Below are 56,978 nucleotides of genomic sequence, written 5' to 3'. Positions count from 1 at the left end.
CTTCTCCGGGGCGCAGCGCAGGCTGCTGCCGCTGATCGGCCGGGCACCACTGCGGCCGGCGGCGCCCGACGACGCGTCCGGGGCGTACTACCGCGGCGCCGGCCGGACGGCGCCGCACAACCTCTATGTGCGCCCGCGCCTGCTGCTGTCCGCACCGCCCGGCGCCGCGGCCCTGACCACCGGTTTCCACTACGGCACGGCGCCCTCCGGCGGCCGGGCCGAGTCCGCCCGCACCGTGCGCTACCCGTCGGCCCGGTTCACCTTCGCCTGGTCCCCGGACCGGAAGCGCTGGCTGGTCGCCATGGACGGCACGCCCACCCGGACGGCCGACGGGGAGCGAGTGGCTCCCGCCACGGTCGTCGTGCAGTACGTGAAGGTGCGCGCGTCCGCCTACCGCGATGTGCTCGGGAGCAACACGCCCTACACCGAGACGGTGGGCTCGGGGACGGCGGAGGTGCTGCGCGGCGGCCGGGCGTACGACGGCTTCTGGGCCCGGCGGGCCGCAAACGGCGGCACCGAGTTCACCACGGCGGACGGGGCGCCGCTGAACTTCGCCGAGGGGCAGGTATGGGTGGTGTACGCACGGGCCGCCGGCTGAGTTCAGGGCCGGCCGACGAGGGGTTCCGCGGGGTGCCGCAGTCCCTCGGCCGCGTCCGCGACGCGGCGGATCAGGTCGAAGAACAGGTCCTGTTCCGCCGTGGACAGCGGGGCCAGGAAGACCTGGTTCATCCGGGCGGTGCGCACGGTCAGCTTGCGGTGGGTGCGCAGGCCGTCGTCCGTGAGCCGGAGCAGGAAGCGCCGGCCGTCCTGCGGGTCGCGCACCTTGTCCAGCAGGCCCCGGCGGCCGAGCCGGCTGATCACCTCGGCGACGGTGGACCGGTCGAGGCCCACCCGCTCCCCCACGGTGCGCTGGTCCAGGCCGGGCTCGGCGACGAGCGCGTTCAGGACCGCGAACTGCGGCGAGGTGATCTCCTCCGAGACCATCGTGTTCCACAGCAGGTAGTGCGCCTGCTGGAGCCGCCGGGCCAGGTGCCCGGGATGGCTGGTGAGGTCCACCGCGGCCATGAGCGCTCCCCTGATCGAATTAGTCGGTGTACTGAACGATACCTGGCATCCAGCCGGGTGTCTGCCGAGGCGATTCACATCATCCCAGGTCTTGACGGTCAAGCTGCTCGGTGGCAGCGTGATGAGCACCTCACTAAATAGTCAGTGCCCTGATTAATTCGCGGTTCTCCGCCGCCGGGGCGTTCGGAAGAGATGAGGCTTCACGGATGGACAAAGTGGTCGCCACCGCCCTGGAGGCGGTGGCGGACGTGCCGGACGGCGCGTCGCTGGTGGTGGGCGGCTTCGGACTGAGCGGTGTGCCGAACGTGCTGATCGAGGCGCTGCACGAGCGCGGTGTGTCCGGTCTGGCGGTGGTGTCGAACAACTGCGGGGCGATGGAGTCCGGGCTCGCGGTGCTGCTGGCGGCCGGACGGATCGCCCGGGTGACCGGTTCCTACATCGGGGCGAACAAGGAGTTCGCGCGGCAGTACCTGGCCGGGGAGCTGGAGGTCGAGCTGATACCGCAGGGCACGCTGGCGGAGCGGCTGCGGGCGGGCGGCGCCGGGATTCCCGCGTTCTACACGCCGGCCGGGGTGGGCACGCAGGTAGCCGAGGGCGGGCTGCCGTGGCGCTACGACGGCTCCGGCGGTGTCGCGGTGGCCTCGCCGGCCAAGGAGGTGCGGGACTTCGACGGCGTGGAGTACGTGCTGGAGCGGGGTATCCGCACGGACTTCGCGCTGGTGCGGGCGGCACGCGGCGACCGGCACGGGAACCTGGTGTTCAACAAGTCGAGCCGCAACTTCAACCCGCTGGCGGCGATGGCGGGCCGGGTGACGGTGGCCGAGGTGGAGGAACTGGTGGAGCCGGGCGGGATCGACCCGGACGCGGTGCACGTGCCCGGCATCTTCGTGCAGCGGGTGGTGGCGCTGACGCCCGCTCAGGCGGCGGACAAGCAGATCGAGCAGCGGACGGTGAGGTCCTGATGGCGTGGAATCGCGAGGAGATGGCCGCCCGGGCGGCCCGGGAACTCACGGACGGGCAGTACGTCAACCTCGGGATCGGCCTGCCGACGCTGATCCCGAACCATCTGCCGCCGGGGGTGGAGGTGGTGCTGGAGTCGGAGAACGGCATCCTGGGCACCGGCCCCTATCCGGCCGAGGACGAGGTCGACCCGGATCTGATCAACGCCGGCAAGGAGACCGTGACGGTGCTGCCGGGCGCGTCCTTCTTCGACTCGGCGCTGTCGTTCTCCATGATCCGCGGCGGACACATCGACGTGGCGGTGCTGGGCGCGATGCAGGTCTCGCAGCGGGGTGATCTGGCGAACTGGTCGGTGCCGGGCAAGCTGATCACCGGCATCGGCGGGGCGATGGACCTGGTGCACGGGGCCCGCAGGGTCATCGTGGTGATGACCCACACCACGAAGGACGGCGCCCCGAAGATCCTGCCGGAGTGCACCCTGCCGCTGACCGGCAAGGCGTGCGTGAACCGGATCATCACCGACCTCGGCGTCCTCGACGTCACCGCCGGCGGCCTGGTGCTCGTCGAGACCGCACCCGGCGTCGCCGCCGCGGAGATCACCGCCAGGACCGGTGCCGAGGTGCACATCCCCGAGGAGGCCCGGCCATGACGGACGTGTATGTCGTCGATGCCGTACGCACCCCGTTCGGCCGCTACAACGGCTCTCTCGCGCAGGTGCGCCCGGACGACCTGGCCGCCCACGCGGTGCGTGAACTCCTGGCCCGGTCGCCGCGGCTGGACCCCGCCCTGATCGAGGACGTCTACTTCGGCAACGCCAACGGGGCCGGTGAGGAGAACCGCAACGTCGGCCGCATGGCCGCGCTGCTGGCCGGGCTGCCGACCTCCGTGCCGGGCGTGACCGTCAACCGGCTGTGCGCCTCCGGCCTGGAGGCCGTGATCCAGGCGGCCCGCGCCATCGCCTGCGGCGACGCGCACATCGCGCTGGCGGGCGGGGTCGAGTCCATGACCCGTGCCCCCTACGTCCTGCCCAAGAACGACCGGCCGTTCCCGGCGGCGCACACGGAGCTGTACTCGACCACCCTGGGCTGGCGCATGGTCAACCCGCGGATGAACCCCGAGTGGACCGTCCCGCTCGGCGAGTCCGCCGAACTCATCGCGGACAAGCACGGCATCAGCCGCACCCAGCAGGACGAGTTCGCGCTGGGCAGCCACCGCAAGGCGGCAGCGGCCCAGGAGGCGGGCCTGTTCGACGCCGAACTCGCGCCCGTGACCGTCCCGCGGCCCAAGGGCGACCCGGTCGTCGTCGCCACCGACGAATGCGTACGCCCGGACGCCTCCGGCACCGCGATGGCCAAGCTCAAGCCGTCCTTCCGCACCGAGGCGGGGACGGTGACCGCGGGCAACGCCTCACCGTTGAACGACGGCGCCGCGGCCCTGCTGCTGACCGACGAGGAGGGCCTGAAGGCCACCGGCCGCGAGCCGCTGGCCCGCGTCTCGGCAACCGGCGTCTCCGCGCTCGACCCACAGTATTTCGGGCTCGCCCCGGTCGAGGCCGTGCAGCGCGCGCTCGCCAGGGCCGGCCGCGGATTCGCCGACCTGTCGGTGCTGGAGCTGAACGAGGCGTTCGCCGCCCAGGTCCTCGGCTGTCTCGCCGAATGGCCCGAGTTCGACCCGGCGATCCTCAACCCGCGGGGCGGAGCCATCGCGCTCGGCCATCCGCTCGGCGCCTCCGGCGCCCGGCTCGCCGGCACCGTCGCCCACCAGCTCGCCCAGCGCGGCTCCGGCACCGGCGTGGCCACCCTCTGCATCGGTGTGGGCCAGGGTCTCGCCCTTGTGCTCGAACGGTAGCGCCGCGCCGCTCGTGCCGGATGACAGCTGCGGGCCGTCGGTGGCCGGTCACGCAGTTCCCCGCCCGCGCCCCTGAGGGGCGCGACACCGCCCTCAGTTCGACGAGACCGTCCGCATTGCCAGGAAGCGACCAATGACTCTCACTCAGCAGGACATCGATCAGGAGATCGCGGCGAAGCACGCCGAGTACCAGAAGGGGATCGCCGAGGGCGCCCCCGCGGAGCACCACCCGCGCCGCGACTACGCTCCCTACCGCTCCTCCACCCTGCGCCACCCCGTGCAGACACTCGTCCCCGTCGAGGTACGGCAGGACCCGGAACTGGTGGAGCTGCGCTCCCCCGCCTTCGGGGAGCGCGACATCACCGAGACCGACAACAACCTCACCCGGCAGCACACCGGCGAGCCGGTCGGGGAGCGCATCACCGTCTCCGGCCGCCTCCTCGACCGTGACGGCCGTCCGGTGCGCGGTCAGCTCATCGAGATATGGCAGGCCAACTCGGCGGGCCGCTACGCCCACCAGCGCGAGCAGCACGATGCCCCGCTCGACCCCAACTTCACCGGCGTCGGCCGCACCCTCACCGACGCCGGGGGCCACTACCGGTTCACCACCGTCCAGCCGGGGCCCTACCCCTGGCGCAACCACGTCAACGCGTGGCGCCCGGCGCACATCCACTTCTCGATGTTCGGCACGGCGTTCACCCAGCGGCTGGTGACGCAGATGTACTTCCCGAACGACCCGCTGTTCCCCTACGACCCGATCCTGCAGTCCGTGACCGACGACGCGGCCCGGCAACGGCTGATCGCGACGTACGACCACAGCCTGTCGGTACCGGAGTTCTCCCTGGGCTACCACTGGGACATCGTGCTCGACGGCCCGCACGCCACCTGGATCGAAGAAGGACGCTGACCCCATGACCAAGATCGACACGGACCGCCCCGAAAGCGTGCTGCCCACCCCCTCGCACACGGTCGGCCCGTTCTACGGCTACGCGCTGCCCTTCGCCGGGGGCAACGACATCGCGCCGGTGGGCCACCCGGACACGATCACCCTCCAGGGGCACGTGTACGACGGCGCGGGCGGCCCGCTGCCGGATGCGCTCGTGGAGCTGTGGGGCGCGGACCCGGACGGCCGGGTGCCGCAGGTCGACGGTTCGATCCGGCGCGACGCGTCGACCGGCGGCCACCTGGGCCGCAACGGCGTGGAGTTCACCGGGTGGGGGCGGATCCAGACCGACGCGGGCGGGCACTGGTACGCCCGCACGCTGCGGCCCGGCGCCCGCGGGCGGAACGCCCCCTACCTGAGCGTGTGCGTCTTCGCACGCGGGCTGCTGGTGCACCTGTTCACCCGGATCTATCTGCCCGGGGACGATGCCGCGCTCGCCGCGGACCCGCTGCTCGCCCGGATCGACCCGGCACGGCGCGGCACCCTGATCGCCGCCGACGAGGGGCGCGGCACGTACCGGTTCGACATCCGCCTCCAGGGCGAGGGCGAGACGGTCTTCCTGGAGTACCGGTGACGCACGAACCCTCCGGGCACACGTCGCCGCCGGCCGACGGCGACTTCGGCCTGCTCGCCCCCGGGTGGGCCGGCTCCCCCGCCGCGGCGGCGACGAGCGACACCGCGTATCTGCGGGCACTGCTCGACGCGGAGGCCGCGCTGACCCGGGCCCAGGCCGCGCTGGGGCTCGCCCCGGCCGAGGCCGCGCGGGCGGTGACCGAGGCGGCCGGGAGGGCCCGCTTCGACGTCCGCTCGCCGGCCGGCCGTGCCCGGGGCGGCGGGAACCCGGTGATCCCACTGGTCGCCGACCTGACCGCGGCGGCCGGCGCGCAGTACGGGCCGTACGTCCACCGGGGCGCCACCAGCCAGGACATCATGGACACGGCGACGATGCTGGTCGCCGTGCGCACCCTGGATCCGGTGCTGGCCGACCTCGCTCGGACGGAGCGGGCGCTGGCGCGGCTGGCCGCCGGGTACCGCGACACACCGATGCCGGGGCGCACGCTGACCCAGCACGCCGTGCCGACCACGTTCGGTCTGAAGGCGGCGGGCTGGCGCTCGCTGGTGCTCGACGCCCGGGACCGCTGCGCCCTGGTCCGCGCCTCGCTGCCCGCACAACTCGGCGGCGCCGCCGGGACCCTGGCCGCCTTCGGCGCGTACGGCGCGCCCGACGCGCTCGCCCTGCCGGCCGCGTACGCCCGGGAACTCGGGCTCGCCGAACCGCCGCTGCCCTGGCACACCCTGCGCACCCCGGTGGCCGACCTGGCCGGTTGCCTGGCCTTCACCGCGGGCGCGCTCGGCAAGCTCGCCGCGGACGTGCTCACCCTCTCCCGTACCGAGATCGGCGAGGTCGGCGAGGGCAGCGGCGGCGGGTCGTCGGCCATGCCGCACAAGGCGAACCCGGTGCGGTCCACGCTGCTCGCCGCGGCGGCCCGGCGCGCCCCGCTGCTCGCCGCGACGCTGTACGGGTCACTCGTCGCCGAGGACGAGCGGCCCGCCGGTGCCTGGCACGCCGAGTGGGAGCCGCTGCGCGACCTGCTCCGGCTGGTGGGCGGCGCGGCCCGCGACGCGGCGGAACTGGCGGAAGGGCTACGGGTGCACCCGGACGCGATGCGCCGCAACCTGGACCTGACCGGGGGGCTGATCGTCTCGGAGCGGCTGTCGGCCGAGCTGGCGCCGGTGCTCGGCCGCGCCCGTGCCAAGGAACTGCTGACCGATCTCGCCCGCCGCGCCCATGCCGAGGGGCGTGGCCTTCGCGCGCTCCTCGCCGAGGAACCCGGACTGCGGGGCGTCGACCTCGACGACCTCACCGATCCCGCCCGTTACACCGGCTCCGCCGGAGCCCTCACCGACCGTGCCCTGGAGCGACGTTGACCGGGAACCTCCTCAATCACCGTGCCGAAGGCCCCGCCTCGGCACCGCCGCTGCTGCTCGGACCCTCGCTCGGCACCTCGTACGCCCTGTGGGACGAGATCGCCCCCGAGCTGTCGATCACCCACCGGGTGATCCGCTGGGACCTGCCGGGACACGGCGGTTCGGCGGCCGACCTGATCGGGCCGGGGGCCACCGTGGGCGACCTGGCCGCTCTGGTGCTCGCGCTCGCCGACTCCCTCGGCGTCGAACGGTTCGCCTACGCGGGTGTGTCGCTCGGCGGCGCGGTGGGACTGCACCTCGCCGTGCACCACCCCGAGCGGCTGGAGTCGCTGGCCGTGATCTGTTCCTCCGCCCACTTCGACGGCGCCGGTCCCTGGCGGGAGCGGGCCGCGCGGGTGCGCCGGGAGGGGCTTCAGTGGCTGGTGGAGACCGCCGGCTCCCGCTGGTTCACGCCCGGATTCACCGTGCCGCGGCTCGTCCGGGACCACCGGGAGGCCGACCCCGGTGCCTACGCCGCCTGCTGCGACGCGCTGGCCGCGTTCGACCTGCGCGACCGGCTCGCCGAGATTCCCGTACGGACGCTGCTGGTCGCGGGCCGGGAGGACCCCGCCACCCCGCCCGCCCATCTCCGGGAGATCGCGGACGCGGTGCCCGGCGCCGCGCTCGTCGAGATCCCCGGGGCCTCGCATCTGGCGCCCGCCCAGTGTCCGCGGGCCGTGCTGACGGCGCTGCGCGCGCACCTGGGTGCGGGGGAAGGCGGCGCCCTGCCGGGCATGGCGGTGCGCCGGGAGGTGCTGGGCGACGCGCACGTCGACCGGGCGCAGGCCCGGCAGACCCCGTTCACGGCCCGCTTCCAGGACTTCATCTCCCGCTACGCCTGGGGCGAGATCTGGACCGATCCGACGCTCTCGCGCCGCGAGCGCAGCATGATCACGCTGACCGCGCTGGTCGCGCACGGTCACTACGACGAACTCGCGATGCATGTGCGGGCGGCCCGGCGCAATGGGCTCACGCCCGAGGAGATCGGCGCGGTGCTGTTGCAGACGGCGGTGTACTGCGGTGTGCCGGCGGCCAACTCGGCGTTCGCTGTCGCGCAGCGGGTGCTCGCGGAGGAGGGGACGGGGGTGCCGGGGGCTGCTGGTGGCGAGTGACGTGCGCTCCGCGGGAGGCGGGGAAGCGGCGGGGCAGCGGGGCGGCGGGGCAGGGTCGGGTGACTGCGGCGCCGTCGGGGCTTGTCGCGCAGTTCCCCGCGCCCCTGACAGGGGCGTTTCCCTCGCCGGAGATAACAGCCCGCCCCCAGCCGACAACCGGCCGCATGGGTCGTCGGATCGCTGCGGCGCCGTCGGGGCCGGGCGCGCAGTTCGCCACGCCCCTGACGGGGGCGCGCCGGGGTGTGTACGAGTCCTAGGTACGGGGTCGGGTCGTGGCGGTCGCCGAGCGCGTGGTCATGGTGTGAGCCGACCGGTCGGCGGCGGCCGGTCCGGTCAGTTCGGCCCGCTCGCCGTCCGCAGGGCCTCTTCGGCCCGTGTCACCAGTCCGTCCGCGCCGCACGAACGGGCCAGCGTCAGGCCCCGGTCGAGTTCGGCGGCCGAGCGGGCCGCGATGCCGTACTCGACGCGGGCCACCGCGTGCTCGTACTGGCAGGGCGACGCCTCCAGGTATGCCACGGCCTGGGCGGCGAGGTGCACCGCGCGCTGCCCGGTCTCCAGGGCCGCCGCACAGCGCAGGGCCTCGCCGATCGCCGTGTCGGTGCCGAACCGCTCGGCCTGCCTGCGGGCGTCACCGGCCAGTTGGGCGGCCCGGACCGGATCCGTCGCGGCGAGCGCCCTGGCCAGATCGACGGCCCAGGGCGCGAGCACCGGATTGTGGCCGCCGCGGGACGCGGCGGTCTTCTCGGCGGCCTCCAGTTCGTTGACGCCCTCCTCGGTGCGGCCCACGGCGAGCAGCAGCCGCCCGCGGACGGAGCGGGGGTCGGGCAGCACGATGGTCGACGGATACGGCGGTGCGAAACCGTACTGCTCGGCAACCACCCACGCCTCCTCGACCCGGCCGCGCGCCAGCAGGGTGTCGACGAGTCCGCACGTCGCCGACCAGTACAGGGGCAGCCCGCGGCCGACCCGCTCGGCCAGCCGCAGCGAGTCGCGCAGGATGGTCTCCGCGTCCTTCAGCCGGCCCTGCCTGCGGTAGGCGAGACCGAGGAAGGCGTTCGCCAGGGAGAGGTGGCCGCCGCTCCAGCGCGCGGTCGTGTAGGCGCGCAGTGCCTCGGCGAACAGGCTCTCGGCACGGTCGAGACGGTCGGCGTAGGCGAACGAACTGCCCAGCATCATCAGCAGTTCCATGCCCCACTCGGTGTCCGTCCAGCCGAGGCCCGGCGCGAGCCGCCCGTTGACCAGGGCGCGGTCGCACAGCTCGACGACCTCCTCGGCGCCCTCGCCGTGCGTCATCGCGTCGAATCCGCGCAGGATCAGCAGGGCCCGTTCGGAGTTGTCACGGCCGGTGCAGGTCCGTGCGAGGTCGGCGAGGCGCTGGGAGCGGCCCGCTGAGACGGTCTCGCCGTGGATGCCCTCCCACATGAAGCGGACGGCCTGCAGCCGCAGCCGTGCGGGTCCGGGTGGGAGCCGTGCCGCCTCGGCCTCGACGGTGCGCACGGCCTCTTCCAACTGGTCGTTGTGGATCAGCGCCTGGGACAGCCGGAAGACGGCGTCGACCCGGGTGGCGCCGTCGAGTCCGGGCATGCCGAGGGCGCTCTGCAGATGGTCGATGGTGGTGGCGGGCGCCGTCAGCAGGGTGGCGCAGCCCAGTTCGTAGAGCACGCGCGCGTGGACCTCGGGCAGCGGCGGCTCCAGCAGGGCGCGCTCCAGACAGCGGCGGGCCGCGTCGGGCGCGCCGACGGCGAGATGTTCGCGGGCGGCCTCACGCAGCTGCTCGACGAGTTCCTCGTCGTCGTCCGGATGCACCCGGAGGAGGTGCCGGGAGGCCGCGGCGACACCGCGCCCGGAGTCCGTGACGACCTGGGCGGCGATACCGTGCATGGCGGTGCACAGCGCCTCGGGGATGGAGTTGTACACGGCGGAGGCGATCAGCGGGTGGACGAACTCCAGGTCGCCGGCGTCCGGGCAGGCATGTGACGGGTCCGGCTGGGTGAGGATGCGGGCGTTGCGCAGCAGGTCGGCGCAGCGCTCGGCCTTCTCGACGCTCATGGTGGCGAGCTGGGCGACGAGGTCCACGGTGATGCCGTCGCCGAGGACGGCGGCGGCCCAGGCGAACCGGGTGGCGTCAATGCCGAGGGCCTCCAGCCGCGCGACGAGTCCCCCGCCGCGGGCGGCACGGTTGAGCGGGCGCAGTTCACCGGCGTGCGCCTCGACCGGGTCGAGTTCGCTGTCCTGGACCTTGGCGAGGAGTTCGACCGTCTCGTAGGGGTTGCCGCCGGTGACCGCCCAGACCTCGCGGCAGAACGGGGCGTCCGCGTGCGCGCCGAGGGTGGCGCGGGTCAGCCCGGCCGTGGCCTGCGGCGTCAGGGCGCTGAGGCTGTTCATGGGACAGCCCGCCGCGGCGGCGACCGCGTCGAGATGGCGGGCGCTCTCGCCGCTCACCTCGCCGGGCCTGCGGGCCACCACGACCAGCACGGAGAGGTCGGGCAGGCGCTGCGCGAAGGCGGCCAGCCAGCGCAGGGTCTCCTGATCGGCCCAGTGGGCGTCGTCGATCAGCAGCACCAGCGGCCACTCCCGCTCGGCGAGCCTGCTGACCGCGGCGACGAGTCCGTCGCACACGTGCTGCGGGTCGGCGTGTCCGTCCCCCGGGTCCGCTATACCGAGGGCGGGGCCCGCGATGTCGTACCAGTCGCCGAGGTATTCGCGGGCTTCCTCGGGCATCAGCGAGACCAGCGCGGGCTGCAGCAACTGCCGCACCACGTTGAACGGGACGGAGCGCAGTGTCTCGCCGCCGCGGGTGGACCACACCGTGCAGCCGCGCCGTTCGGCGATGCGCCGGGTCTCGGCCAGCAGAGCGGTCTTGCCGAGCCCCGCCTCGCCGAGGAACACCAGCAGGTTGCCCGCGGAGGACCGGTCGGTGCACAGGGCGTCGAGCGCCTGCGTGACGGCGGCGATCTCCGCGTCGCGCTCCCACAGGGAAGCCGAGGCGGCCCCGCCGGGCCGTACCTCCGTCATCCCGTAACCTCCCCAAGTCGCCCGAACGACGTACGGACCCCGAGCGTAGCCGTCGGGCGGGCCCCATGGTGGCTGGTCCGGGCAGCTGTTGCCGGGTCGGGTGAACCGGGACAGCGGGACGACGTCCCGGGCCGCGACCGAGGTTTGCGCGGCGCCCGCGCGGTCAACAGCCCAGGAGTGAAGCAGTCTTTCCGCGAGCGCGAGACGGGCTCCGACCGGCCGGGTGTGCGGGCCGTGTACGCGGGCTCGGTGGGCAACTTCATCGAGTGGTACGAGTTCGGTGTCTACGGCTATTTCGCCACCGTCATCGCCGCGCGGTTCTTCACGCCGGAGGGCGGCAGCGAGGCCGAGGCCCTGGTGCAGACGTACGCGTCCTTCGCTCTGGCGTTCTTCTTCCGGCCCGTCGGGGCGGCCGTGTTCGGGCGGCTCGGCGACCGGATCGGCCGACGGCCGGTGCTGGTCCTGGTCGTCTCGCTGATGACGGGCGCGACGGCGCTGATCGGGCTGCTGCCCACGTACGCGTCGGTCGGCGCCGCGGCGCCGTGGCTGCTGACGTTCCTGAGGGTGGTCCAGGGTCTTTCGGCGGGCGGGGAGTTCGGTGGCGCGGTGGCGCTGATGACGGAGTTCGCTCCGCCCGGACGCCGGGGGCTGTACGGGGCGTGGCAGTCCTTCACGGTGGCGCTGGGGCTGCTGGGCGGGGCCGGCGTCGCCGCGGTCACGGCCACCGTGCTGACGGAGGCCCAGGTGCAGTCGTGGGGCTGGCGGTTGCCGTTCCTGCTGGCGGCGCCGCTCGGACTGCCGGCGTTGTGGCTGCGGTTGCGGCTGGACGAGACGCCGTCCTTCCGGCGGGAGCGGGAGTCGGCGGCCACGGCCGTGCGTCCGGCCGGACGCGAGGTGGCCCGGGCGATCGCGCTGGGCGCGGGACGGATCATGGGCTGGTCGGCGGCCGGCTACACCTTCCTCGTCGTCCTGCCGTCGTATCTGCAGAGCACCCTCGACGCGAGCTTCCAGCAGGCGCTGATCGCCACGGTCCTCGCCAATCTCGGGTTCGCGGTGACGATCCTCCCGGCCGGACTGCTCAGCGACCGGATCGGACGGCGGCCGGTGATGCTGGCCGGCGCGCTGCTGGTCGTGGTCCTCGCGCTGCCGCTGCTCCACCTGCTCCAGGACACCGGCGCGTCAGGTGTGCGGCAGGGCGCCGCGGTGTTCTGCGCGGGTGCCGTGGTGGGGCTGATGGCGGGACCGGCTCCGGCGATGCTGGCGGAGATGTTCCCGACCGCCGTCCGCCACACCGGTCTGGGCCTCGCGTACGCCCTGTCCAACGCCGTCTTCTCCGGCTGCGCGGGCCTCGTCATCACCAAGGCGGTCGAGCGCACCGGGAACGCGGACGTGCCCGCGTACTACGCCGCCGCGACCTGCGCGGTGAGCGTGCTCGCCCTGGCGGCCGCGCCGAGGGTGGGCAGGGCGGCGGAACGGGAGGCGGGGTGAACGGGGATCCGTCCGGGGAGTCCGGCCCGATGCGGGTGATCGGGCTGATGTCCGGAACGTCGTACGACGCCATCGACGCGGCGGCGGCCGAGCTGCGGCTCGTCGGGGACGCGCTGGTGCTGCGGCCGCTCGGGATGGTCAGCGAGGCGTACGACGCACAGCTGCGCGCGGCGCTCGCGGCGGCGCTGCCTCCCGGCGTGGTGCCGCTGGCCGACGTGTGCCGGCTCGACACCCTGATCGGGCAGGCGTTCGCGGCGGCGGCCGTGCGGGCGGACCGTGAACTGTGCGCCGGGCGGGCTGAGTTGGTCGCCTCGCACGGGCAGACCGTCTATCACTGGGTGACCGGCAAAACGGTGCACGGGACCCTGCAGCTCGGACAGCCCGCCTGGATCGCGGAGGCGACCGGCCTGCCCGTGGTGGCCGACTTCCGGCCGCGGGACATCGCCGCGGGCGGGCAGGGGGCGCCGCTGGTGAGCCTGGTGGATCTGCTGTGGCTGCGGGGCCGCCCGGGTACGCCGGTCGCGCTCAACCTCGGCGGGATCGCCAACCTCACGGCCCCCGACGGCACGGCCTTCGACACCGGTCCCGGCTGTGCGCTGATCGACGCCGCCGCCCGGGAATTCTCCGGTGGCCAGCTGGAGCACGACACCGACGGACGGCTCGCCGCACGCGGACAGGTCCACGAGGCGCTGCTGGAAAGGCTGCTGGCCGAACCGTACTACCGGCTGCCCGCACCGAAGACGACCGGCAAGGAACTCTTCCATCCCGGCTATCTGCGTGCGGCGCTGGCCGGGACGGGGAAGCCGCCGGCCGAGGACGTGATCGCGACGCTCACCGTGCTGACCGCCCGTACGGTCGCGGACGCGGTCCGCGCGGTCGGCGCGACGGAGGTGCTCGCGTCGGGCGGGGGCACCCGCAATCCGGTGCTGATGAGGATGCTCGCGGACCGGCTGCCGGGCGTGGCGCTGCGCCGCTCCGACGACCTCGGGCTGCCGGCGGACGCGAAGGAGGCGTACGCGTTCGCCGTGCTGGGATTCCTCACCGCGCACGGCCTGCCGGGCACCGCCCCGTCGAGCACGGGCGCCCGGCATGCCAGCGTCCTCGGTTCGGTGACCCCGGGCAGGGACGGCCTGCGGCTGCCACCGCCGGTGACGGGCGGCGGTCCCGGGCGGCTCGTGATCGAGCGCTGAGGAGCGCTCCGCCGGACGTGCCGCGAGGTGCCGTCGTTCGTCTGCGGCTGTCTGCGGCGCCGTCGTGGCGGTCGCGCCCTGCGGGTCGGCGGGCGGCGTGTCCGCCCGGGCCCCGCCCGGATCGGGCGCCCCGGCACGGACGGCTCGTGATGTGTTCCCGGGCTTCGTGCCGAACCTGACCGGTCCCCTCTCATCCCCCTTTCACAGATGCCTCATACGGTAGGGGCATGACGCAGGTGACTCCTCCCGGGTGGTACCCCGATCCCGGGCAGACGCATGAGGGTCCGCCCACCGAGCGCTGGTGGGACGGCAAGGCATGGACGGACCAGACCCGCCCCGCCGGTTCGGCCGCATGGGGTCCCCCGACGCAGACGCAGCCCGCCGGGCCCTACCCGCCCCAGCAGCCGGGCGAGCCCAACGGATCCCCGCAGCCCGGCGAGGCGTACGGATCCCCGCAGCCCGGCGGGCCCTACGGTCCGTATCCGCCGTATCCCGCCCAGCCGCCGGCCGCTCCCCGGCGTGGACTGCGCACCGGGATCGCGGTCGGCGTGGCGGCGGCGGTGCTCGCGTGCATCGGGGTCGGTGTCTACGCGCTGTCCGACAGCGGTTCCGGCGGCGGCGACCAGGCCGGCTCCCAGCGGGGGCCCGGGTTCCAGGGCGGGCAGGGCGGCCAGGGCGGCTCCGAGGGGCAGAACGGCGGGCAGGGCGGCCAGGGCGGTCCCTTCGGCGGGCCGGGTGGCGGTTCGGGTGGCTCCGGCGAACAGTCGCCGGCGCCGGACCAGTCCGGGGCCCCCGAGGTCAAGGGCGGCGGCACGGTGTCGGACGCGCTCAACGGCATCAGCATGCCCGTGCCGGACGGCTGGACCGGGCAGGCGTTCAGCGCCGGCGCGCAGCTGACCTCCGACCACTCCTACAACTGCCCCGGCGACACCTCGCAGAAGTGCACCGACGGCGGTGCCTACTCGGCGCCCGCGGTGGCCCTCGGCACCAAGGGGAGCACGGCCGAAGAGGTCGCCAAGGCGGACATCCAGGCCAACGCCGAGGAGTCGTACGGAGGCAAGACGTACGGCAGCATCACCTCGCACGAGGTGCTGGCCTCGAAGGCGGTCACCGTGGCCGGGCAGCAGGGCTACCTGGTCCGCTGGAAGGCCGTCACCAGCAAGGGATCCGACGGCTACGTCGAATCGCTCGCCTTCCCCTCGCCCGCCAACGCCCAGCAGATGGTGGTGGTCCGCTTCGGCGTCGACGTCGGCCAGAAGGTCACGGTCATCGACGAGATCACCCAGGGCATCAAGGTGTCGTCGGGCGGCGGCGACGGGCAGAACGTCTGATCCGGCCGCGGCCGGACCACCGGACGGAGCACCCGCGTGCACGATCGGCCGGGTGGGGCGCCTCTTCGCTCAAGAGGCGCCCCACCCGGCCGGGGTGCGCCGCCCCCGTCCCCACGGTGCGGCGCTAACAGGCCACCGTCCCGTCATCCCGTGGGCGGTGGCCTGAGTCTCAGGTCAGGCCCAGCGCGGGCAGCACCGCGGCCTCGACGAACCCGACGAGATAGTCGGAGTCGGCGTACTGGCCGGTCAGCATGGGCCGGATGCGCAGGACGCCGAACATCATGGCGGGCACGTAGTCCAGCGCCGGATTGTCCGCGCGCACCTCGCCGCGCTCGATCCCGCGCCGCAGGATCTTCTGGAGCACGGCGATCTCGGGGTCGACGAGCGCCTCGCGCAGCACGCCCTTCAGCTCGTGGTCGGTCATGATCGCATGGCCGAGCGCGTGCAGCAGCCGGGTGTCCTTGCCGGACCAGTCGCCCACGGCGCGTGCGGCCTCGCGCAGATCACCGGCGAGCGATCCGGTGTCGATGCCACTGAAGCGCGCCTGGCTGCTGGCGCGCAGCGCCGCGGCCACGAACTGGGGTTTGGTCCTCCACTGCCGGTAGAGCGTGGACTTGCTGCACCGCGTGCTCGCGGCGACGCCCTCCATGGTGACGGACTCGTAACCGCACTCGCGGATCTGTTCGAGCACAGCGTCGAAGAACTCCCGCTCACGCTCGGGCGTGATCTTGGAGCGGCGCGAGGCGGCGACCGTCTCCGGTCCGTCCGCGGCCTGCGACGTCATGCGCTCTTCCCCTCACTCGTGGCGGCCCGCCCGGGCTGCGTGCGCGAAGCGAGTCCCTGTTCTCAGTGTGTCGCACATCAATCGATACGCCAGTGTACCGGAACCCGGTCGTATCGGTACACTGGCGTATCGGTACGAAGTCGTATCGATGAGTTCCGGTAAGCGGTCCGGGGCTCAGCACCACCACACGCACGACCGTCAGTGAAAGGGCCGGGGGATGAACGCCCGAACCGAGCCTGCGGAAAAGGAGTCGGACTCCATAGCCCGGCCCCCGCTCCTCCGTGAGTTCCTGCTCGTCGCAGGACTCTTCCTCGTCTACAAGGTCGGCCGCCAACTGGCGGCGGGCCACACCAGCGAGGCCCTCCACAACGCCCGTCGGGTGTGGGACCTGGAGCGGGCGCTGCACCTTCCCGACGAGGCCACCGTGCAGTCCGCACTGCTGCACGGTGACGTGCTCGTCCATCTGGCGAACACCTATTACGCGACGGTCCACTTCCCGGCCACGCTGGGCTTCCTGGTCTGGCTGTACCTGCGGCGCCCCGCCCACTACCGCTGGGCCCGCCGGGTCCTCGCCGCGGTCACCGCGGCCGCCCTGGTGCTGCCGTTCACGTTCCCGCTCGCCCCGCCGCGGATGCTGACCGCCACCGGCATGGAGGACACCGCCCGGGTGTACGGGCCGTCGGTGTACGGGCCGCCGTCCAGCGACCACCTCTCCAACCAGTTCGCGGCGATGCCGTCGCTGCACTTCGCCTGGGCCCTGATGGTGGCGATCGGTCTGATCGCGGCGACGCGCTCGCGCCGGCGCTGGCTGTGGCTGCTGCACCCGGCGGCCACCCTGCTCGTGATCGTCGGAACGGCGAACCACTACTGGCTCGACGCGATCGTCGCCACGGCCATGCTCGGCCTCGCCCTCGCGCTGATCCACCGGCCGCACCACAGGGCCGGCCCGGCGAGCCGGGGCACGCGGCGCTACACGCCGAAGCAGCACGTCCTGGTGGGGGCGGGCCGATGAGCCCCGCCCTGATCGCCGTCGCCCTCTCCCTGGTCTCGGCCGTCGCCTACGCGGCCGCCGCGGTGGCGCAGGAGCGCCTGGCCGCCCGCACCTCCGGCACCGGCCTGCTGCGGCTGCTGGGCAAGGGCGCGTGGTGGACGTCCGTCGGGCTGAACGGCGGGGGCGCGGTGCTGCACGTCGTGGCGCTCAAGTACGGACCGCTGACCGTCGTCCAGCCGCTCGGCGCGCTCACCCTGGTCGCCGCGGTGCCGATGGGCGCCCGGTTCGCGGGGCGGCGGGTCAGCCCGGTCGAGTGGCGGGGCACCGCCCTGACGCTGCTCGGTCTCGCGGCGCTGCTGGTCACCGCGTCCGGTCCGGCACCGGAGCGGGTGCTGACCCTGACCGAGGCGCTGGCGGTGGCCGGGACGACGGCCGCCCTGATCGGCGTGCTGGCCCGGCCCGGCGCCCGGCCGGGGCTGCGGCACGCCACGGCGTCCGGCTTCGCCTCGGGCGTGGCCTCGGCGCTCACCCAGACGGTGACGGTGGCCGCGACGGACCGCACCGGGCCGGTGCTGAGCCCGACGGTGATCGTGGTCGCGCTGCTGGTCGCGGTGTTCGCCACCGGCGGGCTGCTGCTCTCCCAGACCGCCTACCGGGACGGCTTGGGCGCCCCGCTCGCCCTGGTGACCCTGGCCAACCCGGTGGCGGCCGCGGTGCTCGGTCTCGCCCTGCTCGGGCAGGGTCTCCAGGGCGGCGCCGGGGGCGTGCTGCTGGCGCTCGCCGGGGCGGCTGCCGCTTCCTGGGGCGTGGTGCTGCTCGCCCGGGTTCCGCGCCCCGTTCCCCGGCCGGCCGGCGTCGGCCCGGTGTCCACGCTGCCCGTCCTGGAGCCAGGCACCACGTTCGCCGCGGCAGCGCCTGACCCGGAGCCGCGTACGGCGCCCATCACACGGCCGCCGGCCCCGGAGACACGCACGGCGCCCACCGCACCGACGCCCTCCGTGAAGTCGCGCACCCCGCCCGCGGCAACGGCGCCGGCACCGCCCCGGCGGCCGGATCCGGGACACCTCACTTCGCTCTGACCGGGCCCGGATCCTCCGGGGTCCGGGGCCGCCGAGGTCCCGGGACGGCCGGGGCGGCACGCGCGACGGCCGGTGGGCGCGGAACCCCTCCGCGCCCACCGGCCGCCGTTGTCGTCGTGCCGTACGACCGCCCGCCGGGCCCGGCGGGCCGCCGGGCGAAGAGTCGGGCCGGGGCGGGGCTCAGACCGTGGCGATCGCCGGGTCGCTGACCCCGGCACGCCCGTTCTCGACGTGTCCGGCGAACCCGCGCACGAAGCCGGGGTCGGCCTCGGACGTCACGGTCAGGTCGTACCAGCGCCGGCTCTTGTCGAGGTCCACGGTGTGCCGGACGGTGGCCCCGGCGCGCACCGGCACCGTCACCGGCTTGCCGCCGTACCCGTCGACGACCTTCAGCCGTACCGTGCCGGAGCCCTTGTTGGTGAAGGTGAGCTGGACGTTCTCGCCGGTGTGCCGGGCGGTGACCTCCGGTCCGGCCGTCCGGCCGGGGCCCTTGAAGACGCGCAGGAAGCCGTTCGGGCCGTGCACGGTCAGGTCGTACGAGCCGTTCGAGTACGCCGAGTTCCAGGTGTCGGCGACGGACTTGCCCGCCTCGGCGGTGTAGGTCCAGGGCCCGTCGGTGCGGCTGCCCGAGGTGACGAGAAAGGCGGCGCCGGCCTTCGCCCCGGAGGCGAAGGTGAGCGTGAACGTACCGGCCGCCGGGTCGGCCGAACCGTCCACCAGCGGGACGTAGGCGAGCGGGCGGGCGGGCCGCACGCCGCGCTCCTGCCGGGGCAGGACGGGGTTGGCGGGCGGGGTCGGCACGTAGTCGGGGTGCCGGTTCTTGTCGGGCGGCTGGTAGCCGTCGGTGGCGGGGAGCGCGACCGGCTTGGTGTCCTGGTGGGTGAAGTCGAACGCCGCGGTCAGGTCGCCGCAGACCGCGCGCCGCCACGGCGAGATGTTCGGCTCGTGCACCCCGAAGCGGCGCTCCATGAACCGGATGATCGAGGTGTGGTCGAGCGTCTCGGAGCAGACGAAGCCGCCCTTGCTCCACGGGGAGACGACCAGCATCGGCACCCGCTGACCCAGCCCGTAGGCGCCGTCGGCGTAGCCGCTCCTGCCCTTGAGCAGGTCGAGGCTCGCGTCGACCGTCGACTTGCCCTGCGCGGCCGAGGACGGCGGGAACGGCGGGACCAGGTGGTCGAAGAAGCCGTCGTTCTCGTCGTAGGTGACGAACAGGGCGGTCTTCGACCACACCTCGGGGTTCGAGGTGAGCGCGTCGAGGACCTGGGAGATGTACCAGGCGCCGTAGTTCGCGGGCCAGTTGGGGTGCTCGGTGAACGCCTCGGGGGCGACGATCCAGGAGATCTGCGGCAGCTTGCCGCCCTTGACGTCGGCCTTCAGCTGGTCGAAGAAGCCCTCGCCGGTGCGGGCGTCGGTGCCGGTGCGGGCCTTGTCGTACAGCGGGTCACCGGGCTTCGCGTTCTGGTACTGCTTGAAGTAGAGGAGCGAGTTGTCGCCGTAGTTGCCGCGGTAGGCATCGGATATCCAGCCCCAGGAGCCATTGGCGTCGAGGCCGTTGCCGACGTCCTGGTAGATCTTCCAGGAGACGCCCGCCTGCTCCAGCCGCTCGGGGTACGTCGTCCAGGAGTAGCCCGCCTCGTCGTTGCCGAGGACGGGGCCGCCGCCCTGGCCGTCGTTGCCCGTGTGCCCCGTCCACAGGTAGTAGCGGTTCGGGTCGGTGGAGCCCATGAACGAGCAGTGGTAGGCGTCGCAGATGGTGAAGGCGTCCGCGAGCGCGTAGTGGAAGGGGATGTCGTCCCGGGTCAGGTACGCCATGGTCGTGGCGCCCTTGGCGGGGACCCACTTGTCGTACTTGCCGCCGTCGAAGGCGGCATGCGTGTCGTTCCAGCCGTGCGGCAGGTCCTGGATGAAGGCGAGTCCCAGGTCGTCGGCGTCGGGGTGGAAGGGCAGGAGGTCCTTCTTGCCGTCCGACTGGTACCAGACCGGCTTGCCGTCAGGTCGTGCCGCCGGGCGCGGGTCGCCGAAACCGCGGACGCCCTTGAGCGTGCCGAAGTAGTGGTCGAAGGATCGGTTCTCCTGCATGAGGACGACGATGTGCTCCACGTCCTCGACCGAGCCCGTCCGGTGGTTCGCGGGCAGCGCGGCGGCACGCTCGATGCTGCTGGACAGCGCGGTGAAGGCCGTGGTGGCGCCCGCGAGTTGGAGGAAGCGGCGCCGATTGACTTCGGGCATGGGGAGACAGCCTTTCATCCTGAGGTACGGATGGCCGGAACGTGACGACATATGCGCCCAGCGAGTGTTCCAAGCGCACCAAACATCAGGGAAGGGCCCGGTGGCATCCGCGTGAAAGATGTCCGTACGCGGAGTGTGCGGGACGCGCGTCGTCCGGCGGGGCGACGGCGGGCATTCGCCAATCGCGTCCGGCCGCCCCACCGCGTCGCGCGGCACGGCACGGCCGACCGGCGGGCCCCCGCGCACCCGCGTTGTCGTGCGGGGATTCCGACCGGGACGCCATGTGGTGACTCGCTCACACCATCTTCACAATACGTGCACTTTCAGCCGACCGGCGGTCTCGGGGTGCCCGACGGGGCAGACGCGGCGGGCGCCGTCTGCCTAGCCTCCCGGGCCATGCGATCCACACTGCTGAGGCGCCTCGGCCTCACCGCCGTCCTCGCCCTCGCCCTCGCCCTGTTCGGCCTGACCCCCAGCGCGAGCGCCGCCCCGGCCGCGCAGGCGGACCTCACCTTCGCCACCGACGCCGCCACCACGACGCCCGGCGGCAAGGTGAACCTGTCGATGACCCTCACCAACAACCACACCTACGACATCTGGTTCGTGTACCAGACGATCGACCCGACGTGGCTGACGACCCAGCGCCCCGACCTCAAGTACAGCTTCACCGGTTGCAGTCTGGCCACCGCCGACGGCGCCGTCCCGTGTTCCGGCACCGGGCCCGCCAACCTCGGTACCAACTACGGCGCCACCATCCCGCCCGGCCAGAGCCGTACCGTCACCCTGACCCTGGAGGTCGCGGCCGACTCCGGCTGCAACGGCAACATCGGCTTCTACTCGTACTCCTACATCGAGTTCAGCGACAGCACGAACCTCAGCGGTGGCCCGACCTACACACCCGAGACCCGGGTGCTCTGCGCCTGACGGTCCGTCTCCCTGCGGCCGGCCCCCCGCGGGCCGGCCGCTCTCGCCTTCCGGGGCGCGGGGTGAGCCAAATCCGGACGAGCACGAAAAGACGTACGCCGCCCGGAAACGCCGGTTCCGAAACCGGCGGGCACCTCGCGGTCCGACCGGCGATCGACCCCCGACCTGCGCACGGAGCCTTCGAGTGGCCATGGACCCCGCCCGGTCGCGGCCGTCCACATGGCCGTCGCCGGAGCCGGGGACCCTGTTGGACTCCTCACTTTTCCGTCACGTTTCGCAACATGACCACAAAAGCTACACACGACCATCACCATATGATGCGACGAACGCGTGACGACTGGCGTCTGAGGGGGGCGCGGCGTCGCGCGCGGGGGGTGCGTCCGCTCCGGGCGTGAGCCAGGATCACCCCTGCCCGGGGAGGGGACACCACCGCATGAAGCGGAATATACGCACCACGGCGCTGACCGCAAGCGCCCTCATCGCCTTATTCGCCCTGCCGGCCACCACGGCCCGCGCCGACGCGGACACACCCCGCGTCGACCTGCGGGTCCTCGTCGTGAGCGACGGGGGACCGTCCACCGACGCCATCGCGGCCGAACTCGACAACGCCGGAACGCCGTACACCGAGATCGACCTCCACGACCCCGCGAGACCCGTGATCGACGCGGGATTCCTGGCGGACACGGTGGACGGCCGTCCGCGGGCCAGGTTCCAGGCCGTCGTCCTGCCCAACGACAACCCGTTCGCCACCGGTTCCAGCGAGATGGCGGCGCTCGCCGCGTACGAGCAGACGTATGCGATCCCACAGGTCGACGCCTACACCTACGCGCGTACCCAGGTGGGTCTGAACGTACCCGGCTACTCCGGCAGTGTGGACGGTGCCACCGCACAGGTGACCGCCGCCGGCGCGGCCGGGCCGTTCGGGTACCTGGACGGCGCCGTGCCGTTCGAGGACAACTCCCCCACCGTGGGCGAGAGTTACGCCTATCTGGCGCAGCCGGCGGCGGGCGCGGACTTCACCACGTACGTCGACGCGGCGATCCCGGGCAGGTCGACGAGGGGGTCGCTGGTCGGCGAGTACCGGCACGACGGACGGCGCGAACTGGTCGTCACGTTCGTGTACAACCAGTACCAGCAGCAGTTCCGGCTGCTGGCGCGCGGCATCGTGGAGTGGATGACCGGCGGGGTGCACCTCGGCGCCTCCCGCAACTACTTCGCGGTGCACGTGGACGACGTGTTCGCGGCCGACGACCGCTGGGACAGCAACCTCAACTGCACGCCGGGCGACATCGACTGCCCGCCGGGGCAGGGCACGGAGAACCCGATCCGGATGACCGCGGCCGACGTCCAGCACGCCGTCGACTGGCAGCGGCGGCAGGGCTTCACCCTGGACATGGTGTTCAACGGCTCCGGCAGTGTGAACCAGCGCGAGGACAACGGCGGCGTCGACGCCCTCGCCGACGCGTTCGTCGCGAACCGCGACAGCTTCCGCTGGGTCAACCACACCTACACGCACCCGTTCCTCGGGTGCGTCCAGGACGTCAGCGTGGTGCCGTGGAAGTGCGCCACCAGCGCCGGCGGCAGCACCCAGTGGGTCAGCCGGACGGAGATCTCCGACGAGATAGCGAACAACCGCGCCTGGGGCGAGTCGGTCGGACTTCCGCTGGACAACGAGGAGTTGGTGACCGGCGAGCACTCGGGCCTGCGGATCCTGCCGCAGCAGCCGGTGGACAACCCCAACCTGGCGCCCGCGCTGACGGACAACGGCGTGAAGTGGCTCGCTTCCGACAACTCCCGTGACCCCGTGCAACGTCAGGTCGGCCCCGCGACCACCGTCTCCCGCTACCCGATGAACGTCTTCTACAACGCGGGCCGCGCCACCGAGCAGGTCGACGAGTACAACTGGATCTACACCAGCCGCGCCCAGGGCGGCAGCGGCATCTGCGAGGACAACCCGGCGACCTCCACCTGCCTGACCGCGCCGCTGGACACCGCCACCGGCTACGCCGACCACATCGTCCCGCTGGAGACCAGGACCGCCCTCGGGCACGTGCTCTCCAACGACCCCAGGCCGCACTTCATCCACCAGTCGAACCTGACCGAGGACCGTATCGCCTACCCCGTCCTCGACGGCGTCCTCGACAGCTACCACGCGCTGTTCGCCGACAACACCCCCGTGGTGAACCTGCGGATGAAGGACCTCGGCACCGAGATGCAGCGGCGCGCGACCTGGGACGCGGCGCTCGACGCCGGCCAGGTGACCGCGTACCGCATCGGCGACACGGTCACCGTCCAGGCCCCCGACGGCGTGGCCGTGCCCGCGACCCTGCCGACCGGCGCCACGCGGGGCGGCAGCGCGTTCGGCTCCGCGTACGCGGGCGAGGTCTCCGGCTGGACCACCGCGGCGGGACAGCCGTTCGCGCTGTCCCTTCCCTCCTCCGCCGCCGCCCCGGCCGCGACCGCCCACCCGGCGGACTCCGCGACCGCCTCCACCGCTCCCCCGACCACGGTGCCGGCCGGTGCGGCCGAGCAGGTGCCGTACGTCCCTGAGGACTGAGTCCGGCCCGCACCACGGGCCCGGCCGCACCCTGCGCGGCCGGGCCCGCTACGACCGTCACCCACCTCGGCCGTGGAGCCATCCATGCACGTTCAGCACGGCGCGCGCCGCTCCGGCTCGACGCGTGTCACCCTGCTCACCGAAGGTACCTACCCGCACAGTCACGGCGGGGTGAGCGTCTGGTGCGACCAGCTCGTCACCGGCATGCCCGATCTCGACTTCGAGGTCCTCGCCGTCACCGGCACCGGACGTGAACCCGTCGTGTGGGACGTCCCGCGCCAGGTCACGCGCGTGGTCTCCGTCCCCATGTGGGGTCCCGCGCCCGAGGGCCGCCCGCCCCGGGGCCGCGCGCGCAACCAGCTCACCACCGCCTACGAGCAGTTCCTGACGGCTCTGCTCGACCCCGGTGCCGAGGACGGCTTCGCCGCCGCCCTCTACGCGATGGCACGGGCCGCGACGAACGGCACGCTCAGTCCCTTCCTCCGCGGCGACCTCGCGATCGGGGTCCTCACCGCGGTGTGGAACCGCCCCGGCCTGGCCGTGCGGGAGGCCCGCCCCACCCTGCACGACGCGATCACCGCCACCGCCCTGCTGGAGCACGCCCTGCGACCCCTGGCCACAGCGCCGCCCCGGACCGGGGTCGCCCACGCGGTCAGCGGCGGCGTCGCGGTGCTGCCGGGCCTCACCGCGCTCGAACAGCACGGCGTGCCGCTGCTGCTGACCGAGCACGGCGTCTATCTGCGCGAGCGCTACCTCGGCTACCGCACCGCCCGCTACCGCTGGCCCGTGAAGGCCGTCGTCCTCGGGTTCTTCCGGCTGCTCGCCGAGGAGACCTACCGCCGTGCGGCGCTGATCACCCCGGGCAACCGGTACAACCGGCTGTGGGAGGAACAGGGCGGCGCCGCGCCCGAGTCGATCCGCACCGTGTACAACGGCGTCGACCCGGCCGCCTTCCCGCCGGCCGGTCCGGAGCCGGAGCGGCCCACCCTCAGCTGGGCCGGGCGGGTCGACCCGATCAAGGACCTGGAGACCCTCATCCGCGCGTTCGCCCTGGTCCGCGGCCGGCTCCCGGACGCCGCGCTGCGCCTGTTCGGCGGGACGCCGCGGGGCGGGGAGAGCTACCGGGAGCGGTGCCGGGCGCTGGCAGCGGAGCTGGGGCACGGCGACGCGGTCAGCTTCGAGGGCCGGGTCGACGACATCAAGGACGCCTACGCCGCCGGGAACGTCGTGATGCTCTCCAGCATTAGCGAGGGCTTCCCGTTCACCCTGATCGAGGCCATGTCGTGCGGGCGGGCGACCGTCTCCACGGACGTCGGCGGAGTGCGCGAGGCCGTCGGGGACACCGGCCTGGTCGTGCCGCCGCGCGACCCGGCGCGGATGGCCGCCGCCGCGCTGGACCTGCTGGCCGATCCGGAGCGCCGGCGCCGGATGGGCGAGGCGGCCCGGCTCCGGGTGGTCGAGCAGTTCACCCTGCGCCAGACCGTCGACACCTTCCGCTCCATCTATCTGGAGCTGTCGGCGCTCGGCCGGATGTGGACGCCGGACGCCCGTCCGACGCCCGCCCCGGCGGACCGTCCGGCGGCCGCGAGGACAGGGAGCCTGGCCGGATGAGCGGACCGATGGCCCTCGAACCGGACGGCGGGGAGCAGGACACCCTGTCGCTGCGGCTGTCCGAGACCCCCCTGTCCCGCAGACGGGTCCGCCACGACCGCACGCCGGCCCTGCGCCGGCCGCGCTGGGGCGCGGACCACGCCGCGGTCGACGCGCTCGCCGCCGAACTGGCCGACGGCATCGGCCCGGCGGTCCACCCCTACGAGGTCGCCGCGCTCCTGGAGTCGGAGGGGCTGACCGCCGAGGTGATCAAGGAGCGGTACGGCCACCCGGACATCTTCTCCCTCGCCGCCGCCCTGTACGAGCGGGTGCCGCGCACCTTCCCGGAACCCCCGCCGCCGGCCGACCCGTGGCGCCCGGACCACGTGCGGTGCGCCCTGCGCGGCGCCCTGTTCGCCCTGCCGGGGCTCGCCTATCTGCTCGTCGCGCCGCTGTGGCACGCCGAACGGACCGTCCTGGTCCTGGTCGTGGCCGGGCTCGTCTCCTGGGCTTGGGGCCAGGCGCTCGGCCACCGGGCCTTCCTGCGGATGAGCACGGGGCGCCGGGAGGCGGGCCGCACCCTGCTCAAGGGGGCTCCGGTGGGTGCCCTGGTGGCGACGGCGACGGCGTGGCCCGTCGCCGGTTCCGGTTCCGCCGTGCCGGCCGCCGGGGCGCAGTCGGTGTATCTCGCGGCGGCCGGTGTACTGCTGGTGCTGGGCGGGGAACGGCTGCTGCTGGCCGCGCTGACGCCGGTGATCGCGGGTGCCGCGGTGCTCCCGTGGTGGGAGCCGGGCCCCCTGCTGCGGGCCGGGCTGCCGCTGCTGGCGCTGCTGGGCACCGTGGCCGCGGCGGGCTGGACCCTGCGCGCCGCCCTGGCCGGCCCCCGGGTCGCGGGAGCCGCCCGGCCCGCGTTGCTGAGTTCGCTGCCCTACGGCCTGTTCGGTCTGGCCGCCGGGACGCTGGTGCTGCTCACCGGCCGGGAGCAGCCGTACGCGGTGATCGTGCTGACCGTCAGCATGGGGCCGGCCGAGTGGCTGCTGTACCGGTACCGCGGACTGTCCGTGGCGGCGCTGCGGCGGACCGGCACCCCGGCCGCCTTCCGGCTCCGGTCGGCGGGCGTCCTCGCCCTGTGCCTGAGCGCCTATCTGCTGCCCCTCCTCCCGGCGGCGCTGCTCACCGGCTCGGCCCCGGCCCCGCTGCTGCTGCTCGCGGCGGCCCTGTGGACGGCCCTGCTGCTCCAGGCGTTCGGCGTGGCCTGGCTGCCGGCCGGGGTGTGCCTCACGGCCGCCGCGGCAGCCGCCGCGCTCACCCGCCTCGGGCCGCCGCCGGGCGCCGACGCCCTGTCGCTGTGTTGCGGCGTCGCCGCCCTGTGTCTCACGGCGGGCGCACTGCGCCTGCTGGGACGGCCCGCCCCGCACGCCTGACCGTCCGGCCCGCGGGCGGCGAGAGAGCCGCGCCCGGACCGGACGACGCACCACCCAACCCCCCACAAGGATGCACAAATGACCGGAAGGAAGCACCAGTTGACCACCGCACCGCTCGCCGCCGTCACCGGGGCCGAGGGCTTCATCGGCTCGCACCTGACTCAGGCGCTGGTCGCCTCCGGGCACCGGGTGAGGGCCATGGCGCAGTACAACTCCTTCTCCTCCTACGGCTGGCTGGAGACGTTGCCCCAGGACGTCCTCGACCAGGTGGAGATCGTCCTCGGTGACGTACGGGACCCCGGCTCCGTCCGGGGTCTCCTCGAAGGCGCCGACTGCGCGTACCACTTGGCCGCGCTCATCGCGATCCCGTACTCCTACCGCGCCCCGCACAGCTACGTGGACACCAATGTCACCGGCACCCTCAACGTGCTGGAGGCGGTACGTGCCCTGGGTACGCCCCGGCTGGTGCACACCTCCACCAGCGAGACCTACGGGACCGCGCAGACGGTGCCGATCACCGAGGACCACCCGATCAACACCCAGTCCCCGTACGCCGCTTCGAAGGCGGGCGGCGACCGGCTGGCCGACAGCTACTACGCGAGCTTCGGCACGCCCGTGGTGACGCTGCGGCCCTTCAACACCTTCGGCCCGCGCCAGTCGATGCGGGCCGTCATACCCACCGTCATCGGCCAGGTGGCCGCGGGCGAACGCACCATCACCCTCGGGGACCTGCGCCCCACCCGGGACTTCAGCTACGTCAAGGACACCGCGCAGGCGTTCCTCGCGGTTGGCGGCGCGCCCGCCGGGCAGGTCGTGGGCCGCACCTTCAACGCGGGTACCGGCGGGGAGATCTCGGTCGGCGACCTCGTCACGCTGATCGGCAAGGTGATGGACACCGGCCTCGACGTCCGCGAGGACAGCGCGCGCATCCGGCCCGCGGCCTCCGAGGTGATGCGGCTGGTCTGCGACGCGAGCCGGCTCACCGCGGCGACCGGCTGGCGGCCCGCGCACTCCCTGGAGGAGGGCCTCGCGCACACCGTGGAGTTCTTCCGCGACCCGGCCAACCTCGCCCGCTACAAGACCGGCATCTACAACATCTGACCCGCCGCACGTCCACGAAGGACTCGAAGGACACCACGGACACCAAGGAGGAGTCCCATGCACGCAGTGATCCTGGCGGGAGGCAAGGGCGTCCGGCTGCGGCCCTACACCACCGCGCTGCCCAAGCCGCTCGTGCCCATCGGCGACCAGCACGCCATTCTGGAGATCGTGCTGCGCCAGCTCGCGACGGCGGGTTTCACCAGCTGCACCATAGCCATCGGCCATCTGGGCGAGATCATCCGCGCCTATGTGGGCGACGGCAGACAGTGGGGCATGACCGTCGACTACGCCACCGAGGACAGCCCCCTCGGCACCATGGGTCCGCTGCTCACCATGCGCGAGCGGCTGCCCGAGACGTTCCTCGTCATGAACGGCGACGTCCTCACCGACCTCGACTTCGGGGAGGTGCTGCGCACGCACCGCGGCTCCGGGGCGCCGCTGACCATCGCCACGTACGCCCGCAAGGTGCACATCGACTTCGGAGTGCTGACCACCGACGACCGGCGCGTCGTCGCCTTCACCGAGAAGCCGAGCATGGACTACCGCGTCTCCATGGGCGTGTACGGGCTCTCCCGGACGACGCTCGACGGCTACACCCCCGGGCTGCCGCTGGGCTTCGACGAGCTGGTCATCGACCTGCTCAGGGCGCAGAACCCGCCGCACGCCTACGAGTTCGACGGATACTGGCTGGACATCGGCCGCCCGGACGACTACGACCGGGCCAACGCGGAGTTCACCACCCGCAAGTCGCTGCTGCTCAAGGGAGCCTGACCACCCGATGCGCATTCTCGTCCTGGGCTTCACCGGCTATCTGGGCGGCCATGTCGCCGGTCACCTGCGCGCCCTCGCGGGCGTGCGGGTGCTCGGCGGCGGCCGCTCCCCCGCCGCGGAGTCCGGCATCGACCTCGCCACCGCCCGCGCGGACGAACTGGCCCGGATCCTGGCCGACGCCGCGCCCGACGCGGTGGTCAACTGCGCGGGCGCGACCGGCGGTGACGCGGTGACCCTCGCCGAGGTCAACTCCCGTGGCCCCGCGGTGCTCTGCGCGGCGCTGCGCAAGGCCGCGCCGACGGCCCGGCTGGTGCATCTCGGTTCGGCCGCCGAGTACGGTCCGGGCATCCCGGACCTCCCGGCGACCGAGGCGGCACCCACGCGTCCGTCGTCCGTGTACGGCGCCACCAAGCTCGCCGGCACGGTCGCGGTCACCACGTCGGGGCTCGACGCGGTGGTGCTGCGGGTGGGCAACCCGGTGGGGGCCGGCGCCCCGGCGGCCGGGCTGCCCGGCCGGGTCGCCGGTCTGCTGCGGGAGGCCGGGCAGGACCCCGGGGCGGTGCTCCGGCTCGGCGACCTGTCGGCGTACCGCGACTTCGTCGACGCGCGTGACGTGGCACGGGCGGCGGCGCTCGCGGTGTCGGCCCCGGGGCCGCTGCCGGCCGTCCTGAACATCGGCGGCGGACGGGCCGTTGCGGTGCGGGACCTGGTGCGGACGCTGGCCCGCGTCGCCGGGTTCCGGGGGCGGATCGAGGAACACGGAGACGGTTCCGCCCGGTCGGCGCGGGTCTCCTGGCAGTGTTCCGACATCGCGGCCGCCGCGGAGGCGCTCGGCTGGCGGCCGTCGTACGCTCTCGACGACTCCCTCGCCGCGCTGTGGACGGCCGCGGCGCCGCGGGAAGGCGACCGGATCCCGTGAACCTGCTCGTTCCGCTGTACGTCCACCCGGCCGAGGACCCCGGTGCCTGGCACCGCCTGATCGGAGCGGCCGCCGGCACCTATGCGGTGGTGCTCAATCCGGCGGGCGGCCCCGGCCCGAGACCCGACCCCGCGTTCGCCGCGGCGGCCGGGGCGCTGCGGACGGCCGGTGCCCGGCTGCTCGGCTATGTCGACACCGACTACGGCACCCGCGACCCGGCCGAGGTGACGGACGACGTCGTCCGGTACCGCGAGTGGTACGGCACCGACGGCTGCTTCCTCGACCAGGTGACCGCCGCACCGGACGAGCTGCCCGCCTGCCGGCGCCTCGTGCGGTCGGTGCGCAGGCTCGGTGCCGCGCCGGTGGTCCTCAATCCCGGCGTCCATCCGGCACCGGGGTACGCCCGGCTCGCCGACCTCGTCGTCACCTTCGAGGGCCACTGGTCGGCCTATGTGTCGGCGTTCAGCAGACCCGCGTGGACGGCACGGCACCCACCGGAGCGGTTCTGCCATCTCGTGTACGGGGTGCCCGAGGCGCTGGTGCCCCTCGCCGTCCGCACCGCGGGTGACCGGGGTGCGGCCGTCGCCGGACCAGTGACCGGTGAACTTCCCAATCCCTGGGCGCAGTTGACGCCCGCACTGACGGAGGCGAAGCGATGAGACGTGTCGCGTGGGTGTGCGGGCTGGTGGCGGCCCTGGCACTGACCGCGTGTTCGGGCCCGGACGGCGGGGGCCGGGCAGGCGGACCGGCGGAGCCCGCCGGGGACGGCCCGGCCGCGACCGGGCGGCCCACGCCGTCCGGCACCGCGCGGTCGGCCTCCCCGGGCACCCGGCCCTCACACACATCGGCGCCGGCCGGCAAGCAGCGCTGGCAGCCGCGCCCCGGTCTGGCCTGGCAGTGGCAGCTCGACGGCAAGGCCGACCCGTCCGTCGACGTCCCCGTCTACGACATCGACGGCTTCGAGAACTCCGCGGCGGACGTGGCCCGGCTGCACCGCGCCGGCCGGAAGGTCATCTGCTACGTCAACGTCGGCGCCTGGGAGGACTTCCGCCCGGACAAGGACGCCTTCCCGAAGTCCGTGCTCGGTGCCGCCAACGGGTGGGCGGGCGAGCGCTGGCTGGACGTCCGGCGCCTGGACGTGCTGCGGCCGGTCATGGAACGCCGTATGGACATGTGCCGCGCCAAGGGGTTCGACGCCGTGGAGCCCGACCTGGTGGAGGGGTACGCCGACAAGACGGGATTCCCGCTGACCGCGGACGACCAGCTCGCCTACAACCGCATGATCGCCGAGATCGCGCACGCACGCGGGCTGGCGGTGGGGCTGAAGAACGACCTCCCGCAGATCCCGGGGCTCGTCGGGCAGTTCGACTTCGCGGTCAACGAGGAGTGCGCGCAGTACGACGAGTGCGGCGAACTGCGGCCCTTCATCGCGGCCGGCAAAGCGGTCTTCCACGTCGAGTACGCGGAGCCGACCGGCGCGTTCTGCGCCGAGTCCCGTGAGCTGAAGCTGTCGTCCATGCGCAAGAAGCTGGATCTCGGGGTGTGGCGGCAGCCCTGCTGAGGGGCGGTCGCGGGCCCCGGGCCGCGGCCGTGCGGCCCGGGGCGCCGCGCCTGCCCGCCCCGCGCTCCGCCGGCTGTGGGTCCAAGGCACGGATCCGGTGGATCCGCGGCGGATCGGGCCGGGAAGCGCGGGGCACCGCCCGGGGTCACGGCGTGAGGTACGCCTCCACCTCGCTGAACTGGCCTGCGGGCCAGCCGGTGTTGGCGGTGACGGTCAGCCGCAGATAGCGCAGGCTGGTGCCGCTCGGCAGGGCGACGGTGGCCGTGTTCCCGGTGGCCGGGTCGAACCGGTAGCCCTGCGCGCCGGCCACGGTGGAGTAGGTCTGGCCGTCGGTGCTGCCGAGCACGGTGACGGTCTGGGTGCGCGCACCCCAGGCCGTGGACGGCGGCAGCTTCAGGGCCACGCGGCGCACCGCCTGGGCGGAGCCGAGGTCGACCGTCAGGGACTGCGGGAAGGCGTTGTTGGTGGACTCCCAGTAGCTGTTCGCGTCGCCGTCGACCGCCTTGCCCGGCGTGTAGACGTCCACGGAGCCGGTGGCACTGGCGGGGCGGCCCTTCGCCAGGTTGGTGGTCGGGTCGGGGCCGGGGTTGCCCTGGCCGGGCTGCGGCCAGGCCGAGCAGTTGGACCAGGTGGTGTTCCAGCCGGAGTTGCCGCCGCCGTCCGTGAGGGTGAAGGTGCCGGACGGGTAGGGGCAGTTGTAGATGCCGGCGACGCCGACCGCGGAGGCGGTGACGTTGCGGAGGGTGGCGGCGCCCTGCACCTCGGCCTGCACCACGACGGTCCCGGTGCCGCGCACCGTCGCACCGTCCACGGTGACGTTCCTGACCGCGTAGCCCTGCCCACTGCCGGAGACGAACTCGAAGGCGCTGTAGGGGCTGTCGGTGATGGTGGTGTTGGTGATGTTGACGGTCGCGTTGATGGCGCTGTCGTAGGCGTCGACGCGCAGCGCGCCCATGGGGTGGTTCCAGTTGGGGTTCAGGGCGCCGGTGCGCACGAGGGTGTTGCCGTCGACGGTGATGGTGCCGGCCAGGGGGGAGAAGGGGTCGGCGAACTTCTGGTTGGAGATCGCGATGCCGCTGCCGAGGGCGTTGGTGTCGGAGATCAGGTTGTTCTTCACGGCGATGTTCGTACCGCCGTAGATGGCGATGCCGTTGGCGAGGTTGGGCTGCGAGATGGTGTTGTTCTCGAAGCTGCTGTCGGTGTCCGGCGCGTACAGGGACCACATGGCCAGGGAGTCGTCGCCCTGGTTGCGCAGGAAGTTGCCCCGGACCCGGACGCCCTTGGCGTTGCCGTTGAGGTTGAGGCCGTCGGCGGTGGTGTCGAGGATGCGGTTGTTCTCGACGACCAGGTTGTCGTTGTTGCCCATCAGCCACAGGCCGACCTTGACGTGCTGGATCCACATGCCCGACACCGAGCTGTTCGGTCCGAGCGATCCGTTGACGAAGTTGTCGGGGCTGGAGTCGACGCGTTCGGTGACCTCGCCGAGGACCGCGAAGTCCTTGATGTGGACGTTGCCCGCGGAGCTGGACTGGTCGATGAAGCGGGAGGTGTGGACGACGGAGTACCAGTTGCCGGCGCCCTGGAGGGTCACGTTCTGCACGCCGCTGAGCGAGGACGTCAGTTTGTAGTCGCCCGGCGGGATCCACACCACACCGCCCTGGGCGGCGGCGATGGCGTCCCGGAACGCCTGGGTGGAGTCGCCGTTGCCGCTGGGGTCGGCGCCCTTGGACGTGACGGACACGGATCCGGCGGGCTGGCCGGCCGCCGCGGCCACCTGCTCGAAGTCGGCGACGTCCACGGTGACCTGGGTGCCGGTCGACTGGAAGGCGATCTTGTCACCGGCCTGCACGTTCTGACCGAGCAGCAGGCGGGCGTTGTCGAAGAAGTGGTGGGTCTTGGCGCCCGCGATCCAGCCGGTGTCGACGTAGGAGTACTTGGAGGTGACCGTGAGGGTCTTCGCCAGATTCTGCCCGTTGACGTACACGTCGAGCGTGCCGGACTGGCCGTCGGGGACGTTGTAGGAGACGTTCACGGCGTTGGCCGCGCGCGGCACGGTGAACTCGACGCGTTGGCCGGAGGTGATCCGTACGGCCTGGCGTCCGGACGCCTCGGAGGCGAGGGTGCCCTGGGTGTAGTCGGGGCCGATCTTCGTGCCGGTGGTGGTCGCCGACTCGGCCTCGACGGAGGTGAAGGGCAGGGTGGCGCCGGCCGCCGCGTGCGCGGACGGCGCGATGGTGACGAGCATGCCGGCGGCCAGGGCGACGGCGGCGCCGATTGCCGGCATGCGCCGGACAGCCTTGCGGGTGCTGCTGTGCATGTGCTGATCCCTTCGTGGGGTGCGGGGATAGCGGAGGTGCGGTGGCGGCTCGGCCGCAGGGCCGAGCCGCCGGGTGCGGGGGTGGTGCGGCGGCTCAGGCGCGCAGCCAGGCCGCCGTGTCCTGCGGCAGCCGGCCCGTCCCGTCCAGGGGGCCGCTGGTGAGCAGGAGTTCGCTGTGCGTGGGCAGGTCGGCGGGGGCCTCGCCGAGGTTCACCACGCAGATGGTGCCCGGCGCACGGGTGAAGGCGAGCACTCCGTCGGGGGCGGGCAGCCAGCCGAGCGGAGCGTCCCCGAAGGCGGGGCGCAGCCGGATCGCCGCGCGGTAGAGGGCGAGCATCGAGGCGGGATCCCGCTGCTGCCGGTCGGCCGCGTACTGTGTCCAGCCGGCCGGCTGCGGCAGCCACGGCTCCTCGCGGGACCCGAAGCCCGCGTACGGTGCCTCGGCCGTCCACGGCAGCGGTACCCGGCAGCCGTCGCGGCCCGGGTCGGTGCCGCCGGAGCGGAAGTACATGGGGTCCTCGATGCGGTCCAGCGGGATGTCGGCCTCGGGCAGGCCGAGTTCCTCGCCCTGGTAGACGTAGACCGCGCCCGGCAGGGCCAGCGACAGCAGCGCGGCGGCCCGCGCGCGCCGGGTGCCGAGGGCCAGGTCGGCCGGGGTGCCGAAGGTCTTGGCGGCGAAGTCGAAGCCGGTGTCCGTACGGCCGTAGCGGGTGGCCGTACGGGTCACGTCGTGGTTGCACAGCACCCAGGTGGCGGGGGCGCCCACCGGGGCGTGCTCGGCGAGGGTCGTGTCGATCGAGTCGCGCAGCCGCGCCGGCTCCCACGGGCAGGACAGGAAGGAGAAGTTGAAGGCCGTGTGCAGCTCGTCGGGGCGGAGGTAGCGGGCGAAGCGCTCGGGGTCGGGCAGCCACACCTCGCCGACGAAGACTCCGTCGTAGTCGTCGGCCACGGTCCGCCAGGAGCGGTAGATGTCGTGGAGTTCGTCGCGGTCGACGAACGGGTTGGGGTCCCGGCCCGCGACGAAGTCCGGCAGCGCGGGATCCTTGGCGAGCAGGGCGGCGGAGTCGATGCGGACGCCCGCCACTCCCCGCTCGAACCAGAAGCGCAGGATGTCCTCGTGCTCCTGGCGGACCGCGGGGTGCGCCCAGTTGAGGTCGGGCTGCTCGGGGGTGAACAGGTGCAGGTACCAGTCGCCGTCCGGCAGCCGGGTCCACACCGGTTGGGTGGAGCCGACGAACTGGGACGGCCAGTCGTTGGGCGGCAGTTCGCCGTGCTCGCCGCGTCCTGGCCGGAAGTGGAAGAGTTCGCGCTCGGGGCTGCCCGGGGGCGCGGCGAGCGCGGCGGTGAACCACGGGTGCTGGTCGGAGACGTGGTTCGGTACGACGTCGACGATGGTGCGGATGCCCAGTTCCTGGGCCTCGGAGATCAGCTTCTCCGCCTCGGCGAGGGTGCCGAAGGCCGGATGGATGGCCCGGTAGTCGGCGACGTCGTAGCCGCCGTCCTTCAGCGGCGACACGTACCACGGCGTGAACCACAGTGCGTCCACGCCGAGTTCGGCGAGGTAGGGGAGCTTGGCGCGGACTCCTGCGAGGTCCCCGGTGCCGTCCCCGTCGCCGTCCGCGAAACTGCGCACGTAGACCTGGTAGATGACGGCGGAGCGCCACCAGTCGGTCCGGTTGTGGGCATGGGTGGGCTGTCCCACTGTGCGTGCCTTTCTGTCGAGGGGAGGCCGTGTCAGCCCTTGGTGCTGCCAGCGCTGATTCCGGCGATGATGTGCCGCTGGAAGACGAGGAACAGGGCGACCATCGGGATGCTGGCGATCACCATGGCGGCGACCAGCACGGTCAACTGGATGTTCTGCGACAACTGGACCAGGGCCACGCTGATCGGCTGTTTGTCGGTGTCGGAGAAGACCATCAGCGGCCACAGGAAGTCCTGCCACACGGCGACCAGCGCGAAGATCGAGACCACGCCGAGGACCGGCCGGGACATGGGCAGCACGATCGACCACAGGACGCGCAGCTTTCCGGCGCCGTCGATCTCGGCGGCCTCCAGTACGTCGCGCGGGAGCTGGTCGAAGAACCGCTTGAGGAGGTAGAGGTTGAAGGCGTTGGCGACGGCCGGCAGCCAGATCGCCAGGGGGTCGTTGAGCAGGCTCGTGTGGATCAGCGGCAGATCGGCGACCGTCAGGTACTTCGGTACGACCATGGCCTGGGCCGGGACCATCAGGGTGGCCAGGATGCCGCCGAGCACTACCTTGCCGAAGGCGGGTCTCAGCTTGGACAGCGCGTAGGCGGCGGCCGTGCAGAACACCAGCTGGAACACCCAGGCGCCGGCGGCCTGGACCACCGTGTTCCACAGGTGCTGCGGCAACTGCATGAGATCCCAGGCGTCGGTGAAGCCGCCGGTGTGCCATGCCTTCGGGATCAGGGTGGGCGGGGTCTGCGCCACCTCGTCCGGCGACTTCATCGCGCCGGTCACCATCCAGTAGACCGGGAAGAGGAAGGCCAGCGCGAACAGCAGGACGACGCCGGTGAACACGGTCCAGTAGGCCGCCTTGCCACGCGGGCGGGCCAGCACCGCAGGCGAGACCAGGGTCCGGGTGCTCATGCGTCCCCCTCGGAGCGGGTGAGCCGCAGGTAGACGGCGGAGAAGGCGCCGAGCAGCACCAGGAGCATCACACTGAGCGCGCACGCCCCGCCGAAGTCGTTGTAGAGGAAGGCGTACTTGTAGATCAGGTACAGGACGGTGACGGTGGCGTTCTCCGGGCCGCCGCCCGTGATGACGAACGGCTCCGTGAACACCTGCATGGTGGCGATGATCTGGAGGAGCATCAGCATCAGGATGACGAACCTGGTCTGCGGGACCGTCACGTGCCGCACGCGCTGGAGGAGGCTCGCGCCGTCCAGTTCGGCCGCCTCGTACAGCTCGCCGGGGATGGACTGGAGGGCGGCGAGGTAGATCAGGACGGTGCCGCCCATGTTCGCCCAGGTCGCCACGATCACCAGGGAGATCAGGGCGGTGTCGGCGCCGTTGGACCAGTTCGAGGTGGGAAGGTGCAGAAAGCGCAGCGCCTCGTTGGCGAGGCCGGCCCCCGGGTCGTAGAACCACTTCCACAGCAGGGCGCTGACCACCGGCGGGATCATCACCGGCAGATAGACCACGACCCGGAAGAACGCCTTGGCGTGCCGCAGTTCGTTGAGGACCAGGGCGAGCACGAAGGGGACCGCGAAGCCGATGAGCAGGGCCAGCAGCGTGAAGGTGAGCGTGTTGCGCCAGGCCGCCGCGAACTCCGGGTCGTGCCAGACCCGGGTGAAGTTGGCGGTGCCGACCCACTCGGGCGGTGCGCCCGGGGTGTACTTCTGGAAGGCGATCACGACGGCGCGGATCGCCGGGTACCAGGAGAACAGGGCGAAGCAGACAAGGCCGCCGAGGAGGAATCCGTAGGCGTGGAGCTGGTCGAGGAGGCGGCGCCGCCCCCGGCCCCCTACCGGGGGCGGCGCCGGAATGTGGCGTACGGCGATCGCGGGGGCGTCTCGCCGTGCGGCCGTCTTCGTCATCGTCGTCAGCCCCGGGACAGAATGCTGTCGATCTTGCCGGAGGCGTCCTTGAGCAGTTGGTCGATGTCCGCGTCCTTCTTGGTGAGGACGGCGGAGACGACGCCGTCGAGGACGGAGTAGATCTGCTGGGCGTTGGGCGGCTCGATCTTCATCTGGAGCTTCTGGTTGCCGTCCAGGAACGCCTGGTAGTTCTCCACCGGGACGTTGGCGTTGGCCTTCTTGACCTCCTGGTCCTTGGCGTCGGCGGCGCCGGTGAACAGGCGCGGCTCCGGCAGGCCGACCGGGGCGTCGTTCTTCTTGGCGCGGGCGTAGTCGCCGAGGAAGCCGGAGCCGGGGGTGAGGAACATGTGGTCGAGCCACTTGAGGCCGGCCCGGATCTGCTCGGGCGAGTCTTTCTTGTTGAACATGTACCCGTCGCCGCCGACGAGGGTGGCCCGGCCGCCGGGCATCGGGGCGATCGCCAGGTCGTCGTAGTTGCCGCCCTTCTCCTTGACCAGGATCGGGATGTTGTCGGGGGCGGAGAGGTACATGCCGAGCTTGCCGGAGCCCATCATCTGCTGGACGTCGTTGAGGATGAGCAGTTGCTTGCTGCCCATGGAGTTGTCGGTCCAGCGCATGTCGTGCAGGTTCTGCAGGACGGCGTGGCCCTCGGGGGTGTCGACGGATGCCTTCTTGCCGTCTTCGCCGACGACGTCGCCGCCCTGTGAGTACATCTCGGCGGTGAAGTGCCAGCCGCCCTGGTTCTGCGCGCTGTAGTCGGCGTAGCCGACGGTTCCGCCGCCGAGCGCGGCGATCTTCTTGGCGTCGGCGCGGACCTCTTCCCAGGTGGCCGGCGGCTTGTCGGGGTCGAGGCCCGCCTTCTCGAAGAGTTTGCGATTGTAGATCAGGCCCATCGAGTAGCCGGTGCGCGGGATGCCGTAGATCTTCCCGTCGACGGTGAAGATGTCGCGCAGCTGCTGCTGGATGGTCTGGTAGCTCTTCAGCTCCTTGACGTACGGGGTGAGGTCCGCGGCCTGGTTGATGTCCACGACGTGCTTGACGTCGGTGAAGTAGGTGTAGAAGACGTCCTCCATCTGCCCGCCGGCGAGCTTGGCGTCGAACGTCTTCGGGTCCTGGCAGGGGAAGGCGTCGTGCGCGACGACGTCGATGTCCTGGTTCTGCTTCTCGAAGGAGGCGATGTCCTCCTCGAAGAACTTCCGGTCGACCTTGGCGCTCTTGGGCGGCTCGCAGTTGACGGTGATGCGAGTCTTGCCGTCGGCCGACTCGTCGCCGGACGACCCGCAGGCCGTGGCGACGAGGGCAAGGGAGGAACAGACGCCGATCGCGACGAAGGTACGGCGGAACCCGGTGCTTGACATCGGTGGACCCCTCTGGACAGGAGCTGTGGGTGCCGCACACTCAAGCATCGAGGACAGAGGTTCGCAAGATGTCGCGCAGAATCTGTAATTATTTGACAGCGGAATGGGATCTACTGCATCTCAGCCACGCGGCGCTTGCGCGGTGGAACCACGGACCACCAACTCGGGCTCGAACAGCAGCTCGTCGGCGGGTACGGCGGTTCCGCCGATCTGCGCGTTGAGCAGTTCGACCGCGGCCTTGCCCATCGACTCGATGGGCTGGCGGACGGTGGTGAGCGGCGGTTCGGTGCAGTTCATCAGCGCGGAGTCGTCGTAGCCGACGACCGAGACCTGCGTGGGCACGTCGAGTCCCTTGCGCCGGGCGGCCCGTACCACGCCCAGCGCGAGCGGGTCGCTGGCACAGATGAAACCGGTGACCCCGCGGTCGATGAGCTTGGCGCCCGCCGCGTGTCCGCCCTCGATCGAGAAGATCGCCCGGGCCACGTGCTCGTCCGGCAGCTCCCCCGCCACAGCCCGGGCCGCGGCCAGCTTCCGCGCCGAGGGCATGTGGTCGCCCGGCCCGAGGACCAGGCCGATCCGTTCGTGCCCGAGGGAGGCGAGGTGGCGCCACGCCTGCTCCACGGCGACCGCGTCGTCGCAGGACACCGCGGGGAACCCGAGGTCCGCTATGGCCGCATTGACCAGCACCACCGGGATGTTGCGGTCGGCGAGCTGCCGGTAGTGGTCGTGCGGGGCCTCCGCCTGGGCGTACAGACCGCCGGCGAAGACGACGCCGGAGACCTGCTGTTGCAGCAACAGCTCCACGTAGTCCGCCTCGGAGACACCGCCCTTGGTCTGGGTGCACAGCACCGGAGTGAGCCCGAGCTGGGCCAGCGCACCCCCGATGACCTCGGCGAAGGCCGGGAAGATGGGGTTCTGCAGTTCGGGCAGGACCAGGCCGACCAGCCGGGCCCGCTCTCCGCGCAGCTGGGTGGGCCGTTCGTAGCCGAGGACGTCGAGGGCGGACAGCACCGCCTGCCGGGTGGCTTCGGAGACTCCGGGCTTGCCGTTGAGCACCCGGCTGACCGTGGCCTCGCTGACCCCGACCTTCTTCGCCACTTCCGCAAGTCGTCGCGTCATGGGCGCAAGAATAGCGCAAGATACGCAAGAGGCTTGCATTACCCCTGGGGCGGGTGGTGCGTCCGGCCAGGTGGACCCGCCCGGCGCCGTCGGCGACCTGAACGCCGGCGGTGCCGGGTCAGGGCTCCGGTGTGGGTACGACGGTCAGATGGGCGGCCGTACCTCGGGTGCGACGTGGCCGGCGGGCGGTGGCCGCGGGGCGGCGGGGGTCACGCAGGACGAAGGTGATGCAGCTGTGGCCCAGCTCCCTCAGGGTCTTCGGGGTGTCGTCGACGATGCGGCAGTCGGTGGCGCCCCAGCGCGGGTCCGGATGCAGCAGCGGGCGGACGGCGCCGTCGTGCTCGGCGGCGGCCTCGCCGACCGCGCGGATCCAGTGCGGCAGTCCGTGCCGAAAGGCGGCCTCCATGATCGGGTCCTGGGCGATCTCCCGGCGGATCGCCTGCAGTCCGTGGTCGTGGGCGTACCGCTCCAGGGCGGCCTTGAAGCGGGCCAGCATCGGCAGGGCCCAGCTCGACTCGTGTTCCCCGAGCACCGTGCCGGCGTCGGGATGGAACAGGACGAAGCGGAGGAAGTTGTCGCCGGGCATGGCCGTGGGATGTGATCCGACACCGCGGAAAAGTGTCTCGAACGCACCGTTCGCCAACACCACGTCCCAGCGGTGATCGACGACGAGTGACGGGAACGCGACCGCGTCCAGGAGCATGGCGTAGTCCTGGAGGTACGCCTGGACCTCGCGGCCCCCGGGGACCGGCCGCGGCGCCGGCCGCCGCCCACCTGCCTGATATGCCATCGGGAGGTCACCCCTCTTGCCTCTGCGGCCTTCACGCGGCTTTGTGATCCTGCTGCTAGACAGCGTCCGTGTCAACTATCGTGGCATTTCAACCTCGTTGGCGGCTGAAATTGGCCACAGTTGTGGCGAGACCTGGATGCGGGTTCCAGGCAGGGGCTACTCTCCGGGAAGTTCACGGCAGCCCCTGGTGGCAAGCCACCGCATCCCCTGAGAGACCTAGGAGTTCTGTCCGTGACGGATGGCTACGAGGATCCGGGCGCCACGGCGACCGCCCAGCTGCCGGCCGTCGTCGCACGCGTCACCGTGCTCGCCGACCGGCTCGGTGTGCCGCATCCCGAAGTCTTCGACGTCGGGCGGCTCTCCGTCGCCTGCGGCGTCCCCGAACCCGTCGTCGGGGCCCTGCTGAGCGGCCGCGCCGCGGGCGAACCCGACGTCCAGGCCCGGTTCCTGCAACGCCTGGACCTGCTGCGCCGCACCCGGCTCAAGCCCAACGGACGCAGGTACACCCAGCAGGAGATCGCCGACGGCGCGGGCATGTCACGGCAGCAGGCCGGCGCCCTCATCAACGGCGACCGGCGCCCCACCATGGAGCACTGCGACGCCCTGCAACGCTTCTTCCGGGTGCACGCCGGATTCCTCACCGCGGAGGACCCCGAGGCCGTCGCGGGTGCGCTCCAGCGCACCGAGCAGGAGCTGCTGCAGAAGCTCGCCGACCGCGAACGGGCGGCGGCCACGGCCGCCGCGGACCCGCTGGAGCGGCTGCTCCAGGACCACGGGGTGCGCGGCATCGCCTGGCGCGCCGCGCAACTGCCCACCGACCAGCATCGGGACAAGGTCGCGGAGTGGCTGGACATGCTCCTGGAAAGCGTCAACCGGCCCGAGTCGTGAGCCGGTGGCGGACCAAGGGCATCCGTAAGAACCCGCGACCGTCGTACGGAGGAACGGTCGTACGGAGCGGTGCTCGGCGAGGCGGCCCCGGTCGCGGTCGGACAGGACGGACCAGGACCTGACCGCGGCCGAGGAACGCACCACGCCCGACGACCAGTTGGCCGCCCCCGGTCGTGAGCTGTGCCGCGCCCGGCCAGTGGGGTTCCGCGCCGCGCGGCCCCTGCGGCCGGACGTCCGGCAGGCCGTCCGGCGGGCCCGGTCGGGGCGTCCCGGGGCTGCCGGGGCCCGCAGAGCCGACCGGACCGGCACCCACCGGCACCGCCCCGCGCGCCGGACGCCCGCGTCGCGGCCGGGCCCGGCGTCGCCCCTCACCGCCCCCCTGACCTCACCGGACCCGTGGTCCCGCACCCTCGCGGACTCGGCCGAGCGGGCGAAACCAGGTGCGGCCGGACGGCGTTGTCAGTGGCGGACGGCAAGCTGGAGGTGCGCCACCACCACGCGCGGCGTACGCGCCGTCCCGACGCGTGACCGCAGAGCCGACCCGGGGAGCCGACCATGTCCACCGCCGTACTGACCGACCGCGAGCGCACCGCCGTACAGGCATACCTGCGGCTGCTCCATACGGTACGTGCCGCCTTCGACGGCCCACCGGACGGCGACAGGCCGTGTCTGGTCCCACCCGCCGTGCTGGCCGAGGCGGAGCAGGCGATGGCCGACGCCGGGCTCCTGGGCAACGAGGAGGCGTTCTTCCAACTGCTGCACACCTGGTGTCCGAGGGACTGAGCGGCGACCGCGTCGAGGTGCCCCGGCCGGCGGGGCCAGGTGCGTCCACCGGCCCGGCGGCGGTGATCCGATGCCCGGGGGGCCGCGCGGACGCCGCCCGTCCCCGTCCCGGCCGCCGTCCGCTTCCGGTTCCGGTTCCGGTTCCGGGGAAGGCAAGAACCGACACCCGGAAAGGGGGAATCCGTAACACCCGCGTTGCACGGCGGGCCTCCGGAAACCCGTATGATCGCCGCAACACCACCGCCACGATCATCCGTCGCACAGCGCGGTTCGGTGTCCCTCCCACCACCATGCCCGGGCACGGGCCGCTGAGTCCTGCCCCAAAGCCCCCGGAAGGCGGCCTGCATGCTCTCCCGCGTACGCGTCTGGCTCAACCGCACGTACGCGGAGAACGTGTTCTTCATGGATCAGCTGCGGAGAAATCCGAGCGACCGGGCGGTCGAGATCCATGCCACGCACGGCGACCCCGACTCCCCCGTACTGGCCGCCGCCGACACCGCCGACCTGGAGCCGGAAGGTCTGTCCCCAGCCGGCTACGTCGAGTACGCGCTGGACCAGTGCGCACGGCGCGGCATCGACGTGTTCGTGCCCCGGCTGCACCAGGCCGCGATCGTGGCGCACCGCGCCGAGTTCGCCGCGGCCGGTACGGCACTGCTGGCGCCGACCGCGGAGGCGGTCGCCCTCTTCGAGGACAAGGCGACCGCTTACGAGGCGGCCCGCTCGGTGGGGGTGCCGGTGCCGCCGTGGCGGCGAGTGCGCACGGCGGACGAACTCCTCGCGGCCGTTGAGGAGTTGGAGGCCGGCGGGCACAAAGCGTGCTTCAAGCCCGCCGCCGGCGCGGGCGGCGTGGGCTTCCGCGTGATCACCCGGAGCCCGCTGTCACTCGTGCATCTGAGCGGGTTCCCGAGCCCCTACGTGGAACTGGACCTGGTCGTGGCGGCGCTCCGGCGGGCCGACCACCCGGTGGACTGGCTGGTGATGCCACGCCTGGAGCAGCCGGAGGTGTCGGTGGACTGCCTGACCGGACCGGACAACCGGCTCCGGCTGGCCGTCGGCCGCACCAAGTCGGGCCGCCGCCGCGGGTTCACGGTGCAGGAGCAGTGGCTGGAGCCGGCCCGGCTGATCGCGGAGGGCTTCGGACTGCACTACCTCTCCAACATCCAGTTCCGGATGTACGGTGACCGGCCGGTGCTGCTCGATGTCAACACGCGGCCCGCGGGCGGCCTGCACCAGCTGTCCCTGTGCGGGGTGAACGCCCCTTGGGCGGCGGTGCAGTTGGCGCTCGGGGAGGACCAGGGGGAGATCGAGCCGCCGTTCCTCGGTCCGGACTACACGGTGGTGTCGGGGCCGCGGCCGGTGTGGCCCGCGCCGTTGCCGCAGCGGCGGCCGGAAGAGACCGGGCCGCTGCGGTCCGCGCCGCCCGCTCCCGCGGCGCCGCGGGAGACCGCACCGCAGGCCCTGCCCCTGTAGCGGGACGCACGGCGACCGTCGCGGACCGCCCGCGCGGGGGTCTAGACCGGGTACCCCCATGCCTTCGCGATCTCTTCGAGCCGCGGTGGCAGGGCGAGTGCGGGATCCGCCTCGCGGGCCGCGCGTATGCGGCCCGACTTGATCTCCTCGCTCCAGTCGCCGAGCTGCGGGCGGAAGACACCGTGGTCCTGGGTGCCGTAGTCGAGCATCCGGCTCTCCCAGGGGACCCCGAGGTAGGCGCACACGCCCCGGGTGACCTGCTCCGGGTCGGCGGTGAGGTCCTCGTAGGTGATCACATGCGGGTCGAGCCGGCGGCGTGCCTCTTCCAGTTTCTCGCTGTAGTTCAGGACCTCGGCGCGGATCGAGTCGTGGTTCGGGTTCTCGCGCCGGTTGGTCAGGGACTGGATGACCGCGCCGGGGTGGCGCAGCAGCACTATGTAGCGGGCTCTCGGCCAACATCGGTGCAGGCGGGGCCAGATGAGGGTATTGGGCGGGGTCTTGTCGACGATGACGTCCTTGCCGCTGCGGTTCAGCTCCAGGTGCAGCACCCGGTCCCACAGCACATGTTCCAGCTCCTGCCGGTCGAGGGCCAGCTCCTTCATCGCGGCCGCGGTGAAGTGCCGCGACATCTGGACGTGGACCGTGCGCAGATGCATCTCGTGCGGGGCCCGGATGCGGCTGTGGCTGTTGAGCAGAACCCTGAGCAGGGTCGAGCCGGAGCGCACCGAGGAGAGCACGAAGACCGGCGACTCCACGAGGCGCGGGGCGGGCGGCGCCGCGTAGCCGCCGCTGTCGTCGCCCGCGGCCTTGTCGGGGGCCTTGCGCTGGGCGGGCACGGCGTCGAGGGTGCGGCGGGGCGGGCTCACCGCCTGCGCCATGAGCCTCCCCCGGCGCTTCAGTCCCTTGCCGATCGCGGACAGACGCGGGTCTCGCACGGTCTCACCTTTCTCTGGCCTGCCCGGCATCCCACGGGCGGCGGGCGAACTTCAGGTGTCGCGGAGGCGAACCATCATGGTCGAACGGGCTCGGACAGTTGTCGTGACCAGGTGATTTACCTGTTTCTTAATTCTTCATGGGAAGCGCGGAAACCAAGCCCCCTGTCACACTCCACCCGTTCGCGATGAGCGGGCCATGTGCCCGGTCTGTATCTCCTGTCGGAGGCAGGACAGAACGGGGTGGACCTCGGTGCAGCCCGCGACCAGCCTGCGGGCCACGGTGACGGAGTCGACCAGCAGGTGGAGCGCGAAGGCCCGCACGGCTGTCGCCCGGGAACCGGACGCGGCGGCGGCCGGCACCTCGCGTTCGACCGCCTTGACCGCGCAGACCAGTCCGGTCGCGTGCAGGGGCAGCGGGTCCACGGCGACCGGGTGCGCGCCGTTCGCGTCGACCAGGCAGGGCACCTCGATGACGGCCTCGGCGTCCAGTACGGACAGGGTGCCGCGGTTGCGTACGTTCAGGATCAGGGTGGTGCGCTCGTCACGGGCGATGGGACGCGTTCTCCCGGACGGCAGGTCGCCTGCCGGCCAGCCGCCATCGGGGCGGCGCCCGGCCGTCAGGGCGAGTTCATCCGTCGGTTCCGGGGCCGCGGCATCCTCCCGTGCGTGAACGAGGGAAGACCGGCCGGGCGAGCCCGTGACACGTGAGCACCGGGAGAGTACGGGTCCGGTCCGGATCGCGTGCTTCAGGCACGAGGGGATCGTCCTCGGCAACCATCAGCGGCGGCGCGGCCTGGCCTGGCTGGCGGGCGAGTGGGAGCTGTCCCGCGCCGACGGCCTCGTCCTGACCGCACCCGCCGAACTGCCCGATCTGCTGCCGGGGCAGACCGCGGCGGTGCCGCTGCCCTTCGTGCTGCCGCCGGACGGCAAGGAGATGGTGCTGACGCTGCGGGTGCGCACGGCGCGGGACGAGCCGGGGGCGCCGCGCGGCACCGCGGTATGCGCCCCCGTACTGCGGCTGACACGCCGTCAGGCGTAGCGGCGGGGCGGGGCCCTCGGCGCCGCCGCGGGCCTGCCGCCACCCTCGGCCCCGAGAGCGCGCCCCGAGGGCGGCGCCGACGGTGATCCGCACCCGGCAGGGGACGGCCTGGGGACGGTCGCAAGGGACGGCCGAGGGACGTACGAAGCCCGGACGGCCCTGGCGCCGCCACGCCCCCGGTACGGACGGTGCGGCCCCAGCCGGGCAGCGGGCACACGCCCCTCGACCGCCCCGGCCGCCCCGGCCGCCCCCACGAGCGGGCACCCCGGCACACCCCCACCAGGCCGTACGACGGCGCCTCAAGCAGACGGCCCGACCGCGCAGACAAGCGAGCAGAGCAGGCAAGCAGGCGGTTGAGCCGAGCAGGCAGGCGACCCGCGTGCTCCGACGCCGGCGTACCGGGCCGCCTCACACCCTGCGGCCGACGACCGTCCCTCAGCCGGGCAGTGCCGCCAGCAACCGCCGGTCGCGGGGTGCCGGTTTGCGGTCCAGGCGGGCGTCCAGCAGGCGGCGGGCCGCGTCGCAGCGGCCGTCGGCCACCAGGGCGTACAGCAGCGTCTCCTCCACGACCTCCCGCTGGGCCGCGCTGCCGCCGACCCGGCGCAGCACCGGCAGCAGCGCGTCGAGGCCCAGGGCCGCCTCAGCGAACCGCTCCTCGACGAGCGCGGCGAACGCCTCGCACAGCGGCGCGATGACCTCCCGCTGCACCGGGTCGGCCCCCGCCGCGTGGTCGCGCAGCCGGTGCAGCGCGGGCAGGTCTCCCGCGGCGGTGAGGGCGACCGCGGCGTGCAGCGCGGTGAACGCGGTCGCGGGTTGCTCCAACACGTCACGGGCGACCGCGTCGAGCACGTCGGCGGTGGGCAGTTCGCCGGGCCAGTTGTCGCTGAGCCTGGCCCGCCACAGCATCGAACCCGAGTCGACCAGCGCCCGTACCCCGGTCACCCGGCCGGGCGCGAGCTGCGCGAACCAGCGCCTGCGCACCGCGGCCGGGTCGTCCAGAGCGAGTTCGTGCAGGGCGATGTGCCAGGAGAAGTGCGCCTTGTGGACGGCGCCCCGGCCGCGGCCGGACACCCAGCGGTCCAGCCAGTCGCGGCCGGCCTCGTGGGCGCCGGACTCGTAGTGGACGTGTGCGAGGGCGTGCACGGCGTGCCCGGAGGCGGGCTCGACGGCCAGGGCGCGGTGCGCCAGTTCCCCCGCCTCGTGCAGCCGGCCCTGCTCCTGGCGCAGGAAGGCGAGCAGCGAGGTGTGGAACCAGTGCCCGTCGAACGCCGGCGAGGTCAGGTCGAGCAGCCGGAGCGCGTCGTCGTGCAGGTCGCTGACGCCGGAGAAGGCGATGGTGGGCACGGCCGCGGCGAGCGCGAGCGCGTCACCCGGGTAGGTCCGCAGATGCGTCATGAGCGCGCGGTCGCCGTCGTCGCCGGCGATCCGGCGGGTGACGACGTCCACGAAGGAACGCTCGCGGTCGTCGGCCCGCTCGCGGGCGGCGCGCTGTGCGTCGGCGAGCGCGCGGGGCACGTCGACGGGGGCGGAGCACTCGTGGCCGAGCAGGGCGAGGGCGGCGTGCCCGAGGGCGAAGCCGGGGTCGAGGGCGACGGCGCGGGCGAAGCCGTCCTCCGCTCCGGCGCGGACCTTGAGGGCCCGGTCGAGTCCGCCGCGGTAGGCGGCGGCCGCCTCCGCGTGGGTGGACAGGGCGAGGCCGTGGCCGTCGGCCGGCCGGCGTCCGGTGCGGGGCCGGGTGGTGAGCGGGGCGAGCAGTTGCCGGGCCAGTTCGGCCGCCTGGACGCGTATCTCCGGGATCGCGGTGGTCTCCCACAGCTCGCCGCGGCGCGGCGCGCCGAGCGTGAACAGCGGCGCCCCGGCCTCCCCGCGGGCGTCCACGAGACGCCCGTCGCGGGTGGCGACGCCCATGCCGAGCGGCCCGGCGACCGCGGTGCCCGCGGTGAACAGCGCCCGCCACAGCGGGTCGTCGGGGCGCCGTCCCGGTCCGGTGCAGTCGATCACCCAGCCCACGGACAGCGTGTGCCCGCCGGACAGTTCGACGCGCAGCCCGGCGTCGCCGTCGGCCCGGACGTCGGTCACCGTGCCGGTGTGGACATGCAGCCGACGGGCGGTTCGGGCGCGCGAGACGCGTTCGGCGGTGGCGGGGGCCATGCGGTGGCGGTGGGTGTTCCACAGGGCGCCCTCGCGGGCCAGGAACTCCTCCCGTTCCCCGGGGGTGAGGCTGCGCCACAGCCGGGCGGTGTGCGGGCGCAGGCTGTCCAGGGCGGGACGCCAGTCGCCGTGCGTGCGCAGGGAGCGGCTGAGGTGCCGGTAGACGGCCCGGCGCAGCCGGCCGAGCGAGGTGTCGGACAGGTCCGGGGGTGCGGGCATCGGACCGGCCGGGCCGAGCGCGTGCGGCTGGGGCAGCAGGCCGGTGCGGGAGAGCGCGTGCACCGTGCGGTCGGGGCGGTCGAGGGTGAGGGCGAGGTCGACGGCGGTGAGGCCGGTACCGACGAGCAGGACGTCGGTGTCGTCGGCGAGCGGGCCGTCCAGGGCGTCGGGCACCCAGGGCGTGGCGATGAACCGGGGCGAGTCCCGCAGTCGGGACGTGGCCCAGGCGGCGGACGGGGCGGCGGGCCCGGTGGCGAGCACGGCGGCGTCCGCGGTCAGTCGTCCCCCGTCGGCGAGGTGGAGTTCCACCCGGCCGTCGGGGGTGCCGGTACAGTCCTCCGCCCGGGTGCGCAGCCGGCGTACGGAGACGGTGCCGTGGGCGCGTACGACGGCCTGTCCGAGGGTGTCGGCGAGATAGGCGCCGTAGCGGTAGCGGGTGGCGAAGTCGGCGCTGGTGACGGTGGGTTCGCCGTGCCGGCACAGCCAGCGGGTGAAGTGTCCCGGTTCGTCGGGGTAGGCGCTCATGCCGCCCGCGGGGACGTTGAGGCGGTGGCGCGGGTCCCGGGTGGCGTAGGCGACGCCGCGGCCCGCCTCCGGGGCCGGGTCGACCAGGACGAGATCGAGTGGGATCCGGCGGCGGGCCGCCGTCTCGCAGAGCTGGACCGCGGTGAGGGTGCCCGACGCGCCGGCTCCCACGACGGCCACGACGGGGCGCTTGCTGATTTCGGTCATGGATACCTCCGGCAGGGTCGGCGAGCTGCTGCTTCCTCACTATTCCTATCGGATTGGTGGGGAAGCCAGGCCGGTCCGGGGATCTCACCGGAAACTCAGGACCGCCGGTCGGGCGTTCATGCTCCGTTCACGAACGGACCGGCCCGGACAACTCCCCGTTCCGGTCGGTGCGACGCCCCAACCGGCCTTGTCCTCACGGGAATCTAAGGGAGCACCGGACGGATTCAAAGGTCCGCCCCAGACAAGCGGAGCAGGATGTCCGGATACGAGGGGGACGATCAGACATATCAGAAAGGCGTGTCGTGGGCGCATCGCGCATATCGAATCGGTCGGAGCAGCGGTCCCGCACCTGGTCGCGGCGCGGGATACTGGCCCTGCTCGGCGGGGCGCCGGCCGCGGTCCTGACGGGGTGCGGTTCGTCCGCGAACGCGTCGGGCGGGGGCGAGAACGGCAAGAACGGCGAGAACGGCAAGAACACTGCCGCGTCCGCGCAGGCCGTCACCGAGCGGGCGACGATCACGGTGACGCCCGCGGCGGGCACCGCGAAGGCCGACTTCACCAGCCCGGTCGAGGTCTCCGTAGCCAACGGCACACTGGCCTCCGTCAAGGTCACCGACGCCGACGGCGCCTCTCTGCCCGGTGGCCTGAACGATGCCCGGACGAAATGGACCTCGTCCCGCAACCCGTACTCGGGGACCGCGTACACGGTGACGGCGCGGGCGCGGGACGCCGCCGAGGCGACGGTGACGACGTTCACCACCGAGGCGCCGGCCGAGACCTTCCTCGGCTACTTCACCCCCGAGGCGGGCTCCACCTCGGGTGTCGGCATGCCGGTCTCCCTCAACTTCACCCGTGCCGTCACGGACCGGACCGCCGTGCAGAAGGCCATCACGGTGACCGCCGAGCCCGCGGTGGAGGTGGTGGGCCACTGGTTCGACGACACCCGGCTGGACTTCCGGCCCGAGACGTACTGGGCACCGGGCACGACGATCACGCTGAGCCTGCGGCTGCGGGACGTCGAGGGCGCGGACGGCGTGTACGGCGAGCAGTCGAAGGACGTCACCTTCCACATCGGCCGCGAGCAGATCAGCACGGTCGACCTGGCGGCGAAGCGGATGACGGTCGTGCGGGACGGGAAAACCACCGCCACCTATCCCGTCACGGGCGGCGACTCCGATCACCGGACCTGGGCCGGGATCATGGTGATCAGTGAGAGGTTCAAGCAGACGCGCATGGAGTCGTCCACGGTCGGCCTCGGCGACGAGTACGACATCCCGGACGTCCCGCACGCCCAGCGGCTGACCACCTCCGGCACGTTCGTCCATGGCAACTACTGGGCGTCCACCTCGGTGTTCGGCCACCAGAACACCAGTCACGGGTGCGTCGGTCTGCACGACGCCAAGGGTGCGGGCGACCGGTCCGTGGACGGCTACGAGTTCTACGACAGTTCGATGCTCGGTGACGTCGTCGTGGTGAGGAACTCCGGCGACGAGACGGTGGACCCGGCGAACGGCCTCAACGGCTGGAACATGTCCTGGGCGGACTGGAAGGCCGGCAGCGCGGTGTGACGGGCGACGCCGGACAACCGGCGACGGCGGACGACCGGCGGTGGTGGACGTCGGCGCGATCGCCCGGGGCGGCTGGGCGCGGTTCAGGGGTGTCGGCTTCGGTTCCACGGCGGCCACCCGGTTCTGCGCCCGGTCAGCAGGCGGTGCGGCCGACGGGGTGTGGCAGGGGCCGTCGTGCGGCGCGCGGGCGGGCGTCAGCCGAGTTCCGCCCGGAACGCCGCCGGGGTCAGTCCGGTGTGCAGATGGAAGAACTTGGAGAAGTTCGCCGCGTCAGGAAAGCCGACGGCCGCACCGACCCGGCCGATGGGCAGATCGGTGTGTGCGAGCAGCCGTTTGGCCTCCAGGATCACCCGCTTGTCGATGAAGCCCTTGGGCGTCTGGCCGGTGGCGGCGCGGACCGCGCGGACGAGGGTACGGCGGGAGTAACCGAGCGCGTCGGCGTAGGCGCTGACGCTGTGATTGGTGGCGAAGCCCTGCTCGACCGCGTCACGGAACAGCGTGAACGTGGTGTCCGTCTGCTGCCGGGGCCTGGGCGTGGAACTGGCCGCGAGATGGCCGAGGCGCAGCAGGAACGCCGTCAGGGAGTGCCGCAGCACGGCCGTGTGCAGGCTGAGCGGGAGGGTGCGGGTGTCCTCGTACTCACGGCCCACGTGCGCCAGCGCGGCGCGCAGGGCGTCGAGTTGCGCCGGGTCCGGGTGGAGCAGGGGCGGCAGGTCGTAGCGGTAGAGGCCGGTGGCCTCGACGGTGGCGCGGGGCAGGAAACCGGGCTGCATCGTGAGGGCGGTCCCGTGGTACTCACACGTCCGGGAGTAGCGGTGCACCTGTCCGGGGCGGATCCACAGCACGTCGCCCGCCGTCGCCTCGTACTCGGTGAAGTCGACCATGTGCCGGACGGGGCCGCCGGTGAACAGCAGGACCACGTGGAAGTCGATGCGGTGGACGCGGCGCAGCGGCGCCTCCGGGTGCCAGGTGCGCTCGGCCGCCATCGGGCCGACCTGGATGCCGACTCCGCCTACGCTCAGGTCGACCGGGAAGGGGAAGGTCCTGATCCCGTCGTCGCCATCGCCACCTTGCACTGTTCTGCCCGCCATGTCGCTCTTGTGCCGCCCCTGTCGCGCGCCGTCGTGGCGCCGGTGTCCCACTTTCACCACAGGCTGACACACCTCGACCTTCCTTCCTAAAAGTATGACTTTTAAGTTTTAACGCGTCCGGCCAGAACTCCGCTGAGATCGAGGACTTCTTGAAGATGAGCACGCAATCAACCGACGGATTCGAGTGGACCGACCTCGACCGGCGTGCCGTGGACACCGCCCGCCTTCTGGCGGCCGATGCCGTGCAGCAGGTCGGCAACGGGCACCCGGGCACGGCGATGAGCCTGGCGCCCGCCGCATACACGATCTTTCAGAAGCTGCTGCGTCATGACCCGGCCGATCCCGAGTGGACCGGCCGCGACCGCTTCGTCCTGTCCCCCGGCCACACCTCGCTGACCCTGTACACCCAGCTGTTCCTCGCCGGGTACGAACTGGATCTCGGCGACCTGAAGGCGTTCCGCACCCACGGCTCCAAGACGCCCGGCCACCCCGAGTACGGGCACACCGCGGGTGTCGAGACCACCACAGGACCGCTCGGCCAGGGCGTCGCCAACGCCGTCGGCATGGCGATGGCCGCCCGCTACGAGCGCGGTCTGTTCGACCCGGAGGCCCCCGAGGGCACCTCCCCCTTCGACCACACCATCTGGGCGATCGTCTCGGACGGCGACCTGGAGGAGGGCGTCTCCGCCGAGGCTTCCTCGCTCGCCGGCCACCAGCGGCTCGGCAACCTGGTCTTCCTCTACGACGACAACCACATCTCCATCGAGGGCGACACCGCCACCGCCTTCTCCGAGGACGTACTCGGGCGCTACGCGGCCTACGGCTGGCACGTGCAGCGCGTCGAGCCCGCCGAGAACGGCGACGTCGACGTGCACGCCCTGCACACGGCGCTCGCCGCGGCCCGGGCGGAGACCGGGCGCCCGTCGATCGTCGCGCTGCGCACCACCATCGCCTGGCCCGCCCCCAACGCGCAGAACACCGAGGCCGCGCACGGCTCGGCCCTGGGCGCTCAGGAGGTCGCGGCCACCAAGCGGGTCCTGGGCTTCGACCCCGACGGGCACTTCCAGGTCGCCGACGAGGTGCTGGCACACACCCGCCGGGCCCTGGACCGCGGCGCCGAGGCGCACGCCGCCTGGGACAAGCGGCTCGCCGAGTGGCGCACCGCCACGCCCGAGCGCGCCCGCGTCTTCGACCGTGTCGTCGCCGGTCAGCTGCCCGAGGGCTGGCAGGACGCGCTGCCCGTCTTCGAGGAGGGCACGTCCGTCGCCACCCGCGCCGCCTCGGGCAAGGTACTGCAGGCACTCGGCCCGGTCCTGCCCGAACTGTGGGGCGGCTCCGCCGACCTGGCCGGCTCCAACAACACCACCATCGACAAGAACTCCTCCTTCCTGCCGAAGGGCAATCCGCTGCCCGGCGCCGACCCGTACGGCCGCACCGTCCACTTCGGCATCCGCGAGTTCGCCATGGCCGCGGAGATGAACGGCATCGCCCTGCACGGCAACACCCGCATCTACGGCGGCACCTTCCTGGTGTTCTCCGACTACATGCGCAACGCCGTCCGCATGGCCGCCCTGATGCAGCTGCCCGTCACCTACGTGTGGACGCACGACTCCGTCGGCCTCGGCGAGGACGGCCCCACCCACCAGCCCGTCGAACACCTGGCCGCCCTGCGGGCCATCCCCGGCCTCGGCGTCGTCCGCCCGGCGGACGCCAACGAGACCGCGATCGTCTGGGCCGAGATCCTGAAGAGGCACACCACGCACCCCGCCCCGCACGGGCTCGCGCTGACCCGCCAGGGCGTGCCCACGTACGCGCCGAACCCGGACGCGGCCAAGGGCGGGTACGTGCTGCGCGAATCGTCGGCCGAGACCCCGGAGGTGATCCTGATCGCCACCGGTTCCGAGGTGCAGGTGGCGGTCGCCGCCCGGGAGCTGCTGGAGGCCGAGGGCATCGGCACCCGAGTGGTGTCGATGCCGTCGGTCGAGTGGTTCGAGGAGCAGCCGCGGGAGTACCGCGAACGCGTCCTGCCGCCGGCCGTGAAGGCCCGGGTCGCGGTGGAGGCGGGCATCGGCCTGACCTGGTACCGCTATACGGGCGACGCCGGACGCGTGGTCTCCCTCGAACACTTCGGCGCCTCCGCGGCCGCGCAGACGCTGTTCGCCGAGTACGGCTTCACCCCCGAGAACATCGCCGCCAAGGCCCGGGAATCCCTGGCCGACGCCCGCGGTTGATCCGATCGCCAGAAAGAAGATGATCACAGTGACCGAAGCAACCGCGCCCGCGGGAGCACTGGAACGCCTGACCCACGCGGGGGTGTCCATCTGGCTCGACGACCTGTCACGGCGCCGGATCAGCAGCGGCAACCTGGCCGAACTCGTCGCCGGCAAGAACGTCGTGGGTGTCACCACCAACCCGTCCATCTTCCAGGCCGCCATCGGCTCGGGCGAAGGCTACGAGGAGCAGCTGGCCGACCTCGCCGCGCGCGGCGTGACGGTCGACGAGGCGGTACGGATGATGACCACCGCCGACGTCCGCGCCGCCGCCGATGTGCTGCGGCCCGTGTACGAGGCCACCGGCGGCCGGGACGGCCGGGTCTCCATCGAGGTCGATCCGCGGTTCGCGCACGACACCGCGGCGACGGTCGCCGAGGCCAAGCAGCTCGCGTGGCTCGTCGACCGGCCCAATGTGATGATAAAGATTCCGGCCACCGAGGCGGGCCTGCCGGCGATCACCGAGGTCATCGGCCTCGGCATCAGCGTCAACGTCACGCTGATCTTCTCGCTCGAACGCTACCGGCAGGTCATGGACGCCTATCTGGCCGGCCTGGAGCGGGCCCGCGCGGCGGGCCTGGACCTGTCGGCCGTGCACTCCGTCGCCTCGTTCTTCGTCTCCCGGGTCGACGCCGAGATCGACAAGCGGCTGACGCTCCTCGGCACCGACGAGGCCCGTGCGCTCAAGGGCCGGGCGGCGCTGGCGAACGCGCGGCTGGCCTACGAGGCGTACGAGGAGGTGTTCGGCGGCGCCCGCTGGACCTCCCTCGCGGGAGCCCGGGCCAACAAGCAGCGCCCGCTGTGGGCCTCCACCGGTGTGAAGGACCCCGCCTACAAGGACACCCTGTACGTCGACCAGTTGGTCGCGCCCGGCACCGTCAACACCATGCCGGAGGCGACGCTCGACGCCACCGCCGACCACGGCGAGATCACCGGTGACACGGTGACCGGCGGCTATGCGCAGGCCCGCGCGGACCTCGCGGCCGTGGAGCGGCTCGGCATCTCCTACGACGAGGTGGTGCGCAAGCTGGAGGACGAGGGCGTCGCCAAGTTCGAGGCGGCCTGGCAGGAGCTGCTGACCGCCGTCGCCAAGTCCCTGGACAGCAAGGGAGCCGACGTCCGATGAGCGTCCCCGAGCAGGAACCGGCACCGGCACCGGACCGCGTACCGACCACCCCGACCGCGCCGGCCGCGCCGGCCGCGCCGGCCGCCGACTGGGTGAACCCCCTCCGTGACCCCCGCGACCGCCGCCTCCCCCGGATCGCCGGTCCGTCCGGCCTGGTGATCTTCGGGGTGACCGGCGACCTGTCCCGCAAGAAGCTGATGCCGGCCGTCTACGACCTGGCCAACCGCGGACTGCTGCCGCCGGGCTTCTCGCTGGTGGGCTTCGCCCGCCGGGACTGGGAGCACCAGGACTTCGCGCAGGAGGTGCACGACGCGGTGCGCGAGCACGCCCGCACCCCGTTCCGCGAGGAGGTGTGGCAGCAGCTCGCCGAGGGCATGCGGTTCGTGCCCGGCGACTTCGACGACGACACGGCGTTCAAGCAGTTGCGCGAGGCCGTCGAGGAGTTGAACAGCTCGCGCGGCACCGGCGGCAACTTCGCCTTCTACCTGTCCGTGCCGCCCAAGTTCTTCCCGAAGGTCGTCCGGCAGCTGAAGAAGCACGGGCTCGCCAAGCCCCCGGAGGGCTCCTGGCGGCGCGCGGTCATCGAGAAGCCGTTCGGCCACGACCTGGCCAGTGCCCGCGAGCTGAACGCGGTCGTGCACGACGTGTTCGAACCGGACCAGGTGTTCCGGATCGACCACTACCTCGGCAAGGAGACCGTCCAGAACATCCTGGCGCTGCGCTTCGCCAACCAGATGTACGAACCGATCTGGAACCGTTCGTACGTGGACCACGTGCAGATCACCATGGCCGAGGACATCGGCATCGGCGGCCGGGCGGGCTACTACGACGGCATCGGCGCCGCCCGCGACGTCATCCAGAACCACCTGCTCCAGCTGCTCGCGCTCACCGCGATGGAGGAGCCGATCGCGTTCGACGCGGAGTCGCTGGTCACCGAGAAGCTGAAGGTGCTCAAGTCGGTGCGGCTGCCCGACGACCTGGGCGCGCACACCGTACGCGGGCAGTACGCGGCGGGCTGGCAGGGCGGTGAGAAGGTCGCCGGCTACCTCCAGGAGGACGGCATCGACCCCCAGTCGAAGACCGACACCTACGCGGCCGTCAAGCTGGAGGTCGACAACCGCCGCTGGGCGGGCGTCCCCTTCTACCTGCGCACCGGCAAGCGGCTCGGCCGCCGGGTCACCGAGATCGCGGTGGTCTTCCAGCGTGCCCCGCACTCCCCCTTCGACCACTCCTCGACGGAGGAACTGGGCCAGAACGCGATCGTCATCCGCGTCCAGCCCGACGAGGGCATGACGGTGCGCTTCGGCTCGAAGGTGCCGGGCACCTCGATGGAGATCCGGGACGTCTCCATGGACTTCGCCTACGGCGAGTCGTTCACGGAGTCCAGCCCGGAGGCGTACGAGCGGCTCATCCTGGACGTACTGCTCGGCGACGCCAATCTGTTCCCCCGGCCCCGGGAAGTGGAAGAGTCCTGGAAGATCCTCGACCCGATCGAGGAGTACTGGGCGGCGCACGGCCGGCCGGCGCAGTACGCGTCGGGCGGCTGGGGACCCGAGGAAGCCGACGAGATGCTCGCACGAGACGGACGGAGCTGGCGCAGGCCATGAAGATCGACCTGACCGACACCACGGCAAGCAAGATCAACAAGGCCCTTGTGCAGGGCCGCCGTGCCATCGGCACCCCGGCGGTGGGCATGGTCCTGACGATGGTCATCGTCACGGACGAGGAGAACGCCTACGACTCCATCAAGGCGGCCGAGGACGCCTCGCGCGAGCACCCCTCGCGCACCCTGGTGGTCATCAAGCGGCACACCCGCACGCCCCGGGAGCGCACGCAGTCCCGGCTGGACGCGGAGGTCCGGGTCGGCTACGAGGCGGGCACCGGCGAGACGGTGGTCCTGCGCACGTTCGGCGAGGTCTCCGACCATGCCGACTCCGTGGTGCTGCCGCTGCTGCTGCCGGACGCGCCCGTCGTCGTCTGGTGGCCGGTGGACGCGCCCGACAACCCGGCGAAGGACCCGCTGGGCGCCCTCGCCCAGCGCCGGATCACCGACATGTACGCGGTGGAGCACCCGCTGGAGGCGCTGGAGGCCCGCGTCCGCTCCTACGCCCCCGGCGACACCGACCTGGCCTGGACCCGGCTCACCCCGTGGCGTTCGATGCTGGCCGCGGCCCTGGACCAGGCCCGGGCACGGATCGTCTCCGCCACCGTGGAGAGCGAGGCCGAGAACCCCAGCGCCGAACTGCTCGCCCGCTGGCTGGAGGTGCGCCTCGCGGTCCCGGTCGACCGGGTCGTCACGGCCGGTCCGGTCGTCACGGCCGTCCGCCTGGGCACCGCCGACGGCGACATCGTCATCGACCGGCCCGAGGGACCGCTGGCCACGCTGACCCTGCCCGGCCAGCCGCCCCGCACCCTGGCCCTGAAGGTCCGTCCCACCTCCGAACTCATCGCCGAGGAACTGCGCCGCCTCGACGCCGACGAGATGTACGCCGTCGCCCTGCGCGGCGAGGGCACCAAGGAGAACGTCTGACATGGCCGAGTCCACCCACCCCGTGCTCACCCGGCGCCCCGAGTGGGCCGCGCTCACCGACCACCGCGCCGAGTGGCGGCAGAGCCTGCGTGAGCTGTTCGCGGCGGACCCGGAACGGGCCCAGCGGTATGTCGTACGCGTCGGTGACCTGTACATCGACTATTCGAAGCATCTGGTCA

Annotated in this window: 45 protein-coding genes and 2 pseudogenes (1 of these 47 running past the window's edge); 32 read left to right on the top strand and 15 right to left on the bottom strand. The window is 72.7% G+C overall.

The genetic code is table 11. The annotated features are described in order from the left end of the window. A protein-coding gene (locus tag ACFY2B_RS39870; RefSeq protein WP_390767968.1) for a DUF3048 domain-containing protein crosses the window boundary here: on the top strand, window positions 1-598 show its 3' portion. It extends 422 nt beyond the left edge of the window; 598 of the gene's 1,020 nt are visible here — the last part of the coding sequence; the start codon falls outside the window, past its left edge; it ends in the stop codon at window positions 596-598. Window positions 599-600: 2 nt separating this feature from the next. Here ACFY2B_RS39870 and ACFY2B_RS39865 read toward each other — a convergent pair whose 3' ends face one another. Continuing rightward, entirely contained in the window at window positions 601-1,065 is a 465-nt protein-coding gene (locus ACFY2B_RS39865; protein WP_390767954.1) for a MarR family winged helix-turn-helix transcriptional regulator, read from the bottom strand. 206 nt (window positions 1,066-1,271) lie between these two features. Here ACFY2B_RS39865 and ACFY2B_RS39860 point away from each other — a divergent pair, with 206 nt between their 5' ends. The 7 genes from ACFY2B_RS39860 to pcaD all read left to right on the top strand — a co-directional run bounded on the left by ACFY2B_RS39860 (window position 1,272) and on the right by pcaD (window position 7,896). Continuing rightward, window positions 1,272-2,027, top strand: a complete 756-nt coding sequence (locus ACFY2B_RS39860) for a CoA transferase subunit A (protein WP_390767953.1) — start codon at window positions 1,272-1,274, stop codon at window positions 2,025-2,027. Beyond that, window positions 2,027-2,674, top strand: a complete 648-nt coding sequence (locus tag ACFY2B_RS39855; protein WP_390767952.1) for a CoA transferase subunit B — start codon at window positions 2,027-2,029, stop codon at window positions 2,672-2,674. The genes ACFY2B_RS39860 and ACFY2B_RS39855 overlap by 1 nt, the downstream gene beginning before the upstream one ends. After that, complete coding sequence (locus ACFY2B_RS39850; RefSeq protein WP_390767951.1) at window positions 2,671-3,873, top strand: thiolase family protein; 1,203 nt, start codon at window positions 2,671-2,673, stop codon at window positions 3,871-3,873. Before ACFY2B_RS39855 ends, ACFY2B_RS39850 begins: the two co-directional genes overlap by 4 nt. A 133-nt stretch (window positions 3,874-4,006) precedes the next feature. Continuing rightward, window positions 4,007-4,780 (top strand): protocatechuate 3,4-dioxygenase subunit beta, encoded by a 774-nt coding sequence (gene pcaH / locus ACFY2B_RS39845; RefSeq protein WP_390767950.1) that lies wholly within the window; start codon window positions 4,007-4,009, stop codon window positions 4,778-4,780. Window positions 4,781-4,784: 4 nt separating this feature from the next. After that, window positions 4,785-5,390, top strand: coding sequence for a protocatechuate 3,4-dioxygenase subunit alpha (gene pcaG / locus ACFY2B_RS39840; RefSeq protein ID WP_390767949.1), 606 nt, complete (start codon window positions 4,785-4,787; stop codon window positions 5,388-5,390). Next, window positions 5,387-6,745, top strand: a complete 1,359-nt coding sequence (gene pcaB, locus ACFY2B_RS39835; protein ID WP_390767948.1) for a 3-carboxy-cis,cis-muconate cycloisomerase — start codon at window positions 5,387-5,389, stop codon at window positions 6,743-6,745. Before pcaG ends, pcaB begins: the two co-directional genes overlap by 4 nt. After that, complete coding sequence (pcaD, locus tag ACFY2B_RS39830) at window positions 6,742-7,896, top strand: 3-oxoadipate enol-lactonase (protein ID WP_390767947.1); 1,155 nt, start codon at window positions 6,742-6,744, stop codon at window positions 7,894-7,896. The genes pcaB and pcaD overlap by 4 nt, the downstream gene beginning before the upstream one ends. A gap of 333 nt (window positions 7,897-8,229) precedes the next feature. On the opposite strand, the gene ACFY2B_RS39825 is transcribed toward pcaD, so the two are convergent. Then, entirely contained in the window at window positions 8,230-10,911 is a 2,682-nt protein-coding gene (locus ACFY2B_RS39825; RefSeq protein WP_390767946.1) for an ATP-binding protein, read from the bottom strand. A gap of 177 nt (window positions 10,912-11,088) precedes the next feature. Between ACFY2B_RS39825 and ACFY2B_RS39820 the strand changes: the two genes are divergently transcribed. From ACFY2B_RS39820 to ACFY2B_RS39810, 3 genes are all read left to right on the top strand, one after another. After that, a complete protein-coding gene (locus ACFY2B_RS39820) occupies window positions 11,089-12,399 on the top strand; it encodes an MFS transporter (RefSeq protein ID WP_390767945.1) in 1,311 nt (436 codons plus the stop codon). Between the two features lie 29 nt (window positions 12,400-12,428). Then, the gene (locus tag ACFY2B_RS39815; RefSeq protein WP_390767967.1) at window positions 12,429-13,589 is read left to right on the top strand and encodes an anhydro-N-acetylmuramic acid kinase; all 1,161 of its coding nucleotides are present in this window, start codon (window positions 12,429-12,431) and stop codon (window positions 13,587-13,589) included. Window positions 13,590-13,816: 227 nt separating this feature from the next. Next, window positions 13,817-14,920: a DUF2510 domain-containing protein gene (locus tag ACFY2B_RS39810; protein WP_390767944.1), complete on the top strand. Its 1,104-nt coding sequence runs from the start codon at window positions 13,817-13,819 to the stop codon at window positions 14,918-14,920. A 169-nt stretch (window positions 14,921-15,089) separates the two neighbouring features. On the opposite strand, the gene ACFY2B_RS39805 is transcribed toward ACFY2B_RS39810, so the two are convergent. Further along, the gene (locus ACFY2B_RS39805; RefSeq protein WP_390767943.1) at window positions 15,090-15,704 is read right to left on the bottom strand and encodes a TetR/AcrR family transcriptional regulator C-terminal ligand-binding domain-containing protein; all 615 of its coding nucleotides are present in this window, start codon (window positions 15,702-15,704) and stop codon (window positions 15,090-15,092) included. 217 nt (window positions 15,705-15,921) lie between these two features. Here ACFY2B_RS39805 and ACFY2B_RS39800 point away from each other — a divergent pair, with 217 nt between their 5' ends. Both ACFY2B_RS39800 and ACFY2B_RS39795 read left to right on the top strand, forming a co-directional pair. Further along, entirely contained in the window at window positions 15,922-16,716 is a 795-nt protein-coding gene (locus tag ACFY2B_RS39800) for a phosphatase PAP2 family protein (protein ID WP_390767942.1), read from the top strand. Beyond that, entirely contained in the window at window positions 16,713-17,774 is a 1,062-nt protein-coding gene (locus ACFY2B_RS39795; protein ID WP_390767941.1) for a hypothetical protein, read from the top strand. The genes ACFY2B_RS39800 and ACFY2B_RS39795 overlap by 4 nt, the downstream gene beginning before the upstream one ends. Window positions 17,775-17,954: 180 nt before the next feature. Here ACFY2B_RS39795 and ACFY2B_RS39790 read toward each other — a convergent pair whose 3' ends face one another. Beyond that, window positions 17,955-20,006, bottom strand: coding sequence for a phosphocholine-specific phospholipase C (locus ACFY2B_RS39790; protein WP_390767940.1), 2,052 nt, complete (start codon window positions 20,004-20,006; stop codon window positions 17,955-17,957). Between the two features lie 396 nt (window positions 20,007-20,402). On the opposite strand from ACFY2B_RS39790, the gene ACFY2B_RS39785 reads away from it, so the two are divergent. The 9 genes from ACFY2B_RS39785 to ACFY2B_RS39745 all read left to right on the top strand — a co-directional run bounded on the left by ACFY2B_RS39785 (window position 20,403) and on the right by ACFY2B_RS39745 (window position 30,853). Beyond that, entirely contained in the window at window positions 20,403-20,930 is a 528-nt protein-coding gene (locus ACFY2B_RS39785) for a hypothetical protein (protein ID WP_390767939.1), read from the top strand. A 433-nt stretch (window positions 20,931-21,363) separates the two neighbouring features. Continuing rightward, entirely contained in the window at window positions 21,364-23,487 is a 2,124-nt protein-coding gene (locus ACFY2B_RS39780; RefSeq protein WP_376537575.1) for a hypothetical protein, read from the top strand. Window positions 23,488-23,571: 84 nt separating this feature from the next. Next, complete coding sequence (gene pelF, locus ACFY2B_RS39775; protein ID WP_376537573.1) at window positions 23,572-25,098, top strand: GT4 family glycosyltransferase PelF; 1,527 nt, start codon at window positions 23,572-23,574, stop codon at window positions 25,096-25,098. Beyond that, window positions 25,095-26,501: a hypothetical protein gene (locus ACFY2B_RS39770; RefSeq protein ID WP_390767938.1), complete on the top strand. Its 1,407-nt coding sequence runs from the start codon at window positions 25,095-25,097 to the stop codon at window positions 26,499-26,501. The genes pelF and ACFY2B_RS39770 overlap by 4 nt, the downstream gene beginning before the upstream one ends. 99 nt (window positions 26,502-26,600) lie before the next feature. Continuing rightward, window positions 26,601-27,602: a GDP-mannose 4,6-dehydratase gene (locus ACFY2B_RS39765; protein WP_390767966.1), complete on the top strand. Its 1,002-nt coding sequence runs from the start codon at window positions 26,601-26,603 to the stop codon at window positions 27,600-27,602. A gap of 57 nt (window positions 27,603-27,659) precedes the next feature. Beyond that, a complete protein-coding gene (locus ACFY2B_RS39760) occupies window positions 27,660-28,373 on the top strand; it encodes an NDP-sugar synthase (protein ID WP_390767937.1) in 714 nt (237 codons plus the stop codon). 7 nt (window positions 28,374-28,380) lie between these two features. Continuing rightward, the gene (locus ACFY2B_RS39755; protein ID WP_390767936.1) at window positions 28,381-29,292 is read left to right on the top strand and encodes an NAD-dependent epimerase/dehydratase family protein; all 912 of its coding nucleotides are present in this window, start codon (window positions 28,381-28,383) and stop codon (window positions 29,290-29,292) included. Beyond that, on the top strand, window positions 29,289-29,951 hold the full coding sequence (locus tag ACFY2B_RS39750; RefSeq protein WP_390767935.1) for a spherulation-specific family 4 protein: 663 nt from the start codon (window positions 29,289-29,291) through the stop codon (window positions 29,949-29,951). The genes ACFY2B_RS39755 and ACFY2B_RS39750 overlap by 4 nt, the downstream gene beginning before the upstream one ends. After that, window positions 29,948-30,853: an endo alpha-1,4 polygalactosaminidase gene (locus ACFY2B_RS39745; protein ID WP_390767934.1), complete on the top strand. Its 906-nt coding sequence runs from the start codon at window positions 29,948-29,950 to the stop codon at window positions 30,851-30,853. Before ACFY2B_RS39750 ends, ACFY2B_RS39745 begins: the two co-directional genes overlap by 4 nt. 145 nt (window positions 30,854-30,998) lie before the next feature. On the opposite strand, the gene ACFY2B_RS39740 is transcribed toward ACFY2B_RS39745, so the two are convergent. The 7 genes from ACFY2B_RS39740 to ACFY2B_RS39710 all read right to left on the bottom strand — a co-directional run bounded on the left by ACFY2B_RS39740 (window position 30,999) and on the right by ACFY2B_RS39710 (window position 39,997). Beyond that, complete coding sequence (locus ACFY2B_RS39740) at window positions 30,999-33,170, bottom strand: discoidin domain-containing protein (RefSeq protein ID WP_390767933.1); 2,172 nt, start codon at window positions 33,168-33,170, stop codon at window positions 30,999-31,001. Between the two features lie 94 nt (window positions 33,171-33,264). Further along, the gene (locus ACFY2B_RS39735; RefSeq protein ID WP_390767932.1) at window positions 33,265-34,872 is read right to left on the bottom strand and encodes a glycoside hydrolase family 13 protein; all 1,608 of its coding nucleotides are present in this window, start codon (window positions 34,870-34,872) and stop codon (window positions 33,265-33,267) included. A gap of 32 nt (window positions 34,873-34,904) precedes the next feature. Further along, a complete protein-coding gene (locus ACFY2B_RS39730) occupies window positions 34,905-35,780 on the bottom strand; it encodes a carbohydrate ABC transporter permease (RefSeq protein WP_390767931.1) in 876 nt (291 codons plus the stop codon). Continuing rightward, complete coding sequence (locus ACFY2B_RS39725) at window positions 35,777-36,730, bottom strand: carbohydrate ABC transporter permease (protein ID WP_390767930.1); 954 nt, start codon at window positions 36,728-36,730, stop codon at window positions 35,777-35,779. The genes ACFY2B_RS39730 and ACFY2B_RS39725 overlap by 4 nt, the downstream gene beginning before the upstream one ends. A gap of 5 nt (window positions 36,731-36,735) precedes the next feature. Further along, on the bottom strand, window positions 36,736-38,088 hold the full coding sequence (locus tag ACFY2B_RS39720) for an ABC transporter substrate-binding protein (protein WP_390767929.1): 1,353 nt from the start codon (window positions 38,086-38,088) through the stop codon (window positions 36,736-36,738). A 120-nt stretch (window positions 38,089-38,208) separates the two neighbouring features. Beyond that, on the bottom strand, window positions 38,209-39,207 hold the full coding sequence (locus ACFY2B_RS39715; protein ID WP_376537551.1) for a LacI family DNA-binding transcriptional regulator: 999 nt from the start codon (window positions 39,205-39,207) through the stop codon (window positions 38,209-38,211). A gap of 118 nt (window positions 39,208-39,325) precedes the next feature. Next, entirely contained in the window at window positions 39,326-39,997 is a 672-nt protein-coding gene (locus ACFY2B_RS39710; protein WP_390767928.1) for a hypothetical protein, read from the bottom strand. Window positions 39,998-40,228: 231 nt separating this feature from the next. Between ACFY2B_RS39710 and ACFY2B_RS39705 the strand changes: the two genes are divergently transcribed. The 3 genes from ACFY2B_RS39705 to ACFY2B_RS39695 all read left to right on the top strand — a co-directional run bounded on the left by ACFY2B_RS39705 (window position 40,229) and on the right by ACFY2B_RS39695 (window position 43,138). Next, a complete protein-coding gene (locus tag ACFY2B_RS39705) occupies window positions 40,229-40,885 on the top strand; it encodes a helix-turn-helix domain-containing protein (RefSeq protein ID WP_390767927.1) in 657 nt (218 codons plus the stop codon). Window positions 40,886-41,440: 555 nt separating this feature from the next. Beyond that, window positions 41,441-41,668, top strand: coding sequence for a hypothetical protein (locus ACFY2B_RS39700; protein WP_390767926.1), 228 nt, complete (start codon window positions 41,441-41,443; stop codon window positions 41,666-41,668). 345 nt (window positions 41,669-42,013) lie between these two features. Then, on the top strand, window positions 42,014-43,138 hold the full coding sequence (locus tag ACFY2B_RS39695; protein ID WP_390767925.1) for an ATP-grasp domain-containing protein: 1,125 nt from the start codon (window positions 42,014-42,016) through the stop codon (window positions 43,136-43,138). A gap of 41 nt (window positions 43,139-43,179) precedes the next feature. On the opposite strand, the gene ACFY2B_RS39690 is transcribed toward ACFY2B_RS39695, so the two are convergent. Then, complete coding sequence (locus ACFY2B_RS39690; protein ID WP_390767924.1) at window positions 43,180-44,073, bottom strand: sulfotransferase family protein; 894 nt, start codon at window positions 44,071-44,073, stop codon at window positions 43,180-43,182. Between the two features lie 165 nt (window positions 44,074-44,238). Further along, window positions 44,239-44,631, bottom strand: a pseudogene (locus ACFY2B_RS39685) (hypothetical protein); the annotation flags it as partial. 139 nt (window positions 44,632-44,770) lie between these two features. On the opposite strand from ACFY2B_RS39685, the gene ACFY2B_RS39680 reads away from it, so the two are divergent. Continuing rightward, complete coding sequence (locus ACFY2B_RS39680) at window positions 44,771-45,112, top strand: DUF4981 domain-containing protein (RefSeq protein WP_390767923.1); 342 nt, start codon at window positions 44,771-44,773, stop codon at window positions 45,110-45,112. Window positions 45,113-45,547: 435 nt separating this feature from the next. Here the strand turns inward: ACFY2B_RS39680 and ACFY2B_RS39675 are convergent, their stop codons facing one another. Next, on the bottom strand, window positions 45,548-48,214 hold the full coding sequence (locus tag ACFY2B_RS39675) for an FAD/NAD(P)-binding protein (RefSeq protein ID WP_390767922.1): 2,667 nt from the start codon (window positions 48,212-48,214) through the stop codon (window positions 45,548-45,550). 302 nt (window positions 48,215-48,516) lie between these two features. On the opposite strand from ACFY2B_RS39675, the gene ACFY2B_RS39670 reads away from it, so the two are divergent. Further along, window positions 48,517-49,782 (top strand): Ig-like domain-containing protein, encoded by a 1,266-nt coding sequence (locus ACFY2B_RS39670; protein ID WP_390767921.1) that lies wholly within the window; start codon window positions 48,517-48,519, stop codon window positions 49,780-49,782. A gap of 194 nt (window positions 49,783-49,976) precedes the next feature. Here the strand turns inward: ACFY2B_RS39670 and ACFY2B_RS39665 are convergent, their stop codons facing one another. Next, window positions 49,977-50,873: a helix-turn-helix domain-containing protein gene (locus tag ACFY2B_RS39665; RefSeq protein ID WP_390767920.1), complete on the bottom strand. Its 897-nt coding sequence runs from the start codon at window positions 50,871-50,873 to the stop codon at window positions 49,977-49,979. Between the two features lie 155 nt (window positions 50,874-51,028). Here ACFY2B_RS39665 and tkt point away from each other — a divergent pair, with 155 nt between their 5' ends. The 5 genes and pseudogenes from tkt to ACFY2B_RS39640 form a co-directional block, all read left to right on the top strand. Then, window positions 51,029-53,104, top strand: coding sequence for a transketolase (gene tkt / locus ACFY2B_RS39660; RefSeq protein ID WP_390767919.1), 2,076 nt, complete (start codon window positions 51,029-51,031; stop codon window positions 53,102-53,104). A gap of 19 nt (window positions 53,105-53,123) precedes the next feature. Next, the gene (gene tal / locus ACFY2B_RS39655; protein ID WP_390767918.1) at window positions 53,124-54,269 is read left to right on the top strand and encodes a transaldolase; all 1,146 of its coding nucleotides are present in this window, start codon (window positions 53,124-53,126) and stop codon (window positions 54,267-54,269) included. Then, window positions 54,266-55,876, top strand: coding sequence for a glucose-6-phosphate dehydrogenase (gene zwf, locus ACFY2B_RS39650; RefSeq protein ID WP_390767917.1), 1,611 nt, complete (start codon window positions 54,266-54,268; stop codon window positions 55,874-55,876). The genes tal and zwf overlap by 4 nt, the downstream gene beginning before the upstream one ends. Continuing rightward, window positions 55,873-56,799, top strand: a complete 927-nt coding sequence (gene opcA, locus ACFY2B_RS39645; protein ID WP_390767916.1) for a glucose-6-phosphate dehydrogenase assembly protein OpcA — start codon at window positions 55,873-55,875, stop codon at window positions 56,797-56,799. The genes zwf and opcA overlap by 4 nt, the downstream gene beginning before the upstream one ends. 1 nt (window position 56,800) lies before the next feature. After that, window positions 56,801-56,978, top strand: a pseudogene (locus tag ACFY2B_RS39640) (glucose-6-phosphate isomerase); the annotation flags it as partial.

Source organism: Streptomyces sp. NPDC001270, from assembly GCF_042896695.1.
GTDB lineage: Bacteria > Actinomycetota > Actinomycetes > Streptomycetales > Streptomycetaceae > Streptomyces.
Note: the sequence above shows the minus strand (reverse complement) of the source record. Positions and strands in the feature narration are given on the sequence as shown.

What these genes read in the sequence shown, in the direction of transcription:
- ACFY2B_RS39865 (WP_390767954.1), bottom strand. Translation starts at nt 1,065, where the DNA reads ATGGCCGCGGTGGACCTCACCAGCCATCCCGGGCACCTGGCCCGGCGG.
- ACFY2B_RS39860 (WP_390767953.1), top strand. Translation starts at nt 1,272, where the DNA reads ATGGACAAAGTGGTCGCCACCGCCCTGGAGGCGGTGGCGGACGTGCCG.
- ACFY2B_RS39855 (WP_390767952.1), top strand. Translation starts at nt 2,027, where the DNA reads ATGGCGTGGAATCGCGAGGAGATGGCCGCCCGGGCGGCCCGGGAACTC.
- ACFY2B_RS39850 (WP_390767951.1), top strand. Translation starts at nt 2,671, where the DNA reads ATGACGGACGTGTATGTCGTCGATGCCGTACGCACCCCGTTCGGCCGC.
- pcaH (WP_390767950.1), top strand. Translation starts at nt 4,007, where the DNA reads ATGACTCTCACTCAGCAGGACATCGATCAGGAGATCGCGGCGAAGCAC.
- pcaG (WP_390767949.1), top strand. Translation starts at nt 4,785, where the DNA reads ATGACCAAGATCGACACGGACCGCCCCGAAAGCGTGCTGCCCACCCCC.
- ACFY2B_RS39825 (WP_390767946.1), bottom strand. Translation starts at nt 10,911, where the DNA reads ATGACGGAGGTACGGCCCGGCGGGGCCGCCTCGGCTTCCCTGTGGGAG.
- ACFY2B_RS39815 (WP_390767967.1), top strand. Translation starts at nt 12,429, where the DNA reads ATGCGGGTGATCGGGCTGATGTCCGGAACGTCGTACGACGCCATCGAC.
- ACFY2B_RS39810 (WP_390767944.1), top strand. Translation starts at nt 13,817, where the DNA reads ATGACGCAGGTGACTCCTCCCGGGTGGTACCCCGATCCCGGGCAGACG.
- ACFY2B_RS39805 (WP_390767943.1), bottom strand. Translation starts at nt 15,704, where the DNA reads ATGACGTCGCAGGCCGCGGACGGACCGGAGACGGTCGCCGCCTCGCGC.
- ACFY2B_RS39800 (WP_390767942.1), top strand. Translation starts at nt 15,922, where the DNA reads ATGAACGCCCGAACCGAGCCTGCGGAAAAGGAGTCGGACTCCATAGCC.
- ACFY2B_RS39795 (WP_390767941.1), top strand. Translation starts at nt 16,713, where the DNA reads ATGAGCCCCGCCCTGATCGCCGTCGCCCTCTCCCTGGTCTCGGCCGTC.
- ACFY2B_RS39790 (WP_390767940.1), bottom strand. Translation starts at nt 20,006, where the DNA reads ATGCCCGAAGTCAATCGGCGCCGCTTCCTCCAACTCGCGGGCGCCACC.
- ACFY2B_RS39785 (WP_390767939.1), top strand. Translation starts at nt 20,403, where the DNA reads ATGCGATCCACACTGCTGAGGCGCCTCGGCCTCACCGCCGTCCTCGCC.
- ACFY2B_RS39780 (WP_376537575.1), top strand. Translation starts at nt 21,364, where the DNA reads ATGAAGCGGAATATACGCACCACGGCGCTGACCGCAAGCGCCCTCATC.
- pelF (WP_376537573.1), top strand. Translation starts at nt 23,572, where the DNA reads ATGCACGTTCAGCACGGCGCGCGCCGCTCCGGCTCGACGCGTGTCACC.
- ACFY2B_RS39770 (WP_390767938.1), top strand. Translation starts at nt 25,095, where the DNA reads ATGAGCGGACCGATGGCCCTCGAACCGGACGGCGGGGAGCAGGACACC.
- ACFY2B_RS39760 (WP_390767937.1), top strand. Translation starts at nt 27,660, where the DNA reads ATGCACGCAGTGATCCTGGCGGGAGGCAAGGGCGTCCGGCTGCGGCCC.
- ACFY2B_RS39755 (WP_390767936.1), top strand. Translation starts at nt 28,381, where the DNA reads ATGCGCATTCTCGTCCTGGGCTTCACCGGCTATCTGGGCGGCCATGTC.
- ACFY2B_RS39745 (WP_390767934.1), top strand. Translation starts at nt 29,948, where the DNA reads ATGAGACGTGTCGCGTGGGTGTGCGGGCTGGTGGCGGCCCTGGCACTG.
- ACFY2B_RS39740 (WP_390767933.1), bottom strand. Translation starts at nt 33,170, where the DNA reads ATGCACAGCAGCACCCGCAAGGCTGTCCGGCGCATGCCGGCAATCGGC.
- ACFY2B_RS39730 (WP_390767931.1), bottom strand. Translation starts at nt 35,780, where the DNA reads ATGAGCACCCGGACCCTGGTCTCGCCTGCGGTGCTGGCCCGCCCGCGT.
- ACFY2B_RS39725 (WP_390767930.1), bottom strand. Translation starts at nt 36,730, where the DNA reads ATGACGAAGACGGCCGCACGGCGAGACGCCCCCGCGATCGCCGTACGC.
- ACFY2B_RS39720 (WP_390767929.1), bottom strand. Translation starts at nt 38,088, where the DNA reads ATGTCAAGCACCGGGTTCCGCCGTACCTTCGTCGCGATCGGCGTCTGT.
- ACFY2B_RS39715 (WP_376537551.1), bottom strand. Translation starts at nt 39,207, where the DNA reads ATGACGCGACGACTTGCGGAAGTGGCGAAGAAGGTCGGGGTCAGCGAG.
- ACFY2B_RS39710 (WP_390767928.1), bottom strand. Translation starts at nt 39,997, where the DNA reads ATGGCATATCAGGCAGGTGGGCGGCGGCCGGCGCCGCGGCCGGTCCCC.
- ACFY2B_RS39700 (WP_390767926.1), top strand. Translation starts at nt 41,441, where the DNA reads ATGTCCACCGCCGTACTGACCGACCGCGAGCGCACCGCCGTACAGGCA.
- ACFY2B_RS39695 (WP_390767925.1), top strand. Translation starts at nt 42,014, where the DNA reads ATGCTCTCCCGCGTACGCGTCTGGCTCAACCGCACGTACGCGGAGAAC.
- ACFY2B_RS39675 (WP_390767922.1), bottom strand. Translation starts at nt 48,214, where the DNA reads ATGACCGAAATCAGCAAGCGCCCCGTCGTGGCCGTCGTGGGAGCCGGC.
- ACFY2B_RS39665 (WP_390767920.1), bottom strand. Translation starts at nt 50,873, where the DNA reads ATGGCGGGCAGAACAGTGCAAGGTGGCGATGGCGACGACGGGATCAGG.
- tkt (WP_390767919.1), top strand. Translation starts at nt 51,029, where the DNA reads ATGAGCACGCAATCAACCGACGGATTCGAGTGGACCGACCTCGACCGG.
- tal (WP_390767918.1), top strand. Translation starts at nt 53,124, where the DNA reads ATGATCACAGTGACCGAAGCAACCGCGCCCGCGGGAGCACTGGAACGC.
- zwf (WP_390767917.1), top strand. Translation starts at nt 54,266, where the DNA reads ATGAGCGTCCCCGAGCAGGAACCGGCACCGGCACCGGACCGCGTACCG.
- opcA (WP_390767916.1), top strand. Translation starts at nt 55,873, where the DNA reads ATGAAGATCGACCTGACCGACACCACGGCAAGCAAGATCAACAAGGCC.